Source organism: Paraburkholderia sp. JHI2823 (assembly GCF_038900695.1).
Taxonomy (GTDB): Bacteria; Pseudomonadota; Gammaproteobacteria; order Burkholderiales; family Burkholderiaceae; genus Paraburkholderia; species Paraburkholderia mimosarum.
Genome location: NZ_JAYMRY010000019.1, coordinates 1 through 55,989 on the forward strand (window position 1 = coordinate 1; position 55,989 = coordinate 55,989).

Genomic DNA, 55,989 nt, shown 5'->3' on the forward strand with positions numbered 1-55,989 from the left:
GTCCGACTTGCATGTGTAAGGCATGCCGCCAGCGTTCAATCTGAGCCAGGATCAAACTCTTCAGTTCAATACCTGTTACTGTTTTCGGTTCGGTTAAGAACCGGTCGCTCACTCAAAGCTGACAGGTCTTGAATAAATTCAAAAACCTGACTTACTTTAGTGTGAGACTCTTGATACTTTTGCTGTGCCGGCTTCGCCCCGAAAGGCTAGGCCGGGCCGCCACCGCATCAAGCGCCCACACTTATCGGCTGTAAATTTTTAAAGATCGTTCGCGAAAGCGCCGTTAAAACTATCTAACTACCGGCTTCTTTCTGCGTTGCTGCGTCAGCAGCAGAGAAACGAGATTATGAAGACTGCCGGGCGATCTGTCAACAGGTTTTTTTACTTCGCTTAACCTGCCGCGCAACCTCGAACCACCCGCAGACCCAGACGCCACAAGGCTTTCGCCCGGGCTTCCCGTCTCCCCGCGCCTTCATCGAAAGCGCGAAAGACCGGAATTCTAGTCACGCCCGCGACATCTTGCAAGCGGTTTTTTGACGCCCTGGCACAGCAGTAAACAACCTTCTCGTGGACGTCAGCGGCCCACCCTCAGCCGCCATCCCGCATCGCATAAGCCCACATTGGGCGCGCTTCTGCTGGCCAATCAGATGACGCGCGCGGAACCGACTAGAATATGGGGTTCTCTGCCCCCCAACTCACAGATTTATGCGCTCGCGAATCGCCAAACGCCTTCCTCCTGACGCCGACAAGCTCGTCGGCCTCTCGCTCGCCCTGTTCGCTTCGGGCAGCCGTACCGAAGACCGCTTCTGGGAGGCCAAGCTCGACACCCTGCTCGCGAAGGTCGTGCGCAACGGCAATCAGACTACGCTCGACGCCGCGCTCGACCATCTGCAGCAGAATCATCCGGACGCCTATGGGGCGCTCGCCGATATGGCCGAGACGCACAGCGAGTCGTTCGTCGTCGAACATGAAGGCGCCCAATTCGAGGCACTGCTCGTGGCCGCGCCGGTGCTGGCCTGGACGCGCTATGTCATCCCTTCGGGCCCCCTCAAGGCCGACGCCTCCGACGCGCTGCGCACGCACCTCCAGGCGCACGTCCTCGCCAACGGGACGCGCGTGGCAATGGCCCCCTATCTCTATAGCATCGACCAGTTGCCGCGCCACCATGTCGAAACCTGGCGCCTCGCCCAACAGCTTTCGCAGGCGGCGCTGAGCGGCACACCCGCGAAGATCAGCTCTGGTGAACTGCCGGAAACGTCACCCATTCTCGCTGATCCTCGTTTCCTGCTGGCCGTCGTCGCCGCGCCCGTCGGCGCCGCGCTCTTTCGCTGGCAGGAAGAGGAGCACGGCTCGCGCATCGAGCGCGGCCAATGCCTCGAGCAGTGGGCCACTCAGGGCGGTGCCAACCTCGCAGTCGTGATGCCGGGCTGCGAGTTCGAGTGTCTGCTGCCGGACGCCTACTACTCCGCCTGCCGCGACGCTGACGAGCGCGTGCGCCCACACACGATCCGCACCGCCGTGCGCTACCTGCTCGACACGATCGGTGCAGCCGCGCAAGACCTGCGCGCCGTGGTCGCGGGGTTCGGTGAGCGTCGTATCGACGAATACCGCATCGGCTTCACGAAGCGGGGAAGCAATGACGTGCTGTATGGCGTAGTGTGGCCGCTCTATGGGCGAGAAAACGGCGACGCCGATATCGACGAAGAACCAACCGAGGAGAACGTCAGTAACGGTCCGCTCGACGAGATCGTCGAGTTGCTGAAGGAATCGGGCATCACCGATATCCGTCGTCACGCGGGTCGTTTCGAGCCGGAATATTGCGATGACTGTGGCGTGCCGCTCTATGCGGATCCGCTCGGTGAGATCGTCCACGCCGAAATGCCAGAAGATGCTGAGCCTATACAGCCACACTTCCACTAAGACAATTCCCTAATTCCTACGCGGTCCCGCCTGTTTGCGGGACTTTTTTTTGCCCTACGTCTTACGCCTTTTGGACAGGCCGCCAGAGCGCAACCTTTTTGTCATTATGGCGCTGTTGGTCTGGTTCACCGCCGTACAGAAGCGGTGCGTGTTTCACAACATTTCGAGAGGCCGTCAACGAGAGGAGGGCATAGCCATGCGGTTCGTCGTACTCAATCCGGACGCCGAAAGGCGAGAAGGGCTCAAGGCGCTGTTAAGACAAATCGACCGTCGCGCACGTTTCAATGATGCGCCGGACTGGCGGAGCGCCGAGCGCGCGATGCAACGGTTCACACCCAACCTGTTCGTGATCGACTGGCACGACGGCATTCGCGCCGGCGAATTGCGCCACTTCGTCATGCGGCACCGCACACTGCCCGTCGCCGTGCTGGTGGACGGTACCGAAACGCACGCGGCCGTCAGCACGCTCATCGACGAAGGCGCACGCGGGATCATCCGTCGCACAACGGATTCCATTCTGATCGTGAAGTTTCTCGAACTCATCCTGCTCGGGGGCGATCACCTGCCGGCGGACGTCTTCGGCCCGTGTACGCCCTGGCCCTTGCCACCCCGGCGCAACGCCAAGAGCGCTGCACAAGTCCGAAGGCTGCGCCCGAAGGTCCATCTGTCGCCTCGCCAGGAGCAGATCCTGCGGTGCGTCCATATGGGCAACACGAACAAGATGATCGCGAGAGCGCTCGGGATCAGTGAGGGAACGGTGAAAGTTCATCTGACAAGCATCTTTCAGCAGCTCGGCGCGCCAAACCGCGCGGCAGCGGTCGCGATCTACAACGGCTTGCTGGCGAACCAGCTGCAGGTGCTGCGCGCCCAGTGCGAGCACCCGCCGCGGCCGCGGCACGGCGAACATGGCCCAGTGCCGTTGCGCACACGCGAGAATTTGACGTTCCTCTATCCGTTGCCGTCAGGCGACAGTGTCGAGCCGCTGCCGATGGCCGCAGAGCCCAACGCGCCGTACGGCGAGCCCGTCGCCGCACCGTCGTCGCAGCGCGCCGAGGGCGACATTCCCGAGGAAAGCGCAGACGAGGAAGCCTTGGTGCCCGCTCGCGCACACGGTTTGTCTTCCAACGAGTAATATGAAGCACATGGGGTTCCTATTCACGCCGCTTCCGCTCTGGGTCGCTATCGGTGCATGGGTTGTCACCGTGGGGTCGCTCGCGTTCGCGTTGTGGAAGAACCCTTTCAGGCGCCTTCAGGACGCAACGCTCCAGCACGTGTGGCTCGCGATCGTGGTCGCGATCTCCGTGCTGTGGGCGAGCAACGCATGGCTCGAGGACGGCACCGTGCTGCATCTGCTCGGCGCCACGCTCATGGTCACGCTGTTCGACTGGGGGCTCGCGCTCGTCGCCATGGGCGTCGTGGTGGGGCTCGCAGCGCTCGTGTTCGACGCACCCTGGGAGGGCGTGGCACTGACCTTCCTCCTGTTCGGCGCCTTTCCTGTCGCGATTTCTGCGCTGCTGCAGCGCGCCTGCACCGCGTGGCTACCGCGTAATCTCTTTATGTTCATCGTCGGTCAGGGCTTCGTCTCGCCGGCTATCGCCGTTTCGGCCGCAGCGTATCTCGCCCTCGGCACCCATGTCGCGCTCACCGGGGGGTCGGCGCTCACCGTTCCCGCCGGTTATGCTTTCAGCGTATTTCTGCTTGCATCGGGCGAAGCCTGGTTCACCGGAATGGCAACCGCGCTGATCGCCGTTTATCGGCCAGCCTGGGTCACCACCTACGACGTACGCCGCTACCGCCTGGGCGGGCCGCGCACGTAGTGCTGTGACAGTGTGTCTCCACCAGGCGCGACGTGAAGCCGCGACTGCGAGGCGTCGCTCACCGCAACGCCTCGACTCCGCCGTTCAGGCAGACGAAAATTATTGCTTCCCGGATTGAACTCATCGCGGTCGCGCGGCATCTTACGGTGCCTGACGTCTCACCCTTCATTCCAGGCAAGCAGATGGACTGCAACCACGCATCCCGCCGGCTGCTGTTCGTAGCCGGCCAACTGGCCGCATGCGCCGCGAGCCTCATGCTCATCGCCGCACCCGCAGCCCAAGCCGATCAACTCGATCAACACAACGATCTCGTCAACCAGTTCGTCGGCCAGATGCACGCCGACCCGCTCGTCGCCGACTGTGCAGCACACGGCAACTTCGTCGCCAGCACCTCCACGGCGCTCGATCACGTCGAGTTTCCGCCAAGCTCGTTCGACAGCGCACACGCCAGTGTGACGCCGTGGAACGACTCGTTCGACGAACGCAAACAGCGCGTCAAGGTCGATACGATCGTGACCGTCGAAGGCATCGGCATTCCCAAAGAAAGGGGCAACTCGCCCTACGATCTGAAGTTTCGCTGCGGTTATGTCGGACAGCAGATGCTCGCGTTCAGCTGGAACGATCCGGTCCCGCCGTCGCGCGCGCACGGCGGAACGGCACCCCATGGCAGCGCGCACGGAAAGGGCAAGCATTCGACGAAGAAGTCCACCGGCAAGGGTTCGAAGAACGCGCCCGCCAGCAAGTCGAGCCACAAGCCTTCCACCAGCAGCACGAAGTCGGCCAGCAAATCTGCGACGACGAAATCCACAGCCAGGAAAACGCCCTCAAAAAAGAAGACGACGGCAGCCTGAAATCGTCGGCGTTATCGATGCAAAAAGGGGGAAGCGATTTGGTCGCTTCCCCCTTTTTCTTCGTGCCCGTGTGGCTTACGCGCGTGTTACGAGAACGTCTCGGCGTGATGCAGAATGGCCTGCAGCATCGCGGCGCCAAGCGCCGCGCTGCGCTCGCCGTTCCAGCCTACCCGTTCGTCGGGCAGGTTGGCGTTGTCCTTGAACGGCATCTCGAGCGTGAGTGAAAGGCAGCCGTAGCGATGACCGATGAACTTCGAAGCCAGCTTGAGCGCGTCTTCGCGATAGCGGCTCGCCTCGTAGCCGTGCTGGTCCTGGAAGTCGGGGCTCGCCACCTTGAACGCGTCGATGAACGCCTTCTGCTCGACGCGTTGCTGATCGGTAAAGCCAGGCAACATTTCCGAGCCCGCGACGAACACATAAGGCAGCGTCTCGTCGCCGTGGATATCGAAGAACAGATCGACGCCCGTGGCTTCGATCGCATCGCGCACGACCAGCACCTCGGGGCTGCGCTGCGCGTCCGGCTCGGTCCACTCGCGGTTCAGGTTCGCACCCACGGCGTTGGTGCGCAGATTGCCGTGCACGCTGCCATCCGGATTCATGTTCGGCACGATATGGAACACGGCGCGATCGTAGAGCTTGCGCGCGACCGGATCGCCCGCCCAGTCGCCCCATCCAGCGAGACGCTTGACGAGGCCTTCGACGAACCACTCGGCCATGCTCTCGCCCGGATGCTGGCGCGCGATGATCCATACCGTCTTCTTGCGCTTGCCGTCGGGCGCCGTATCGCCGGGCATGCCGAGCGAAAGCAACGAAATCGGCCGGCCTTCCACGCTCTGTCCGAGTTCCGTGAGCGTCGCATGCGGCAGCTGCTGCAGCGCCCCGAGGAATTCCGAATGACGCTCTTCGCTATACGGCTCGAAGTACGCGTAGTAAATGCTGTCGAAGTCGGGCGTGTGGTCGATGACGAGCTGCTTGCCGTCGTAGGCAGTCGGCACGCGGAACCAGTTCACGCGGTCATAGCTCGCCACGGCCTGGTAATCGCGCCAGCCTTCGGGAAACGCACAGGCCGCTGCGTTCTCGAACGTCATCACGCAGTTTTCGCCGCGCACGCCCGTGACGCGGAAGTAGAACCATTGCGCGAACTCCGATTGATTGTCCGTGCGCACGCGCAGACGGATATCGTCGGCGCGCTCGCACGATAGAACTTCAATCGCGCCCGCATCGAACTGGCTGGTGATCGCAATCGTCATGTTGGTTTCCTTCCCGCTTGCCTGGCCATTCATCTGGCCAATTAGTCGGCGATACGCCGACGGAATACGTAGGTCGAATCGTTCGATGCATCCGCATCGAACGCATAGCCTTCCACATCGAATGCCTTGAGCGCTTCGGGCTCGGCAATGCGGTTCTCGACGGCATAACGCGCCATCAAGCCTCGCGCCCGCTTCGCGTGGAAGCTGATGATCTTGTAGCGGCCGCCCTTCCAGTCCTCGAATACGGGCGTAATGACGCTCGCCGCGAGCTTCTTCGGCTTCACCGCCTTGAAGTACTCGTTCGACGCGCAGTTCACGACCACGCGCGCGCCCTTCGCCGCTTTGTTCGCGCCGGCATGATTGCGTTCCATCTGCGCGTTGATCGCGTGCGTGATGCGCTCGCCCCAAAACGCGTAGAGATCCTTGCCGCGTGCGTTTTCGAAACGCGTACCCATCTCGAGGCGATAAGGCTGAAGCAGATCGAGCGGACGCAGCAGGCCATAGAGCCCCGAGAGCACGCGCACATGCTGTTGCGCATAGTCGAGATCCGCGGACGAGAGCGATTTCGCGTCGAAGCCTTCGTAGACGTCGCCATTGAACGCGAGCACGGCCTGCTTCGCGTTGGCCTGGCTGAATTGCTTCGACCAGTCGGCATAGCGCTGGAAATTCAGGCGCGCGAGCGGATCGGAAATGCTCATGAGCGAGCCGATCTGCTGAGGCGAGAGGCGGCGCAGGCCATCGATGAGTTCGGCTGCGTCGTCGACAAAATCGGGGATGGTGTGGGTTTCGACGTGCGCTGGCGTGTCATAGTCGAGCGATTTGGCCGGCGACAGAACGATTATCATAGAGGCTTGCAATGTTCAAACACGAAAGCCCGATTGTAGCGAATTCACGAATGACCGGCCTCACGCCCCCGACCGCAATCCCACCCTCGTCCGCCGTGGCGCCCGTGCTTCCCGTGGTGCTCGATTCGAATGTCTGGCTCGATATTCTCGTGTTCGACGATCCCCACACGCGCCCCATTCGCGTGGCGCTCGAACGCGGCGCGATCCGCGCACTGATCGACGTGCGCTGTCAGGCCGAACTGGCCCACGTACTCGACTATCCGCAGTTCGCCGGGCGCGGCGTCGCGAAGGCAGATGCGCTGGCTGTCCTCGACGGACTCGTCGAACGAATCGAACTGGCCGAGCTCACCGCCGACGCGCGTCCCCTGCCCCAATGCCGCGACCGCGACGACCAGAAATTTCTCGAACTCGCGCGCGCGAGCGGCGCGCGATGGCTCGTCTCGAAGGATCGCGCGGTCCTGAAGCTCGCGAGGCGCGTGGCGCGAGATTTCGGCTTTCGCATCGCCACGCCCGATGCTTTCGTCGCCGAATGCGTGCAAGGCGCCGCCGAGGCGGTCCATGCCTGACAAGCAGCGGAAAAGGTGCGCGCGTCCGGTCTGAGCACCGCGGCCGCGCCGATTTGCCTACAATCGGGCTTTCGAACCCGGCTTTCCCGGTCCAACGTCAAACACCCGCCCGCGACATGAACGCACCGCATCCCACGCAGCATTCGCAGGACACCCTGCTCACGCCCTCTTTTCCGTCGCGTCTGCCGAACGTCGGCACGACGATCTTCACCGTGATGAGCGCGCTCGCCGCCGAAAAGGGCGCGGTGAATCTGGGCCAGGGCTTTCCGGACTTCGATTGCGACTCGCGCATCGTCGAAGCGGTCGCGCAAGCCATGCGCGAGGGCCACAACCAGTACCCGCCCATGGCGGGCGTTGCCGCCCTGCGCGAGGCGATCGCGGACAAGATCGAGCGCGTCTATGGCCGCCGCTACGACGCCAACAGCGAGATCACGGTGACGGCGGGCGCCACGCAGGCGCTCCTCACGGCGATCCTCGCGACCGTGCATGCAGGCGACGAAGTGATCGTGGTCGAACCGACCTACGACAGCTATCTGCCCTCGATCGAACTGGCCGGCGGCAAGCCGGTATTCGTGACGCTCGAAGCGCCCGACTACGCGATTCCGTTCGACCGCCTCGCCGCGGCCATCACGCCGAAAACGCGCCTGATCCTCATCAACACGCCGCACAACCCCACGGGCACCGTCTGGCGAGCGGACGACATGCAGAAGCTCGAGGACATCGTGCGCGGCACGAACGTGCTGGTCCTCTCCGACGAGGTGTACGAGCACATGGTCTACGACGGCCAGCCGCACGAAAGCGTGGCGCGCTACCCGGAACTGGCCGCGCGCAGCTTCATCGTGTCGAGCTTCGGCAAGACCTATCACGTGACGGGATGGAAGGTAGGCTACGTGGCCGCGCCCGCGCCGCTCACGGCCGAGTTCCGCAAAGTGCATCAGTTCAACGTATTCACGGTGAACACGCCGATGCAGTTCGGCCTCGCGCAGTATCTGCGCGATCCCAGGCCGTATCTGGAACTGCCTGCGTTCTATCAGAAAAAGCGCGATTTCTTCCGCGCGGGTCTCGCCAATACGCGCTTCAAGCTGCTGCCGTGCGAGGGCACCTATTTCCAGTGCGTCGACTATTCGGCGATCAGCGATCTGCCCGAAGCCGAGTTCTCGAAGTGGCTCACCGCCGAGATCGGCGTGGCCGCCATTCCCGTGTCGGCGTTCTATCACGAGGCGCACGAATCGGGCGTCGTGCGCTTTTGCTTCGCCAAGCAGGAGAGCACGCTCGCGACCGCGCTCGAGCGGCTCGCGCGGCTCTGAGTTTGCGCACGCGCGATGAATCCACGAACGGCAGTGCGTTCCCGATCATCGCGCGCTGCAGCGGGCTGTACGGCACCTGGCGAAAAGTCGCGGCGCTTACGAGTTCGCTTCGAGGTACGCCCTGCGGTCGGCGTTGACACGCTGTGCCGTCGGCCGCTCGGCGATCAGCTTGATATACGACTTCCAGTCGATGCCCGCATCGGCGAGGAAATCGCTGCCATAGACCGCCAGCGTCGCGCGGCCCACGAGCGGCAAGCTCACGAACGCCGCCGCATCGGCCACGCCGAACTGCTCGCCTGCCACGTATGGCGCGAACTTCGCGAGCCGCCTGAAGCCCGCCACATAGCGGCGCAGGCGCTTTTCCATCGTCGCCTTGACCTCGTCGGTCGTCTTGCCGCCAAAAAACGCCTCGCCGTACAGCTCACGCGCGTTCAACTCCAGATGCGTCTCGATAAAGACGATGAGTTCGCGCTCCTTCGCCGCCTGCCACGGATCCGCCGCGAAAATGGGCTTCTCTGGAAAGCGCGCAGCCAGATATTCGACGATGACTTCCGACTCGCACAGAAAGCCCTGTTCCGTTTCGATATAAGGCACCTTGCCGCCCGGCGACCGAGCGAGCAGCGCCTCTTCGAGCGGCAGTTTCGTCGGGACTTCCTCAAACGCAATGCCGTGCTCGAGCAGCAAGAGTTTGACCTTGTTGTAGTAATTCGAGAGCGCGAAACCATGCAGCTTGATCATCCTCGTTGCCTCCTTGACAAGGGCAGTTCCCTCGCGGAACCGCCGAATCGTTTTCATGATAAATGTACGACCGTGCTATTCTAGGCCAATCATGGAGCCAGGCTTCCAATGACTTTCCCTCATTACAACATCGAGACAGCAGATGTCGTCGGGACCGGCGCGCAGCGTGCGGGCGCGCCCCGCCCGATCCTGCGCCACATCCACGCCGCGCCAGGCGAAGGCGCTATCGCCTCGTCGCCCTGGTATGTGCGCCGCGTGCATCCCGGCCTTTCGCTGACGCTACCTGAAGCATCGGATACCGCAGACATCAACGCATCGAACGAGGCACCGCAATGAGCGCCGAACTCCGCAGCACCCGCCCGCAAAACCATGAATCGACGCTCGTCCTGACGCTGTCGAACCCCGGCGCGCGCAACGCGCTGCATCCCGACATGTACGCGGCCGCCGTCGAGGCGTTTGACGCCGCCGAGCGCGATCCCTCACTGCGCGCGATCGTCCTCACGGGCGCGGACAACTTCTTCTGCGCGGGGGGCAACCTGAACCGCCTGCTCGAAAACCGCGCCAAGGATCCTTCGGTGCAGGCCGCCAGCATCGACATGCTGGCCGCATGGGTCACGGCCATGCGCCAGTCGAGCAAGCCGATCATCGCGGCCGTGGAAGGCGCGGCCGCCGGCGCGGGCTTCTCGCTCGCGCTCGCTGCCGACCTGCTGGTCGCCGCCGACGACGCCAGATTCGTCATGGCCTATTCGCGCGTGGGCCTCACGCCCGATGGCGGCGGCTCCTGGTTTCTCTCGCGCTCGCTGCCGCGCTCGCTCGCGTTCGAATTGATGGTCGAAGGCAAGCCGATCGCAGCGCCGCGCCTCGCAGAGCTGGGCGTGGTGAACCGGCTCGCGAAGCCGCAGACGGCGCTCGACACGGCGCTTGCCTGGGCCGACGAACTCGCGAAGATTTCGCCGAACTCGGTGGCGCGCATCAAAGGCCTGACTAACGTAGCCGACTCGCAGCCGCTCGAAGCGCAGCTCGCCGCGGAGCGCGACAGCTTCGTCGCCTCGCTCCATCACCGCGACGGGCTCGAAGGCATCACCGCGTTCCTCGAGAAACGCGCGCCCGTGTACCGGTAAGTCGGCTCCGAATCCTGCTTCACACCGTTCAATCGGCACACCCATGAGCGAATACCAGTTGCCCACGCGCCGCCGCATTTACCTGATGCGGCACGGCGACGTCACGTACTTCGACGAGACGGGCCGCGCGATCGACCCGGACACCGTGCCGCTCAACGAGAAGGGCCGCGCCCAGGCAACGGCTGCGGGCGAGGCGTTCGCCTTGCAGGGCGTGCGCTTCGACCGCGTGATCGTGAGTGGCCTGCGCCGCACGGTAGAAACCGCGCAGCGCGTGCTCGCGGCGACCGGCCAGGCGGTCGGGCTCGAGGTAGAGCCTGCGTGGGAGGAGATTCGCGGCGGGCGTCTTGCCGCGATCGCGCCGGACGAAGTCGAAAACGCCTTCCTGCGCGCATTCGATGGCATCGTGGCGGAAGACACGCGCTTTCTCGGCGGCGAGACCATCGGCGAGCTGCTCGATCGCGTGCTGCCCGCGGTGGACGCGCTACGCGAGGATCCCGCCTGGGACACCGCGCTGCTCGTTCTGCACGGCGGAGTGAACCGCGCGATTCTCTCGCACGCGATCATGGCGGGCGGGCGTGCATTCTTCGGCCATCTCGCGCAGGCCACGGGTTGCATCAATGCGCTGGACGTCGGCAGCGCGCCACAGGACTGGGTCGTGCGCGCGATCAACCACGCGCCGCCCTCGCCGCTGCACTGCGACGTACGCAACACGACGATGGAAATGCTTTACGCGCAATACCTGCGTTACAGACCGCCGGGTTGACGGGCGGCGGCCCACGGGAGAATCAGGAAAAGGGAGACGACTATGGCGCAAACCACCCCGGATGGAGACACGCAAGCGAACACGCCGGCGCGCACCGACTACTCGGCGTTCGTTGGCACGCGCCCGGTCGCCGACCGCCAGCGCTTCGACACCGAGGCGCTGGCCGCATGGCTCACCACCCACGTTGACGGCTTTACAGGCCCGCTCGCGGTCGAGCAGTTCGCCGGCGGCCAGTCGAATCCGACGTTCAAGCTCGTCACGCCCGGCCGCACCTACGTCATGCGCGCGAAGCCGGGGCCGAAGGCGAAGCTCCTGCCCTCGGCGCACGCGATCGAGCGCGAATACCGCGTGATGGATGCACTCGCCGCGACCGATGTACCGGTGGCAAAAATGCTCGCGCTTTGCGACGACGAAGCGGTGATTGGCCGCGCGTTCTACGTGATGGAGTTCGTGGAAGGCCGAGTGCTTTGGGATCAGTCGCTGCCCGGCATGACGCGCGAAGAGCGCGGCGCGATCTACGATGAAATGAACCGCGTGATCGCGGCGCTCCATAACGTGAAGCCGGAAACGGCAGGTCTCGCCGATTACGGCAAGCCCGGCAATTACTTCGCACGCCAGATCGATCGCTGGAGCCGACAGTATCAGGCCTCGGAAACCGAGCGTATCGACGCGATGCATCACCTCATCGAATGGCTGCCGCAGCACATGCCCGACGAGTCCGGCAACGGCGGCTCGCGCGTGTCGGTCGTGCACGGCGACTATCGGCTCGACAACCTGATCTTCCACCCGAGCGAACCGCGCGTACTGGCCGTGCTCGACTGGGAGCTCTCCACGCTCGGCGACCCGCTCGCAGACTTCTCGTATCACTGCATGGCGTGGCACGTCGATCCCGCGCAGTTCCGCGGCATCGCCGGGCTCGACTGGCAGGCGCTCGGCATTCCCGACGAGGCGCACTATGTCGCGCGCTATTGCGAACGCACCGGTCTGCAGATTCGCGGCGACTGGAACTTCTACCTGGCGTACAACATGTTCCGGATCGCGGCGATCTTGCAGGGCATCATGAAACGCGTGGTGGACGGCACCGCCGCGAGTGCGCAGGCCATCGACGCGGGCCGTCGCGCGAAGCCCATGGCCGAACTCGCCTGGCGCTACGCGCAGAAAGTCCGCTAAGACTCATCCGGGCACGGCTCACACTTCATTGTCATTGCATCGCATTGCGAGGTTACCGATGAATTTCGATTACTCCCCGAAGGTGCAGGCGCTGCGCGAGAAGCTGCTCGCGTTTTTCGACGAACACATCTATCCGAACGAGGCCGTCTTCCACGAGGAAGTCGAGCGCAATCGCGCGAACGGCGATCCGTGGGTGCCCACGGAAATCGTCGAGCAGTTGAAGGAGAAGGCACGTGCAGCGGGCCTCTGGAACCTGTTTCTGCCGGCCTCGGAGCGCGGCGCTGGGCTCACGAACCTCGAATATGCGCCGCTGTGCGAGATCATGGGCCGCGTGCACTGGGCACCCGAAGTGTTCAACTGCAACGCGCCCGACACCGGCAACATGGAGACGATCGAGCGCTACGGCACCGAGGCGCACAAGCAGCAATGGCTCGTGCCGCTGCTGGCCGGTCAGATTCGCTCTGCATTCCTGATGACGGAGCCCGATGTGGCATCGTCGGACGCCACCAACATCCAGACACGCATCGAACGCGACGGCGACGAGTACGTGATCAACGGCACGAAATGGTGGTCGTCGGGTGCGGGCGACCCGCGCTGCGCGATCTACATCCTGATGGGCAAGACCAATCCCACCGCGCCGCGCCATGCGCAGCAATCGATGATCCTCGTGCCCTCCGATGCGGCCGGCATCACCGTGCGTCGCCCGCTCACCGTGTTCGGCTATGACGACGCACCGCACGGCCACATGGAAATCACGCTCGAAGACGTGCGCGTGCCCGCGTCGAACATCCTGCTGGGCGAAGGGCGTGGCTTCGAGATCGCACAAGGGCGCCTCGGGCCTGGCCGCATCCATCACTGCATGCGCCTCATCGGCCTCGCTGAACGCGCACTCGAATTCATGGCGAAGCGCGCCCTCTCACGCGTCGCGTTCGGCAAGCCCGTTGCGCAGCAGACGGTCACGCAGGAGCGCATTGCCGAGGCGCGCTGCATGATCGAGCAGGCGCGCCTGCTCACGCTCAAGGCCGCGTACATGATGGACACCGTCGGCAACAAGGGCGCGCGCGGCGAGATCGCCATGATCAAGGTGGTGGCGCCGAACATGGCCTGCCAGGTGATCGACTGGGCGATGCAGGTCCACGGCGCGGCGGGCGTGAGCGGCGACTTCCCGCTTGCCTACTCATACGCATCGGCGCGCACGCTGCGCTTCGCCGACGGCCCCGACGAGGTGCACCGCAACGCCATCGCCCGGCTCGAACTCGCGCGCTACATGGACGCGGGCGCGGCCTCGCGCGTGGAAATGCCGGTCACGCGATCGTAGGTTCCCGTAAGTCCACAAGCGCAGCAGGGGCGCTCGGGCGCCCTCTGCGTGTGGCGTCAATCTATGCTAATTTGCGCCGGATCCGGCGTCGCAGGAGCTTCGCGCCGCCTCTTCTATGGTGCCAAGGAGCCACGATGATCGATGTCTACAGCTGGGCTACGCCAAACGGACACAAAATCCACATCATGCTCGAGGAAACCGGCCTCGAATACCGGGTGCATCCGGTCGATATCGGTGCGGGCGACCAGTTCAAGCCCGAATTCCTCGCCATCAGTCCGAACAACAAGATTCCCGCCATAACCGACTCCGAAGGGCCGCGCCGTGCTGACGGCAAGCCTTTTTCGCTGTTCGAGTCGGGCGCGATCCTCATCTATCTCGCCGCGAAAACCGGCCGCTTCCTGCCCGAGGACCTCGCGGCGCGCTATGACGTGCTGCAATGGGTGATGTTCCAGATGGGCGGGCTCGGCCCCATGCTGGGTCAGGCGCACCATTTCCGCATCTACGCACCCGAGAAGATCGACTACGCCATCAACCGCTACACGAACGAGGCGAAACGCCTCTACAACGTGATGGAAACGCAACTCGAAAAGACCCGGTATCTGGCCGGCGACGAGTACACCATCGCGGACATCGCCGCTTTTCCGTGGACGCGCTCATGGCAAAACCAGGGCATCGACCTCGAAGCGCTGCCCAACGTGAAGCGCTGGCACGAAGCGATCGCCGCTCGGCCCGCGGTCCAGCGCGGCGTCGAAGTGCTCGCGAATGCGCGCAAACCGCTGATGGATGACAAGGCGAGGGAAATGCTGTTCGGTGCGACGCAATACGAGAAGCACACGACGGCCTGAGCACGCTGGTAGCGCGAGGCCTGGCGAGGCAAGTGTGAAGGGGCGCCCCCCAAGAGCGGAGCGCCCTTTTTGTTGACCTTGCAACCTTAGAAGTAGTGCCGCGTGATGAACTCGGCCACGCACGCCGGTCGCTCGCTGCGCTCTCGCTCGATGCTCACGTCCCACACGACCTGCACGCCGTCGCCCTCCACGTCGCTCACTTCCTTCACCGCGATACGCGCGCGCACCTTCGCACCCACGGGCACCGGCTGCGTGAAGCGCACGCGGTTCAGGCCGTAGTTCACGCCCATGCGCTGGCGCATATGCAGCGTCGCGCCGAGCAGCGCGGGAACCAGCGAGAGCGTGAGAAACCCATGCGCGATCGGCCCGCCGAACGGCGACTCGCGGCGCGCACGTTCGGCGTCGACGTGGATCCACTGGTGGTCGCCCGTGGCGTCGGCAAAGCCGTGCACGTCCGCCTCGCTCACCTCGCGCCAGCCGCTCACGAGCGGCGCTGCGCCGATCAGCGCGCGCAAAGCGGCCGCATCGGCGATCTGCATGATGTCGCTTTCGCTCACGATGCGCCCCCCGGCGAGCTTTTCGCATTGCGAAGGCCGAACAGCGCCTTCGAGCGGACCGTCACGATCAGTTCGCCGTGCTGGTTGTGCCCTTCCCACTGCGTCTCGACGATACCGCGATCGGGCTTGCTCGCCGATACGCGCTTGCTCAGGATCGCGTGTGTCATCGTGAGCGTGTCGCCCACACGCGTGGGCTTGAGCCAGCGAATCTCGTCGACGCCCGGCGAGCCCATCGACGTCGAATCCTTCAGGAAGTTGCGCACAAACATGCCCATCATGACCGAGCACGTGTGCCAGCCGCTCGCGACGAGGCCGCCGAACATGGACGCCTCGCCGGCCGCCTCGCTCACGTGGAACGGCTGCGGATCGAACTGCTCCGCGAAATGCACGACTTCGTCGCGCTCGAAGGTGTGCGAGCCGATGACATAGCGCTTGCCCACTTCCAGATCTTCGTAACTCAGGCCCATCCCGTACTCTCCGCTTATATCGCTTGGTGAGGCCACGCGTTATGCTGCCTGCGCGAAACCGGGCAGCGAGGCGAAGCGCTCGAGGTGATGATCGACGTCGCCGAGCGTCGTTTCGATGATCGCGAGGCGCTTGAACAGGTGCGCGGCCGCGACTTCGTTGGTGACGCCCATGCCGCCGTGCAGTTGCACGGCCTGCTGGCCGATGAAACGCGCCGCCTGCCCCACGCGTACCTTCGCCGCCGAAATCGCACGGCGCCGTTCATCTGCCGACTCGCTACTGTAACGCGCGGCGGCGAGGTAAGTCAGCGAGCGGGCCTGCTCCGCGTGGATCAACATCTCTGCCATGCGGTGCTGCAACGCCTGGAACCGCGCAATCGGCACACCGAACTGCTGCCGCGTCTTCGTGTATTCGACCGTTGCGTGGTTGAGTGCGTCCATAGCGCCCACCGCTTCCGCGCACAGCAGGAAGGTGGCGTAGTCGGCAATCTTCTCCCACGTCGCCGCGCCGGTATGCGCGTCGCCGAGCCGGCGAGCGCGCGCTTCCTTGAACGTGAGCGTAGCCGCGCGCTGGCCGTCGATCGTGCGGCACTCGTTCACCTCGACGCCCTGCGCATCGCGCGCCACGACGAAGAGCGCCACCTGGCCCGCAAGGCGCGCCGGCACGATCCAGTAGCCGGCCTGGGCGCCGTGCTGCACGACCGACTTTGCGCCGCTGAGCGCGAAGCCCGCGCTGGTTTCCGACGCCTCTGTTTCCAGTGCGAACAGATCGTAGCGCGATTGCGGCTCGTGGAATGCCGCGGCGAGCTTGACCTCGCCCGAGGCGACGCCTTCGAGCAGCGCCGCATTCTCCGCGACGGACGCGCCCGCGAGCTTGAGCGCCTCGACGCCCACCGCGGTCGCCCAGTACGGCTCCACGACGAGCGCACGGCCCAGCTCTTGCATGACGACGAGCATGTCGAACGGCGCACCGTCGAAGCCGCCCTGCTCCGCCGGCACCGGGAGCGCGGTGAGGCCCAGCTCGACGAACGCACTCCAGTGCAAGTCCGATACGCCCGCGGGCGTCTTCACGATCGCCTGCCGCGCTTCGAAACCGTAATTTTTGTCGAGATAGCGACGCAGCGCGTCCGCGAGCTGCTGTTGCTCTTCCGTGAAATTGAAGTTCATTGCGCCGCTCCTCAGATCCCCAGGATCATCTGCGAGATGATGTTCTTCTGGATTTCGTTCGACCCGCCGTAGATCGACGTCTTGCGATAGTTGAAGTAGTACGCCGCGAGCGGGGCCGCGTCGTCGTCGCCGCCCGCCGCGTGCGCGTGCTCGCCCTCGAGGAACGCGGGGTCGAACGGCGCCGCGAGCGGGCCGACCGCATCGACCATCAGTTCAGTGAGCGCCTGCTGGATTTCGGTGCCCTTGATCTTGAGCATCGACGCCTCGGGGCCGGGGCCGCGTCCGTTAGAAGCGCTCGCGATCACGCGCTCTGCCGTGACTTCGAGCGCCATCAGCTCGATCTCGACGGCCGCGACGCGCGCCGCGAACACCGGATCTTCGAGCAGCGGCTTGCCGTGTTTCTTCTGCTTGAGCGCCACGCCTTTGAGGAACGCCAGCTCGCGGTTCGACGCACCCACGCGCGCGATGCCCGTGCGCTCGTGGCCCAGCAGATACTTCGCATAGGTCCAGCCGCGATTCTCCTCGCCGACGAGATTCTCGACGGGCACCTTCACGTCCTCAAAGAACACTTCGTTGACCTCGTGGTCTTCGTCGAGCGTAATGATCGGACGCACGGTGATGCCGGGCGTTTTCATGTCGATCAGGATGAATGAAATGCCTTCCTGCTTCTTCGCGGCGGGATCGGTGCGTACGAGGCAGAACATCATGTCGGCGTGCTGGCCGAGCGTGGTCCAGGTCTTCTGCCCGTTCACGATGTAGTGGTCGCCCTCCCGAACCGCGCGTGTGCGCAGCGAGGCGAGATCGGAACCCGAGCCCGGCTCGGAATAGCCCTGGCACCACCAGTCTTCGCCGGAAAGGATGCGCGGCAGATAGCGGCGCTTTTGCGCTTCGTTGCCGTACTTCATCAGCACGGGCGCGACCATCGAGACGCCGAATGGCAAGACCATCGGCGCGCCGATGCGGCCGCATTCGGCGTCCCAGATGTGGCGTTGCGTTTCGGTCCAGCCGGGCCCGCCCCATTCCACGGGCCACGCGGGCGCGGACCAGCCTCTTTGGCCGAGCAGCTTGTGCCAGCTGGCGATGTCGTCGCGGGTCAGGCGTTTGTGGTTGAGAACCTTTTCGCGTAGCGCTCGAGGCAGATTGGCCTCTAGCCAGGCGCGGATTTCGGCGCGAAACGCGTCGTCGGCGGGGGTGTAATCCAGATCCATGCGCAGTGTCTCCTGGCCGCGGCAGGTGCGAAGCGAACCCCGCGCCGCGGCGAAGACCCGCATGGCGTTATTGCAGCGGACCCTTCAGCGCGGCCGGAACCGGCAGCGGCATGACATCGATGCCTTCTTCGACGAGAGCTTGCGCGTCTTCCGCGGAAGCGACTCCACGGATGTTGCGCGACGGCGCTTCGTTGTAATGAATGCGCCGCGCCTCCTCGGCGAAACGGTCGCCTACGTTCTCCGTCTTCTCGAGGACCTCGCGAACGACACGCATCGCATGCGCCTGCCATTGCGCCGCCTGCTCCTGTGGCGACGCTTTGGGCATTTCGCTCGCGCCGGACAGGTTCAACCGGGGCGCGGACGGCAAACGGCTCACATTCGTGGCGCCGCACATCGGGCATTCAACCAGCTTGCGCGAGAGCTGCGACTCGAAGTCGTCAGCCGATGCGAACCAGCCTTCAAACCGATGGCCGTCTGGACACTGTAAATCGAGGACCTTCATGGGGAATCGAGGCTTGCGATGAGTTTAGCGCAAATCGTAAATTTGTGAACGACCGTTCGAAAAAAATCGTACGATCGACCACCGGGATCTTCCCGGGGGTTCGATTGTAGCGCCGCTTGCGCGCCCGCGCTGAAGGTGCTTCGCCACGGCTTTGCGCCCCTTGCTCCTGAAAGCGACAACGGCGGCCACGAGGGCCGCCGTTGCTCGGGACTTCGCGACGCCTGAATCGTGTCAGCCCTGCTCCGCCTTCGCGAGCGGCCACGCGCCCGAAAGCGCCTTCTCCAGCCAGAACGTGCCGATGATCGTCTTTACGTCGGTGATCTTGCCCGTGCGCACCCATTCGAGCAGCTCCGGCACCGTCGCCTTGAACGTCTCGAGAAACTCGCCGTCGTCGAGTTGGGCGGCGCCGGCGGTCAGCCCGCGCGCGAGGTAGATGTCGATGAATTCGGTCGAGTACGAGATCACAGGATGGATCTGCGCGAGATAGATGTACTCGCGTGCCGTATAGCCCGTCTCTTCCTTCAGTTCGCGGATCGCGCAGGCGAGCGCACCCTCTTGAGGATCGAGCTTGCCAGCGGGGAATTCGGTCATCACGCGCGCGAGCGGGTAGCGGTACTGGCGCTCCATCAGCACGTGGCCGTCGTCGAACAGGGGAATCACCATGACCGCGCCGGGATGCTGGACGAACTCGCGCGTTGCGTGCTTGCCGTCCGGCAGGGCGACGGTGTCGCGCTTGAGGGTCAGGAAGTTGCCCGCGTAGAGCGTCGTGCTTTCCACGCACGTCTCGGCGAGCGCCGGATCGTGTCGATGATGTTCAGCCATATTCAGCCTCGTGGGTGCTCAGAAAAATCGGGACGCCGCGGGCGCGCCGCTTGAACGGGAAACGGTCGAACGGAGCGGACCCGGCTGCATGCCGGACCGCGCGCATCACGCCGGGCGGCGTTTGACGAGATATTGCCAGGCGAAGCCGGGAAACGCGAACACCACAAAAAGACTGAAGGTGATCGCGTAGAACTGCCAGCCCTGGTCGAAACGATTGCCGGCGCGCGCCTCCAGCAGGAAGCCGAACGTACCGACCACAAAATACAGCACGATCATTTCAGCGATGCGAATCCACGCACTCTTCTTCGGTGCGCGAAGCGGCACGACGCCGAACAATCGCTGATTGAGGAACGGCAGGTTGGCGCCCGCGAGCGCCAACAGCACAATGAACCAGCCTGCTGCCGACATCAGAGCGGCAGCGTATGCGTCACGGCCTGCAGGCAGATCGACATCAGCGGGCCAGGCACGACGCCCAGCACGAGCACCGCCACGCCGTTGAGCGTGAGCAGCGCGCGGTTGGTTGCGTCGCTCTCGATCGGCGCATCGTCCTGCGGCGCGTCGAAGTACATCAGCTTGACGATGCGCAGGTAGTAGAACGCGCCGAACAGCGACGTGATCACGGCGAGCACGGCAAGCCACGTGAGGCCGGCGTTCATGGTCGCCTCGAGCACGGCGAGCTTCGCGTAGAAGCCGACCGTAGGCGGAATGCCGGCGAGCGAGAACATCATCAGCATCATGACGAACGCGAACACCGGGCTGCGCTGGTTCAGCCCCTTGAAGTCGTCGATCGTTTCGGCCTCGAAATCGCGGCGGGCGAGCAGCATGACCACGCCGAACGCGCCCAGGGTCGTGATCAGGTAGACGATGCTGTAGAACATGGCCGAGCTATACGCGCTGGCCGCGCCCGTCGCCTTGTTGTCGACGATGCCGGCGAGCAGCCCCAGCAGCACGAAGCCCATGTTCGAGATGGCCGAGTACGCGAGCATACGCTTGACGTTGCGCTGAACGATACCGGTGATGTTGCCCACGATCATCGAAAGCGCGGCGAGGATGATCAGCATCTCTTGCCAGTCGACAGCCAGCGGCAGCAAGCCCATCACGAGGAAGCGCACGGCCCAGGCGAACGCCGCGACCTTCGGTCCGCCGCCCGTGAGCAGCGTCATGGCCGTCGGCGCGCCTTGATAGACGTCGGGCACCCACATGTGGAACGGCACCGCGCCCATCTTGAACGCCACGCCCGCAACGATGAACACCACGCCGAACAGCAGGACGACATCGTTGATGTGACCCGAAGCCACCGCCTTGAACACTTCGTTCAGTTCCAGCGAACCGGTCGCGCCGTAGAGCATCGAGATGCCGTACAGCAGAAAGCCCGAAGCGAGCGCGCCCAGCACGTAGTACTTCATGGCCGCTTCGTTCGACTGTGTCGCGTCACGACGCAGCGCGATGACCGCGTATAGCGACAGCGACATCAGCTCGAGGCCAAGGTACAGCGTGAGGAAGTTGTTGCCCGAGATCATCGTGATCTGGCCGAGCAGCGAGAACAGGCCAAGCAGGAAGAACTCGCCCCGGAACATGTCGCGGTCTTCGAGGTACTTGCGCGAGTACACGATCGTCACGGCGTAGCCGAGCGTGACCACCGCCTTCATTGCGCTCGCGAACGGATCGACCACGAACATGCGCGTGAAGTAGTAGTTCACGTGCGGATCGAACGCGTCCACCGCGAACCAGATACCGGCGATGACCGTGGTCAGCAGCGCAATGAAGTAGGTCGTGCGCCGGCCCGAAGGACCAGTGAACGTGTCGTTGAGCCACGCGAGCACGAGGCCGGTCATCACCAGGCCATCGGGCAGCAGAGCGTACATAGGGGCGTTTGGCATGATCTTTTGTTCCTCCGCTCGGGTATTACTGTGACAGCGGCAGTTTCGACACTGCGACGTGGGAGAGGAGGTTTTCCACGGAAACGTGCATCACATCGGTAAAGGGCTTCGGGTAGATGCCCATGAAAAGCGTAAACAGCGCGAGCACGGCAAGCATGAAGTATTCGCGACAGTTGATGTCCTTCAGCTCGCGAACGTGGTCGTTCGCAACGGCGCCGAAGTACACCCGCTTGTACATCCACAACGTATAGGCCGCGCCCAGGATCAGCGTGAACGCCGCCCCGAAAGCGATCCAGAAGTTGTACTGCACGGCAGCCAGAATCACCATGAATTCGCCTACGAATCCGGAGGTGCCCGGCAGGCCGCAATTGGCCATCGCGAACAGCATGACCAGTGCCGCGAACTTCGGCATGGTGTTGACCACACCGCCGTAGTCCGCGATATCGCGCGTGTGCATGCGGTCGTACAGCACCCCGATGCACAGGAACATGGCGCCCGAGACGAAGCCGTGCGAGATCATCTGGATGATTCCGCCTTCCATCGCGAGCTGGCTCGACGGGCCGAACATAAAGAAGCCGAGCGTGACGAAGCCCATGTGGGCAATCGACGAGTACGCGACCAGCTTCTTCATGTCCGCCTGCACCATCGCCACGAGGCCGATGTAGATCACGGCGATCAGCGACAACGTGATGATGACCGGCGCCAGGTAGTGGCTCGCGTCCGGCGTGACCGGCAGCGAGAAACGCAGGAAACCGTACGCGCCGAGCTTCAGCATGATGGCGGCCAGCACGACCGAGCCACCCGTCGGCGCTTCGACGTGCGCGTCCGGCAACCACGTGTGGACCGGCCACATCGGCACCTTGACGGCGAATGCGAAGAAGAACGCGATGAACAGCAGGATTTGCGGCGTCATGGCAATCTTCGCGGCCTGCCAGGAAGCCAGGTCGAAGGTCCCGGTGATGCGGTACAGGTAGAGCAACGCGACCAGCATCAGCAGCGAGCCGGCCAGCGTGTAAAGAAAGAACTTGAACGCCGCGTACACGCGGTTCGGGCCGCCCCACACGCCGATGATGATGTACATCGGGATGAGCGTGGCTTCGAAGAACACGTAGAACAGCAGGCCGTCGGCCGCGCAGAACACGCCGATCATGATGCCCGACAGGATGAGGAACGACGCGTAATACTGCGCGACGTTCCTCGTGATGACCTGCCAGCCCGCGATCACGACGATCACGGTGATGAGCGCCGTGAGCACCACGAACCACATCGCGATGCCGTCGACGCCCAGGTGATACGAAATATTGAACCGCTCGATCCAGACCGACTTCTCCTCGAACTGCAGGGAAGCCGTGGTCGTATCGAAGCCCGCAACGAGCGGAAGGGTGACGAGAAAGCTAAGCACCGAACCGATGAGTGCGAGCCAGCGGTCCGCACTCGGGTTCCGACGGGAACCCACTACAAGAACGATGATGCCGAATACGATCGGCATCCAGATCGCAATACTGAGAATCGGAGTTGCGTGCATGCGTTTCCTCGCCTTATTTGCCGCTGAGCGTTACAAACAGGGTAAGGAGGCCAAGCATGCCAATGATCATGGCAAATGCGTAGTGGTAGATATAGCCGGATTGCAGGAACCGAATGACAGTTGCAAACCAGCCGATAAACTTGGCGCTCCCGTTCACGACGCCGTCGATCACGACGACATCGCCCTCCTTCCACAGACCGCGACCGATGGCGACCGCTCCGCGCGCGAAGACGATTTCGTTGATCTTGTCGAGGTAATACGCGTTTGCCAGCAGCTTGTAGACCGGCGAGAACGTGCGCGACACGACGGCCGGCAGTTCCGGGCGCTTCATGTAGAAGAACCACGCCACCACCACACCCGCGAGTGCGAGCCACACCGGCAGACCCGAGAACGCATGCGCGCCCATCGCGGCCCAGCCCTGGAATTCCTTGCCCATCTCCGTGAGCGCTTCGTGGTTCTCGCCAATGAAGATGACGTTCTCGAACGCCACGCCATGCGAGAAGAAACCACCGTAGAGCAGCGGCTGGATCGCGAACGCACCGGCGATCACCGAAGGAATCGCGAGCAGCACGAGCGGGACCCAGATGACCCACGGCGACTCGTGCGGCACGTGCACGTGGTGATCGTCGTGGCCGTGGCCATGATCGCCCTGGCCGTGCGCAGCCGCTTCGGCGCCCATCGGCGATTCGGGGTGCTTCGGCCCGCGGAAGCGCTCTTCACCGTGGAACACGAGGAAGTACATGCGGAACGAGTACAGCGCCGTGACGAACACGCTCGCCACCACCGCGAAGTACGCGAAGCCCGAACCCGGCAGGTGCGAGAGCTTCACGGCGTCGATGATCGAGTCCTTCGAGTAGAAGCCCGAGAAGAACGGCGTGCCGATCAGCGCGAGCGAGCCGACGAGCGAGGTGATCCACGTGATGGGCATGTACTTGCGCAGGCCGCCCATGTTGCGCATGTCCTGATCGTGGTGCATGCCGATGATGACCGAGCCCGCGCCGAGGAACAGCAGCGCCTTGAAGAACGCGTGCGTCATCAGGTGGAAGATCGCGACCGGGTAAGCCGACACGCCGAGCGCCACCGTCATGTACCCAAGCTGCGAGAGCGTGGAGTAGGCCACCACGCGCTTGATGTCGTTCTGCACGACGCCAAGGAAGCCCATGAAGAGCGCGGTAATGGCGCCGATCACGACGATGAACGACAGTGCCGTTTCCGAAAGCTCGAACAGCGGCGACATGCGCGCGACCATGAAGATACCGGCCGTCACCATGGTTGCCGCGTGAATCAGCGCGGAGATCGGCGTCGGGCCTTCCATCGAATCGGGCAGCCAGACGTGCAGCGGGAACTGCGCCGACTTGCCCATCGCGCCGATGAAGAGGCAGATACACGCGACCGTGAGCAGGTTCCACGAGGTGCCCGGGAACGTCAGCGCGGCGATTTCATGGCCCTTCGCGAACACGTCGTTGTAGTTGAGCGAGCCGCCGTACGCGAGCAGCAGGCCGATACCCAGCAGGAAGCCGAAGTCGCCCACGCGGTTCACGAGGAACGCCTTCATGTTCGCGTAGATGGCGCTTTCACGCTTGAAGTAGAAGCCGATCAGCAGGTACGAGACGAGACCCACCGCTTCCCAGCCGAAGAACAGCTGCAGGAAGTTGTTGCTCATCACGAGCATCAGCATCGAGAAGGTGAACAGCGCGATGTACGAGAAGAAGCGCTCGTAGCCCTCTTCTTCGGCCATGTAGCCGATCGTGTAGATGTGCACCATCAGCGACACGAAGGTCACGACGACCATCATGAGCGCAGTCAACGAGTCGATGAGGAAGCCGACTTCGAACTTCAGGCCGCCAACCGACATCCATTCGTAGACGGTCGCGTTGAAGCTCGCACCGGCCATCACGTCGAGCAACGTGATGCACGAGAGCACGAACGCAATCGCGACGCCGAGAATGGTCACCGTATGCGCGCCCGCGCGCCCGATCGTCTTGCCGAACAATCCGGCAATGATGGAACCGGCGAGAGGCGCCAGCGGAACCGCCAGCAATAGGGTTTCGTTGAGTGTTGTTGCCATAGCAGCCTGCCTTAGCCTTTGAGCTGATCGAGGTCCTCGACGTTGATCGTGTCGAGGCTGCGGAACAGAGTCACAAGAATAGCCAGACCAATCGCGGCTTCCGCTGCCGCAACAGTTAGCACGAAGAACACGAAAATCTGTCCGTGAACGTCACCGAGGTAATGCGAGAACGCGACGAAGTTCGTGTTCACCGCCAACAGCATCAGCTCAATCGCCATCAGGATGATGATGACGTTGCGCCGATTGAGAAAAATGCCAACGATCGAGATCGCAAAGAGGATCGCGCCGAGGACGAGATAATGGGCCAGGGTCAACATGGTTCGCTCCTTCGCGCTTAGCTCTTCGTTGCCGGTGCGGCGGCCGCTGCAGGATCTGCGGCTTCGGCTTGCGCCGGTTCCGGCGTTTCCACGACGGCCGGCATCTTCACGAGGCGCACGCGGTCCTGGCGACGCACGTTGACCTGCTTCGAAACGTTCTGGCGCTTCGCGTCCTTCGGCTCGCGCACCGTGAGGGCGATGGCCGCGACGATCGCCACCAGCAGCACGAGGCCGGCGACTTCGAAGGCGAAGATGTAGTCGGTGTAGATGATCTTGCCGATCAGGTGCGCATTCGACACCGAAGCGGCAGCCGCGGCCGAAGTATCGGGCACCGGCGAGCTCGTCGCGCCGTAGCCGTGCCACAGGATCAGCGCGGTTTCGATCACGATGATCGCGCCCACGATGGTCGCCACCGGGATGAAGCGCTTGAAGTCGCGGCTCAGCACGTCGATGTTGATGTCCAGCATCATCACCACGAACAGGAACAGCACCATCACCGCGCCCACGTAGACGAGCACCAGCAGGATCGCGAGGAATTCCGCCTCGAGCAGCATCCAGATCGCGGCCGCGTTGAAAAACGCGAGCACGAGGAAGAGCGCGGACGCGACAGGATTGCGCGAAGTGATCACCTTCAGCCCTGATAGCGTGAGCAGCAGCGCGAAGATGTAGAACAGGACGGTCGTGAATTCCATGATTACTGGTTCATCGTTGAGGCCTTCGTGAGGCGGATTGCGCAACGCAGACTGGCGGCCAGACCAGCGAGCGCCGCGCCGCGGCGGTCAGGCTGCGAGAACGCGCGGGCGTCGGGCACACGCGTTCCCCGCAGCCGGCCCGAACCGCGGGCCGATGCAGCGTCAAACTGAAAGATCAACGGTACGGTGCATCCGCTGCCTTGTTCGCCGCGATCTGTGCTTCATAGCGATCGCCGACGGCCAGCAGCATATCCTTCGTGAAATACAGGTCGCCGCGCTTCTCGCCGTGATACTCGAGAATGTGCGTTTCGACGATCGAATCGACCGGGCAGCTCTCTTCGCAGAAACCGCAGAAGATGCACTTGGTCAGGTCGATGTCGTAACGCGTCGTGCGGCGCGTGTTGTCCTCGCGCACTTCCGATTCGATCGTGATCGCGAGCGCGGGGCACACGGCCTCGCACAGCTTGCACGCGATGCAGCGCTCTTCACCATTCTCGTACCGGCGCAGCGCGTGCAAACCGCGAAAACGCGGGGACATTGGCGTCTTTTCTTCCGGGAATTGCACCGTGAACTTGCGCTTGAAGGTGTAACGACCCGTCAGCGCGAGACCCTTGAGCAACTCGGTCAGGAAAAACGTCTTGAAGAAGTTCTGGATAGCGTTCATTGCGTCGCCCCCCTTATTTCCAGATGCTCAACGGCGACATGTACCAGAAGCCGATCACGATCAGCCACACGATGCAGACCGGAATGAACACCTTCCAGCCCAGACGCATGATCTGGTCGTAGCGGTAGCGCGGGAACGTCGCGCGCGCCCAGATGAAAACCGACAGCAGGCAGAAGACCTTCAGCACCAGCCAGAAGACGCCCGGGATGAAGTCGAGGAAACCGAACGGCGCGCTCCAGCCGCCGAGGAACAGCACCGAAGCCAGCGCCGAGATCACGATCATGTTGATGTACTCGGCGAGGAAGAACAGCGCGAACGCCATGCCCGAGTAGTCGATCATGTGACCCGCGACGATTTCCGACTCCCCTTCCACCACGTCGAACGGATGGCGGTTCGTTTCGGCGATGCCCGAGATGAAGTAGACGACGAACATCGGCAGCAGCGGCAGCCAGTTCCACGAGAGGAACGTGATGCCCCAGCCGGCAAACATGCCGCGCATCTGCTGATGGACGATTTCCGACAGATTCAGGCTGCCCGAGACCATCAGCACGACGACGAGCGCGAAGCCCATCGCGATTTCATACGAGACCATCTGCGCCGCGGCACGCATCGAGCCGAGGAACGCGTACTTCGAGTTCGAGGCCCAGCCCGCGAGAATCACGCCGTACACGCCAAATGACGATATCGCCATCACGTAGAGCAGACCCGCGTTGATGTCGCCGAGCACCGCGCCCGCCTGGAACGGAATCACGGCCCAGACCGCAAAGGCCGGCACCACCACCATGATCGGCGCCACCATGTAGATCCAGCGGCTCGCCTGCGCGGGCTGGATCACTTCCTTGAGCAGCAGCTTCAACACGTCGGCGATCGGCTGCAGGAGACCGGCGGGACCCACGCGGTTCGGTCCGAGACGCACGTGCATCCAGCCGATCAGCTTGCGCTCCCACAGAATCAGGTACGCGACGCACAGCAGGATCACCACCGCAACGACGAGAATGCGCACCAGCGCCCACACCGTGGGCCATGCCACGCCGAGCAGCTGGCTGCCGCCTGCATTGATCGTATCGAACAAGCTCATTTACGCCTTCTCCACCAGCAGTTCACCGAACAGGCTGCCGAGTTGCGCGCCGGCCGGCGTCGCCGCCGACACGCGCACCACCGTCGGCGCAAGATTCGCATCGCGCGTTGCGGGCGCCGTGACCGACAGATCGCCCTGGCGCACGCGCACGGCTTCGCCTTCCTTCAGGCCGAGTTGATCGAAGTATGCCGCCGGCAGGCCGATGGCATTCGCCACGCGGGCCGCCATCGTGAGCTGCAGCGCTTCGCCGCGGCGCACGACTGGATCGGCGTGGTAGATCGGCACGTCGGCGATGCGCTCGAAGCGGCCTTCCGCGGCCTTCGCAAGGCTGCCGCGCGCCACCGCGGCGGCTACCTTGTTCGACAGGCGGCCTTCGAAGCTGCCGTCGTCGATGGCCTTGCGGCGCACTTCCTCGGCGGTGTCGTATTCGAAGCCCTTCGCGCCCAGCAGCGTGCCGAGCACGCGCAGGACCTTCCAGGCCGGACGCGTGTCGCCGAGCGGGCGCACGACGCCATTGAACGTCTGAACCGTGCCCTCGGCGTTGACGAAGGTGCCCGACGTTTCGGTGAACGGCGCGATCGGCAGCAGTACGTCGGCGTAGTCGAGGCCCGTTTTGTACGGCGAGAACACGGCGACCATTTCGGCCTGCGCGAGCGCGGCGCGCGCGGCGGCCGGGTTTGCGGTGTCGAATTCCGGCTCGACGTTGAAGAGCAGATAGCCCTTGCGCGGCTGCTCGAACGCTTCACGCGCATTGAGGCCGTCGCGCCCAGGCAGTGCGCCCGCGAGGTGCGCGCCGACGGTGTTGGCCGCCTCGGTGAGGAAGCCGAGCGTCGCGCCCGTCGTTTCGGCGATGAACTGCGCGGCTGCGTGCAGACGCGAGAATTCGGGATGCTGGACCGCGGCATTGCCGAGCAGCACGAAGCGGCGCTCGCCATTCGCAAGCGATGCGGCGACCTTGTTCGCGGCGTCGTTTGCTTGTGCGCCGGCGAAGCCTTCCGGCAACGCGACGCCCTTCGCTTGCGCAACGGCCGCCGCGATCGAGCCCAGCTCGTCGAGCCATGCCGAAGGGGCGGCGACGATGCGCTGTGCGTTGGGGATCAGCGAACCGTCGGCGGTTGCATTGAGGAACGAGACCTGGGCTCCGCCCTTCGCAGCCTGGCGAAGACGCGCGGCGAACAGCGCGTGATCGCGGCGCAGGAACGAGCCGATCACGAATGCCGAGTCCGCATACGAGAGTTCGGCGATCTTCGTGCCGAGCCACGGCGCGCCTTCGAGCGGCGCCGAGAAGTCGCTCTGGCGCAGGCGGAAGTCGACGTTCGGCGTGCCGATCGCATCAGCGAACTGCTTCGCCAGATAGAGTTCTTCGGTCGTGCTATGCGGGCTTGCCAGCAATGCGAGCTGGTTTTCGCCATGCTCGTCGCAAATGCCCTTGATGCCCTTCACGACGTATTCGAGCGCGGTCTGCCAGTCGGTCTCGATCCACTCGCCGCCCTGCTTGATCATCGGGCGCGTGAGTCGGTCTTCGCTGTTCAAGCCTTCGTACGAGAAGCGGTCCTTGTCCGAGATCCAGCATTCGTTGATGGCTTCGTTCTCGAACGGCAGCACGCGCATCACGCGATTGTTCTTCACCTGCACGACGAGGTTCGCACCGGTCGAATCGTGGGGGCTCACCGACTTGCGGCGCGACAGCTCCCACGTGCGCGCCGAGAAGCGGAACGGCTTGCTCGTGAGCGCACCGACCGGGCACAGGTCGATCATGTTGCCCGAGAGTTCCGAGTCGACCGTCTTGCCGACGAACGAGGTGATTTCCGAGTGCTCGCCGCGGCCCAGCATGCCGAGCTCCATCACGCCGGCGATTTCGTCGCCGAAGCGCACGCAGCGCGTGCAGTGGATGCAGCGCGACATCTCTTCCATCGAGATCAGCGGACCGACGTTCTTGTGGAACACCACGCGCTTTTCTTCGCTGTAGCGCGAGGCGGACTTGCCGTAACCGACGGCCAGATCCTGAAGCTGGCATTCGCCGCCCTGATCGCAGATCGGGCAGTCGAGCGGGTGGTTGATCAGCAGGAATTCCATCACGGCTTGCTGACCCTGCACGGCCTTGTCCGACATGGTGCGCACGACCATGCCTTGCGACACCGGCGTCGCGCACGCGGGCACGGCCTTCGGCATCTTCTCGACATCGACGAGACACATCCGGCAATTGGCCGCGATGGAGAGCTTCTTGTGATAGCAGAAGTGCGGGATGTACGTGTCGACCCGCTGCGCAGCCTGGATCACCATGCTGCCCTCGGGCACCTGCACCTTCTTGCCGTCTATTTCAAGTTCAACCATGATGGTTAATCGTCCCTAACCTGTTACCGCTCAATTTCACAGCGGCCTTCCCCGTCACATCGCCGTTGCGTCGTGCTGCGCGGTTCGCGCGCCTTCTCAGGCGGCCACCGTTTCCGAAGCTGCATGCGAGCCAGCGTGACCGCCGACGAGACAACGCTTGTTGTGCACGTGATATTCGAATTCGTCCCAGTAGTGCTTGAGCATGCCGCGCACCGGCATGGCCGCCGCGTCGCCGAGCGCGCAGATCGTGCGGCCCATGATGTTGCCGGCCACCGAGTTGAGCAGGTCCAGGTCTTCCTGGCGGCCCTCGCCGTGCTCGATGCGGTTCACCACGCGGTACAGCCAGCCCGTGCCTTCGCGGCAAGGCGTGCATTGACCGCACGACTCTTCGTAATAGAAGTACGAGAGGCGCAGCAGCGAGCGCACCATGCAGCGCGTTTCGTCCATGACGATGACGGCGCCCGAGCCCAGCATCGAGCCCTGCTTGGCGATGGAGTCATAGTCCATGTCCGTCTGCATCATCAGGTCGCCCGGAATGACCGGCGCCGACGAACCGCCCGGAATCACGGCCTTGAGCTTCCTGCCGCCGCGCACGCCGCCGGCCAGCTCCATGAGCGTCGCGAAAGGGGTGCCGAGCGGAATCTCGTAGTTGCCCGGACGCTCCACATCGCCCGAGACCGAGAAGATCTTCGTGCCGCCGTTGTTCGGCTTGCCGAGTTCCATGTACGTCTGCGGACCGACGCTCAACAGGAACGGCACCGCCGCGAAGGTCTCGGTGTTGTTGATCGTGGTGGGCTTGCCATACACGCCGAAACTGGCCGGGAAAGGCGGCTTGAAGCGCGGCTGGCCCTTCTTGCCTTCGAGCGACTCGAGCAGCGCCGTTTCTTCGCCGCAGATGTACGCGCCATAGCCATGGTGCGCGTGCAGCTGGAACGAGAAGTCCGTGCCGAGAATGTTCTCGCCGAGATAGCCCGCCTGGCGCGCTTCTTCCAGCGCGGCCTCGAAGCGGCGATAGACCTCGAAGATCTCGCCGTGGATGTAGTTGTAGCCCACGGTGATGCCCATCGCGTACGCGCCGATGGCCATGCCCTCGATCACGCTATGCGGGTTCCAGCGCAGGATGTCGCGATCCTTGAACGTGCCCGGCTCGCCCTCGTCCGAGTTGCAGACGAGATACTTCTGGCCCGGGAACTGACGCGGCATGAAGCTCCACTTCAGGCCGGTCGGAAAGCCCGCGCCGCCGCGGCCGCGCAGACCGCTCGCCTTCACGTCGGCGATCACCTGCTCGGGCGGAATCTTTTCTTCGAGGATGCGGCGCAGCTGCTTGTAGCCACCGCGCGCAACGTAATCTTCGAGATGCCAGTTCTCGCCGTTGAGGCCCGCGAGAATCAGCGGCTTGATGTGACGGTCGTGCAACGAAGTCATTTCGAAAGCTCCTCGAGCAGCTGGTCGATCTTCGCGCGGCTCATGAAGCTGCACATGCGGTGATTGTTCACGAGCATCACCGGTGCGTCGCCGCACGCGCCCATGCACTCACCCTCTTTCAGGGTGAACTTGCCGTCGGGCGTGGTTTCGCCGAAGTCGATCCCGAGCTTCTGCTTCAGGTATTCGGCGGCGCTCTCCGAGCCGCCTTCCGGGCCGAGCTGGCACGGCAGATTCGTGCAGAGCGTGATCTTGTGCTTGCCGACGGGCTTCGTCTCGAACATCGTGTAGAACGTGGCGACTTCCTGCACGGCCACCGGCGGCATGCCGATGTAGTCGGCCACGAACTGCATGAGTTCGGGGGACAGCCAGCCATGCTCTTCCTGAGCAACGGCCAAAGCCGCCATTACGGCAGACTGTCGCTGATCGGCGGGGTACTTCGTCAACGCGCGATCGATTTCTTTCAGGCCTTCAGCTGAGATCATTTTCAGACACGACTCTTTCAATTCCTACCGAACGAAAACCTGCCGCGCGCTCCTGCACAGTCGCTGCGACAGACGTGGCGTTCCATGCTGCGTGCGCCCGGGACCGGGCGCACCTTACTGCGCGCAGCCCTAGCGGTCGATTTCACCGAACACGATGTCCTGCGTGCCGATGATTGTGACCGCGTCGGCAATCATGTGACCGCGCGCCATTTCATCGAGCGCGGACAGGTGGGCATAACCCGGCGCACGGATCTTCAGACGATAAGGCTTGTTCGCGCCATCTGACACCAGGTAGATGCCGAATTCACCCTTCGGATGTTCGACGGCAGCGTACGCCTCGCCTTCCGGCACATGGAAGCCTTCCGTGAAGAGCTTGAAGTGGTGAATCAGCTCTTCCATGTTCGACTTCATGTTCACGCGGGAAGGCGGCGCAACCTTGTGATTGTCGATCATCACCGGGCCGGGATTCTTGCGCAGCCACTCAATGCACTGTTTCGCAATCCGCGTGGACTGGCGCATTTCCTCGACGCGCACGAGATAGCGGTCGTAGCAGTCGCCGTTCACGCCCACCGGGATGTCGAAATCCAGCTGATCGTAGACTTCGTACGGCTGCTTCTTGCGCAGGTCCCATTCGATGCCCGAGCCGCGCAGCATCGCACCCGTGAGACCGAGCTGCATGGCGCGCTCGGGGCTCACCACGCCGATGCCGACCAGACGCTGCTTCCAGATGCGGTTGTCGGTGAGGAGCGTTTCGTACTCGTCGACGCAACCCGGGAAGCGCGTGAAGAAGTCGTCGATGAAGTCCAGCAGCGAGCCCTGGCGCGCCTCGTTCATGCGGGCGAGCGCCTTCTCGTTGTGGATCTTCGAAGCCTTGTATTGCGGCATCGCATCGGGCAGATCGCGGTACACGCCGCCCGGACGATAGTAAGCCGCGTGCATGCGCGCGCCCGACACCGCCTCATAGACGTCCATGAGGTCTTCGCGCTCGCGGAACGCGTAGAGGAACACCGCCATCGCGCCGACGTCGAGCGCGTGCGAGCCGATCCACATCAGGTGGTTCAGCACGCGCGTGATTTCGTCGAACAACACGCGGATGTACTTCGCGCGAATCGGCACCTCGATGCCGAGCAGCTTTTCGATGGCGAGCACATAGCCGTGCTCGTTGACCATCATCGACACGTAGTCGAGACGGTCCATGTACGGCACCGACTGGATGAACGTCTTGCTCTCGGCGAGCTTTTCCGTCGCGCGATGGAGCAGGCCGATGTGCGGATCGGCGCGCTGGATCACTTCGCCGTCGAGCTCGAGCACGAGGCGCAGCACGCCGTGCGCTGCCGGGTGCTGCGGGCCGAAGTTGAGCGTGTAGTTCTTGATCTCTGACATGCGACCCTCTTAGTGTTTCCTCAGACCACCGTAGCGATCCTCGCGGATCACGCGCGGCGTGATCTCGCGCGGCTCGATCGTGACCGGCTGGTAGACCACGCGCTTCTGCTCCGGGTCGTAACGCATTTCGACGTAGCCGGAGACCGGGAAGTCCTTGCGGAACGGGTGGCCGATGAAACCGTAGTCGGTCAGGATACGGCGCAGGTCGGGGTGGCCTTCGAAGACGATGCCATAGAGGTCGAACGCCTCGCGCTCGTACCAGTTGGCCGAATTCCAGATCTCGACGAGCGAGGGCACGATGGGCACCTCATCGTCCGGCGCGAACACGCGCAGACGCAGACGCCAGTTGTTCGCGAGGGAGAGCAGGTGCGACACGGCGGCGAAGCGCGGACCTTCCCAGGCGCCATCGCCGAAGGTCTGGTAGTCGACGCCGCACAGGTCGATCAGTTGCTCGAAGCGCAGCGAGGGGTTGTCGCGCAGCTCCCTGGTCACGGCGAGGGAGTCTCCCGCCTTGACGACCAGCGTCAGTTCGCCGAGGGCTTCGGTGAGGCTGACGATGCGCGCGCCAAGGGCCGCTTCGAGGTTCGCTTTCAGGGTCTCGAGTTTGCTTGCCATATTGTGGGGAGGCCGCGGCCTTTATTGACGGGCGATGGTGCTGGTGCGGCGAATCTTCGCCTGCAACTGGATCACCCCGTAGACCAGGGCTTCCGCTGTCGGCGGGCATCCCGGCACATAGACATCGACCGGCACGATGCGATCACAACCGCGCACGACCGAGTACGAATAGTGGTAATACCCGCCACCGTTGGCGCACGACCCCATCGAAATGACCCAGCGCGGCTCGGCCATCTGGTCGTAGACCTTGCGCAGGGCGGGCGCCATCTTGTTGCACAGCGTGCCGGCGACGATCATGACGTCCGACTGACGCGGGCTCGGACGGAACACCACGCCGAAACGGTCGAGGTCATAGCGGGCCGCGCCCGCATGCATCATCTCGACCGCACAGCATGCAAGTCCGAACGTCATCGGCCACAGGGAGCCGGTGCGCGTCCAGTTGATCAGTTTGTCGGCCGTGGTGGTGACAAACCCTTCCTTCAAGACCCCTTCGATACTCATGTGCTTTCCACTCCAGACGGACAGCCCGCAGTTTCCCCGCGGTGCCGCCCATGCTATCCGGCGATTAACCCATTATTCCCAGTCGAGACCACCCTTCTTCCAGATGTAGGCAAAGCCCAGCAGGAATTCGAGCAGAAACAGCATCATCGACAGGAAACCGGGCCAGCCGATGTCGCGCAGGGCCACACCCCACGGAAACAGGAATGCCGTTTCGAGATCGAAGATGATGAAAAGGATGGCGACCAGGTAGTAGCGTACGTCGAACTTCATGCGCGCGTCTTCGAACGCTTCGAAGCCGCACTCGTACGGCGAATTTTTTTCGCTGTCTGGCCGGTTGGGACCGAGGACCTTGCCGATTGTCACTAGCGCTATGCCCAGACCGACACCCACGAGGAGGAACAGAAGGACGGGGAAATAGGCAGCGAGGTTCAAGGCTATCCTCTATATCGGTTGGTTCTGAGGTTCCGCTGGAACTTGCGTCGCCCCGCGGGAATCACTTCACGTACTTCGCGCTGCGAACAGAAAACGAACACGACGTAAGAAGCAAAAATGCCAGCCGAAGCTGAAGCAAGCGGCTGGCATTTTTTAGATAACATTGGTGCCGACGGCGAGACTCGAACTCGCACAGCTTTCGCCACTACCCCCTCAAGATAGCGTGTCTACCAATTTCACCACGTCGGCACTACATGCAATCCGGGACAACAATTATTGCAACCCGCGAATCGCTTCAAGACTTAAATTCTAACTTGTTTCCGTTCTTTGTTCAACGCACAAAAACAGGTTTTTCCAAATTATTTCGGAACGTCGTTGCCGGGCTGCGAGGCTGCTGCCACCGGCGAAGCCGCTGCCGGAGCGGACGCGCCAGGTGCGGATGCAACCGGTGCCGAAGCGACGATGGGGGCCGGAGCCGAAGCGCCAAGCACGCCCGCCGAAGGCTTCGCATGATACGACCCCAGGTACGTTAACGCAAGGGTCGAGCAGAAAAACACCGTTGCGAGAACCGCCGTGGTACGCGAGAGAAAATTCGCGGAACCGCTCGCGCCGAACAGGCTGCCCGACGCGCCGCTGCCGAACGCAGCACCCATGTCCGCGCCCTTGCCGTGCTGCAGCAGGACGAGGCCGATCACCCCGAGCGCCGACAGAAGCTGAACGACGATAATCAACGTTTTCAAATACAGCATCACACTCACCTGAGTCCTGGTTGAACGCCCGCCCCTGCTGGAGCAAACGCATTAGCAGCCCGCACGATGCGCCTTGTTACTTGCGCCCCGTGCGCGAGCCTTTAGCCCGCGACGCTGGCGCCCGCCGCAGCGGCCGCGCAGATCGCGAGGAAATCACCCTCTTTCAGCGACGCACCACCAATCAGGCCGCCATCGATATCGGCCTGACGGAAGAGCTCCGCCGCATTTTCCGGCTTCACGCTGCCGCCGTAGAGCAGCGGCACGTCCGCCACCTGCGCGCCCTTCGCAGCGAGGCGCGCGCGCAGGAACGCATGCACCTGCTGAGCCTGCTCCGACGTTGCGCTCTTGCCCGTGCCGATCGCCCAGACCGGCTCGTAGGCCACGACGATGCGCGCCGCCTCTTCGACCGACAGCGCCGCCAGCACCGCATCGAGCTGTGCGCCGACTACGCGCTCGGTCGCGCCCGATTCACGCTCTTCGAGCGTCTCGCCCACGCAGACGATCGGCGTGAGGCGCACCGCGAGCGCGCGCTGTGCCTTCTGCGCGACGACCTCGGAGCTTTCGCCATGGTAAGCGCGGCGCTCCGAGTGACCAACGATCGCAAAGCCCGCTTCGAAGTCGGCCACCATGCCTGCCGCGACTTCACCCGTATAGGCCCCCTGCTCGTGCGCGGAAACGTCCTGCGCGCCCCACACGACACGACTGCCGCCGAGCAGCGCCTGCGTCTGCGCGAGGTACGGAAACGGCACGCATACGCCAACGCGCACGTCCGCGGGCAGCGCCTGCACGCCGCGCGCGACGGCTTCGAGCAGTGCCGCATTGGCCGCGAGGCGGCCATGCATCTTCCAGTTACCGACTACGAGCTTCGATCGTTGTTTCGTTGGCTGTTTCGTCATTGTTCCGGTTGCTGTTAAAAGCGGACGCAAAACACATAATTTTACTGCGTGAAATCCAGACGGGTCAAACCGCTGCGGTTCGATGCGCGAAAAATACCCGAAAAAAATCGAGACGAATCAAGTAAGAGCCGGGCCGTACGCACGTGCCGGCCCGAAGTCAGCCCGCGGACCAGTCGAGCACGATCTTGCCGATGTGCTCGCTGCTTTCCATCAAGGCATGCGCCTCGGCGGCCTGTCCGGCTGGAAACACGCGGAATATGACGGGCTTGATGCGGCCCTCTTCGATCAAGGGCCAGACCTTCGCCTTCAGCTCCTGCGCGATCTGCGCCTTGAATTCGACGGAACGCGCGCGCAGCGTCGAACCGGTGACCGTGAGCCGGCGACGCAGGATCTCGCCCATGTTGAGTTCGGCTTTGGAGCCGCCGAGCGTCGCGATGAGCACGATGCGGCCGCCCGTAGCAAGCGCGGAAAGTTCACGCGCCACATAGCCGCCCGCCACCATGTCGAGAATCACGTCGACGCCACGGTCGTTCGTGAGCGCCTTGACGACCTCGACGAAATCGCCGGTGCGATAGTTGATGGCGCGATCGGCGCCGAGCGCCTCGCAGGCGCGGCACTTGTCGTCCGAGCCAGCGGTCGCGAACACGCGGAAGCCGAGCGCGTGTGCGATCTGGATCGCCGTCACGCCAATGCCGCTCGAACCGCCCTGCACGAGTAGCGTCTCGTTCTCGCCACCTTCGCCTTTGCCGAGGCAGGCGCGCTGGAACACGTTGCTCCAGACCGTGAAGAAGGTTTCCGGCAGCGACGCCGCCTCCACATCGGTGAGGCCATTCGGCACGGGCAGGCATTGCCCGAGCGGCGCGATCGCGTATTCGGCGTAGCCGCCACCCGCAATCAACGCGCACACGCGATCACCGATTTTCAACCCGAACGGATTGCTTTTCTCGTCGATCGTTCCGCCCACGATCTCACCCGCCACTTCGAGTCCTGGCAGGTCGGAAATGCCCGGCGGCGGCGCATAAGAACCTTTGCGCTGGAACACGTCGGGACGGTTCACGCCCGAGGCGCTCACCTTGATCAGCACTTCGCCGGCCTTCGGCTCGGGGGTCGGCCGTTCGGCCAGCTTGAGCACGTCCGGCGCACCGAATTCGGTAATCTCGACTGCCTTCATCTCGCATCTCCGCAGGGCCGCGCCCCGATCTGGATGGCGTTGCGCACGCGACGACATTGACGCTTGCGCATTGCCACTCGCACTCATTGTCATAAAAAAACGGCCGGAGCGTTTTGCACGCTACCGGCCGTTGGAGCTTACCGCGTTACTGCTGCGGTTCGCCCTGCGGTGCGCCGCCCGCATTGCCGCCATTCGCCTGCTCATTGAGCAGCGCCTTGGCGGACAAACGCACGCGACCCTTCTCGTCCGTCTGGATGACCTTGACCTTCACGACCTGGCCTTCCTTGAGATAGTCGTTGATGTCCTTGATGCGCTCGTTGGCGATCTCGGAGATGTGCAGCAGACCATCCTTGCCCGGCAGCAGATTCACGATCGCGCCGAAGTCCAGCAGTTTGAGCACTGCGCCTTCGTACACCTGGCCCACTTCGATTTCGGCCGTGATGTTCTCGATGCGCTTCTTCGCTTCGGCCATACCTTCGCTCGACGTGCTCGCGATGGTCACCACGCCGTCGTCGGAGATGTCGATGGTCGTGCCCGTTTCTTCGGTCAGCGCGCGGATCACCGAACCGCCCTTGCCGATCACGTCGCGGATCTTTTCCGGATTGATCTTGATGGTGATCATGCGCGGAGCGTATGCCGACAGCTCGGTGTTCACGCCCGACACGGCCGAGGTCATCTTGCCGAGGATGTGCATGCGGCCTTCCTTCGCCTGCGCGAGGGCGACCTGCATGATTTCCTTCGTGATGCCCTGGATCTTGATGTCCATCTGCAGCGCGGTCACGCCAGCTTCCGTACCCGCCACCTTGAAGTCCATGTCGCCGAGGTGATCTTCGTCGCCGAGAATGTCGGTCAGGACCGCGAACTTGTTGCCTTCGAGGATCAGGCCCATCGCAATACCGGCGACGTGCGCCTTCATCGGCACGCCGGCGTCCATCAGCGCGAGGCAGCCGCCGCACACCGAAGCCATCGACGACGAACCGTTCGACTCGGTGATTTCCGAAACCACACGGATCGAGTAGCCGAACTCCTCGGCGCTCGGCAGGCACGCGACGAGCGCGCGCTTGGCGAGACGGCCGTGGCCGATTTCACGGCGCTTGGGCGAACCCACGCGGCCCGTTTCGCCGGTCGCGAACGGGGGCATGTTGTAGTGGAGCATGAAGCGGTCGCGGTACTCGCCTTCGAGCGCGTCGATGATCTGCTCGTCGCCCTTGGTACCGAGCGTCGCGATGACCAGCGCCTGCGTTTCGCCACGCGTGAAGAGCGCCGAACCGTGCGTACGCGGCAGCACGCCGGTACGGATCTCGATCGGGCGCACGGTGCGCGTATCGCGGCCGTCGATGCGCGGCTCGCCGTTCAGGATCTGCGAACGGACGATCTTCGCTTCGAGGTCGAAGACGATGTTGCCGACCGTGGCCTTGTCGGCCGCCGTCGTGCCGGCCGCAGCCGCTTCTTCTTCGAGCCTGGCCGACGTCGCTGCGTAGACTTCCTTCAGCTTGGTCGAGCGCTGCTGCTTGTCGCGCAACTGGTAGGCGGCGAGCAGGTCGTTGTAGGCGATGTCGGTGACGCGGGCGATGAGCGCCTCGTCCTTCGGCGCCGGCTGCCAGTCCCACTCGGGCTTGCCGCCTTCACGCACGAGTTCGTGAATCGCGTCGATGGCCGTTTGCATCTGCTCGTGGCCGAATACCACGGCGCCGAGCATCACGTCTTCCGGCAGCTGGTCGGCTTCCGATTCCACCATCAGCACTGCGCGCTCGGTACCGGCCACGACGAGGTCGAGGCGCGAATCCTTGATCTGCGCGCGCGTCGGGTTGAGCACGTACTCGTTGTTGATGTAGGCGACGCGTGCCGCGCCCACCGGACCATTGAACGGCAGACCCGAAATCGCCAGCGCAGCCGACGCGCCGATCAGCGCGGGGATGTCAGCCGGAACTTCCGGATTGATCGACAGGACGTGGATCACGACCTGGACTTCGTTGTAGAAGCCTTCCGGGAAAAGCGGGCGCAGCGGACGGTCGATCAGGCGCGAGATCAGCGTCTCGCCTTCCGACGGGCGGCCTTCGCGGCGGAAGAAGCCGCCCGGGATCTTGCCGGCCGAATAGGTCTTTTCGATGTAGTCGACGGTGAGCGGGAAGAAGTCCTGACCCGGCTTGGCGGTCTTGGCGCCGACGACGGTCGCGAGCACGACGGTGTCTTCGATGTCGACGATGACGGCACCGCCGGCCTGACGGGCGATTTCACCCGTTTCGAGGCGCACGTTGTGCTGGCCCCATTTGAATTCCTTCACGACTTTGTTGAACATGGTCATGGTCACTCACTCCTTACTCATTTGTTATGCATTGCCCGCACACGCGGGTGATGCGGCAAGACAGGCTCCGGCACCGCGCAGGAAGAGGAGTGTTATGCCATTCCAGCGGATCGCGACCTTGCGACACAGGCGCACACGATCTGCTGGAATGACACAAAGCTCTGCCCCGAGGCCCGGCCCTGCTGCTCGTACTGCTGGTGCTACGTGGTATTGCTTTCGAGCCGGCAGGCATCGAATCAAACCTGCATGAAGCGCGCCGTTCAAAAACAAAATGCCTGCATCAGCGGAAACTGACACAGGCATCTTTGTGGAAGACCTTCCGGTTACTTGCGCAGACCCAGCTTCTCGATCAGCGCGCGGTAACGATCAGCGTCCTTGCCCTTCAGGTAGTCGAGCAGCTTGCGGCGGCGGCTCACCATGCGCAGCAGACCGCGGCGGCTGTGGTGATCCTTGGCGTGCGACTTGAAGTGCGCGGTCAGTTCGTTGATACGCGACGTCAGGAGCGCAACCTGAACTTCGGGCGAACCCGTGTCATTGGTGCCGCGCGCGAATTGCGCGACGACGTCGGACTTCTTGATATCTGCTACGGACATTTTGCTTTTCCTTTAAAACAAACGAGCGGTCACGGAAGAAAGGCCGTGCCGTGGCTTGGTTCTTACTACTCTGCTTTTGCTTCTTTACTACCCAACTACCTTGCCGCGGATTCGCAACAAGGGGCGCAGTATAGCACAGCCCCGATTCGCCGCGCACCCGCTTGCAACAAGGCACGCAGTCAGGGCCGCTTCATCTGGCAGGTGGTGGCCGGTACGGTGCGTTCAGCGGGGACCGCCAGCACCGTGCGAAAACCGTATCCCGAGCCTTCATTGTCGTACCGCACGCCCGGCGTGCCCTGCCTGTCCATCTGCATGACGTAAAGGGGCTGGATGGCCTGGTGGTCGTCGGCGCGCATCCACATCGGGTGGAAGCGGGCTTCGTCCCCCGTGAAGCGCAGGCCCTCCAGCGCTTTCGCGACCGTCTCGGGGTCGGCCGTGCCGGCCTTCGTCATGGCCTGGGCGAGCATCTCGACCATCATCGACATGCGCAACACCGGATAGTCCGCCTGGGCCTCCGGGTAACGCGAACGGAACGCCTTGTACCACGCATCGGAGGCCGCGCCGCCCGCGTTCGGGTGCCAGTCTGCCACGGCAATCACGCGCTTCACGCCCGCGTCGCCCAGCGCTGCGGGCGCGCCGAGGCTATTGCCATAGAACGTGTAGAACTTCGTTTCGAGCCCCTGCTCGCGCGCGGCCTTCACGAGCAGCGTAAGGTCGTTGCCCCAGTTGCCCGTGATGACGGCGTCGGCACCCGTCGCCCGGATCTTGGCGACGTACGGCGCGAAGTCCTTCACGCGGCCGATAGGGTGGAATTCGTCGCCAACGATGGCGGCGTCCGGACGCCGCTTCGCCAGCGCTTCGCGCGCGAGCGTGCTCACGACGTGCCCGAAGCTGTAGTCCTGATTGAGCAGATACACCTTCGTAACCGTCTTGTCCGCGGCGATGACGTCGGCGAGCGCGTCCATGCGCATGCCCGCGTGCGCGTCGAAGCGGAAGTGCCAGAAGCTGCAGTTCGCGTTGGTGAGCGCCGGGTCGTCCGCGGAATAGTTGAGGAAGACCTGGCGGTTGTCGGGCGCGCGTTCGTTCTGGCGATCGATCGCCGTCACGAGCGCCGCCGCCACCGCCGAGCTGTTGCCCTGCATGACATAGCCGATATGGCGATCTTGCGCCGCGCGCAGCTGCATGAGCGCTGCCTCCGGGCTGCCCTTGCTGTCGAGCGTGACCAGCTCGAGCGGATGCCGCCCGTCACGCAGCGCGACGCCGCCTCCCGCATTCACGCGCTCCACGCCGAAGCGCAGGTTGCGCTCGACCGCCGCGCCCGCATCGGCGAACGGGCCGGACATGCCTTCGATCAGCGCAAGCTGGACCGGCTTGCCCGCCGGGGCCTCCTGGGCCTGCACGCCAGTTGCGGCCGCAAGCCCGGCCGCCATCATGAATACGACTGCCGCCGCACGCCTTCTTCCTGCCTTCATGCGTTCTTTCCTCAATGCCGACTTTTCCGTTGCCCGCCGGTTTGTCAATCGAAGCGCGGATCATAGGCCGCGAGACGGGGCGACGGCAAGGCCGCCCTCCCGCACGGGACCGCGCAGCCCAGGTCCGCGAGCATCGCGTGGCGTGTCAAAATAAGGGATCCAGATTCACGGCGGTCAATGCAATCTTGCCAACGGGGGACATCATGTTCACGCGCTTCTCAACCTCGCTTGCAATACGCGTGCGGATCGCCGCGCGCCGTGCGCGTCTCGGCCTCTTCGCGGGTGTGGGCGCACTCGCGCTCGCGGGCTGTGCGCAGCCGTGGCAGCAATTCCACGCGGGCGACGACGCCCAGGCCGTGGTCGCCCGCTTCGGACCGCCCGCCGAAATCTACGACCTGCCCGATGGCGGCAAGCGCCTGATGTGGCCGACCCAGCCGATGGGCGAAACCACGACGGCCGCCGACATCGACGCAAGCGGCAAGGTGGTGAACTTGCGTCAGGTCCTGCAGCCCAACGAGTTCTATCGCGCCGAAATCGGCAAATGGACGCGCACCGACGTGCTCGTGAACTTCGGCCGCCCGGTCGAGACAGCCTACTTTCCGCTGATGAAGAAGGAAGCCTGGACCTACCGTTACCTCGAAGACAACGTCTGGTACATGCTCTACAGCTTCTACTTCGACGAGCAGGGCATCCTGCGGCTCACGCAGAAGACGCCGGACCCGCTGCACGACCCGGACCGACGCAGCCTTTTCTGAGCGTTCCGATCCTCGCGCAGCAAAACAAAACCCCCGCGCGCTTGCGAGCCCGGGGGTTTTTCGATTGCCTCATTCGCGCGACAGGCAAAGCGGGGCCATACGCCCCGCCACTGCTTACGCGCGCTGCGGATTGAGCTTGTCGCTATCCGACGAGTAGAGCTTGTTGAGCGCCGAGATATACGCCTTCGCGGAGGCCGCGACGATATCGGGATCGGTGCCCACACCGTTCACGATGCGGCCCGCCTTCGACAGACGCACCGTCACTTCGCCCTGCGCCTGGGTGCCCGTCGTGATCGCGTTCACCGAGTAGAGCAGCAGTTCCGAGCCGCTGCCCACTTCCGTTTCGATCGCGTTGAGCGTGGCGTCCACGGGGCCGTTGCCGGCCGCTTCGCCCGTCACTTCCTTGCCGTCGGCCGAGAACACGATGCGCGCGTGCGGACGCTCGCCGGTTTCCGAGTGCTGCGCGAGCGAGATGAACTTGTAGTGCTCCTTCTCCTGCGCCTCCGCCGACTCTTCAGTGACGATCGCGATGATGTCTTCGTCGAAGATTTCGGCCTTGCGGTCGGCCAGTTCCTTGAAGCGCGCGAACGCGTTGTTCAGTTCGGCTTCGCTGTCGAGGGCGATGCCCAGTTCCTGCAGGCGCTGCTTGAACGCGTTGCGGCCCGAGAGCTTGCCGAGCACGATCTTGTTCGCGCTCCAGCCCACGTCTTCGGCGCGCATGATCTCGTAGGTGTCGCGCGCCTTGAGCACGCCGTCCTGATGGATGCCCGAGGCATGCGCGAACGCGTTCGCGCCCACCACGGCCTTGTTCGGCTGCACGACGAAACCGGTGATCTGCGAAACGAGCTTCGAAGCCGGCACGATTTGCGTGGTGTCGAGGCCGATCTCGAGGCCGAAGTAGTCCTTGCGCGTCTTCACGGCCATGACGATTTCTTCGAGCGACGTGTTGCCCGCGCGCTCGCCGAGACCGTTGATCGTGCACTCCACCTGACGCGCGCCGCCGATCTTCACGCCGGCCAGCGAGTTCGCCACGGCCATGCCGAGGTCGTTGTGGCAGTGCACCGAGAACACGGCCTTGTCCGAGTTCGGAATGCGCTCGCGCAGCGTCTTCACGAGGTTGCCGTAGAGCTCGGGAACGCCGTAGCCGACCGTATCGGCGATGTTGATCGTCGTCGCGCCTTCGTTGATGACGGCTTCGAGCACGCGGCACAGGAAATCCATGTCCGAGCGGCTGCCGTCTTCGGGCGAGAACTCCACGTCGTTCGTGAACTTGCGCGCAAAGCGCACGGCCAGCTTCGCCTGCTCGAGCACCTGCTCGGGCGACATGCGCAGCTTCTTCTCCATGTGCAGCGGCGAAGTGGCGATGAACGTGTGAATGCGGAAGTGGTCGGCCGGCTTGAGCGCGTCGGCGGCGCGCTGGATGTCCTTGTCGTTCGCGCGGGCGAGCGAGCAGATCGTGCTGTCCTTGATCAGGCCGGCGATCGTATGGATCGCGTCGAAGTCGCCGTTCGAGCTGGCCGCGAAGCCGGCCTCGATGACGTCCACTTTCATGCGCTCGAGCTGCTTCGCAATGCGGATCTTCTCTTCCTTCGTCATCGACGCGCCGGGCGACTGTTCGCCGTCACGCAACGTCGTATCGAAAATGATGAGCTTGTCTGCTGCCATTTCGGGTCTCCAGGGGGACTTGTTCAGTGTCAAAACCGCATTTTGGGTGTTCGCGCCACCGATGGCGACGCTGACAATGAACGAGGCTTACGGAGGGCGAGCGAGATCAGCGCGGCAGGCGCGCTAGCGCTAGCGTGCTTAGGGGCGCGCCGGCTTGAAGGGAAAAGAGGGGGAACTGGATGGTATCCATGGCGCCGACTATAGCCGGAATCGGCCGATAGTGCAATGGGAGGCGACCGGCGTGGGCAACCAGCGTGGGCAACCAGCGTGGGCAACCAGCGTGGGCGACCGGCGTAGGCGACCGGCGTGGGCGACCAGCGTGTGCAGTCAGCACGGGAGAGCTGTAGGCGCAAACAGCGGGCGGCGTCAAAAAAAAGGGCCGCGCTTACGCACAGCCCTTCTTGCAGGATTGCGTCACACGCGCACGCTACCGCTCTCGCGGCGACGAACGCGCCGGGTTCCCGCGCCCGCGCACGGCCTGGTACGCCCAGAACACATAGCCCGAAAGCCCATACAGCACGAACAGACCGAACAGCATCAGCGGCGGATCCGACGAAACGAGCACGAACGCCACGACCACGAGCAGCGTCGCCGCGAACGGCACACGGTGGCGCACGTCGAGCGCTTTGCCGCTGTAGAACGGCGCGTTGGACACCATCGTCACGCCTGCATAGATCGTCAGCACGAAGGCGACCCACGGCAGCCAGGACAGCTTGAGGGGCACGCGGTTGTCGGTGGCGAGCCACACGAAGCCGGCGATCAGCGCCGCCGCAGCCGGGCTCGGCAGCCCCTGGAAGAAGCGCTTGTCCACCACGCCGATGTTCGTGTTGAAGCGCGCGAGACGCAGCGCCGCTCCCGAACAGTAGACGAAAGCCGCGAGCCAGCCCCAGCGCCCGAGATCCTTGAGCACCCATTCGTACATCACGAGCGCGGGCGCCACGCCGAACGACACCATGTCCGAAAGGCTGTCGAACTGCTCGCCGAAGGCGCTCTGCGAGTGCGTCATGCGCGCCACGCGCCCGTCCATCCCGTCGAGCACCATCGCCACGAAAATGGCGATGGCCGCCACTTCGAAACGCACGTTCATCGCCTGCACGACTGCGAAGAAGCCGCAGAAGAGCGCGGCCGTGGTGAACGCGTTGGGCAGCAAATAGATGCCGCGCTTTTTCAGGAACTCCTGGCGCGCCGCGCGCCGGTTCGCGGCGACACCCATCGGCTCCTGCACCGACTTGTTGCGCCGGAACGGCCGCGGCAACGGCCCGCCGGCCGGGTTGCGGGGTCGACGCTGTTTGAATCCGGCCATCGCAACCCTCCTTTACGCCGATTGCGTCGGCAGTTCGGCGAGGATCGTCGACGAGGCGGACACCTTCTCGCCGATCGACACGCGCGGGCGGCTGCCCACGGGCAGGTAGACGTCGACGCGCGAGCCGAAACGGATGAAACCATAGCGCTGGCCGCGCGAGAGCGGCTCGCCCGCACGTACGTAGCAGAGAATGCGGCGCGCGATGAGGCCGGCGATCTGCACGGAGGTGACGGTCGTGCCGTCGGCCATCGTCAGCACGACGGCGTTGCGCTCGTTTTCGGTCGAGGCCTTGTCGATGGCGGCGTTCAGGTACGCGCCCGGGAAGTACTCGACCTTGGCGACGGCGCCATCGACAGGCGAACGTTGCGAGTGCACGTTGAAGACGTTCATGAATACGCTGATCTTGAGCGCTTCACGGTTTGCGTACGGGTCGTGCGCGGTTTCCACGGCGACGATGCGGCCGTCTGCCGGGCACAGCACGGCGTTGGCCTGGCTGGGGATGGGGCGCGGCGGATCGCGGAAGAACTGAACGACGAAGATGAGGATGAGCCAGAAAGGCCATGCGAGTCCGAAGCCTGCGACCGCATGGATCAAGAGCGCCACGACGGCCGCAATGGCGATGAACGGCCAGCCTTCGCGCGCGATGATCGGATGGGGGTAATTCATGGTGGCTTCGCTGTTATTTTGAAAACCGTAGGATAGCAAAAGCCGCCCAGGGTTCATCCCACCTGGGCGGCTTTTTCGGGTCCGACTCGGCGTTTGCTGTCGCGCGGCGACTTTTGAAGCGACCGGATGCCGCGCGCGATTCAGCGCTGCAACGTCAGATTAGTTCTTCGACTGGTCGACGAGCTTGTTCGCGGCGATCCACGGCATCATCGCGCGCAGCTTCGCACCGACCACTTCGATCTGGTGCTCGGCGCCGAGGCGGCGGCGCGATTGCAGCGTCGGCGCGCCGGCCTTGTTCTCGAGGATGAAGCTCTTCGCGTATTCGCCGGTCTGGATGTCCTTGAGGACTTCCTTCATGACCTTCTTCGTCTCGGCCGTGATGACGCGCGGGCCCGTCACGTACTCGCCGTACTCGGCGTTGTTCGAGATCGAGTAGTTCATGTTGGCGATGCCGCCTTCGTAGATCAGGTCGACGATCAGCTTCAGTTCGTGCAGGCACTCGAAGTACGCCATTTCCGGCGCGTAGCCCGCTTCGACCAGCGTTTCGAAACCCGCCTTGATCAGGTCGACCGTACCGCCGCACAGCACGGCTTGCTCGCCGAACAGGTCGGTTTCGGTCTCTTCGCGGAAATTCGTTTCGATGATGCCGGCACGGCCGCCGCCGTTCGCCGCTGCGTACGACAGGGCGATGTCGCGCGCTGCGCCCGACTTGTCCTGGTGGACAGCGATCAGATGGGGCACGCCGCCGCCTTGCGAGTAGGTGCCGCGAACCGTGTGGCCCGGCGCCTTCGGAGCGATCATGATGACGTCGAGATCGGCGCGCGGAATCACCTGGCCGTAGTGGACGTTGAAGCCGTGCGCGAACGCGAGCGCTGCGCCGTTCTTGATGTTCGCGTGGACTTCCTTCGCGTACACGTCGGCGATCTGCTCGTCGGGCAGCAGCATCATGACGACGTCGGCGTTCTTCACCGCTTCGGCCACTTCCTTGACCTGGAGACCGGCGTTCTCAGCCTTGCTCCACGATGCGCCGTTCTTGCGCAGGCCAACCGTGACGTTCACGCCGCTGTCCTTCAGGTTCAGCGCGTGGGCGTGGCCTTGCGAGCCGTAACCGATGATCGTGACCTGCTTGCCCTTGATGAGGGAGAGATCGGCGTCCTTGTCGTAGAAAACTTTCATGTTGGTTCCTTGGCGAGAGTCTGGTGAATTTCGGTACTGCTATCAGCTTGTGCTGCACCGGATGCCGCGTCTCGTGACAGCCGCATCCGGTCAGGTTCCGGTGCAAGATCGACTGTGGTCGGGTCACACCTTCAGAATGCGCTCTCCGCGCCCGATGCCCGAGCTGCCCGTACGGACGGTTTCGAGAATCGCGGTGGCGTCGAGCGCCTCGATGAACGCGTCGAGCTTGTCGCTCGCACCCGTCAGTTCGATCGTGTAGGTCTTTTCGGTGACGTCGATGATGCGGCCGCGGAAAATATCCGCCATCCGCTTCATCTCCTCACGTTCTTTGCCGACCGCCCTTACCTTGATCAGCATCAGCTCGCGCTCGATGTGGGCGCCCTCGGTAAGGTCGACCACCTTCACCACCTCGATCAGGCGGTTCAGATGCTTCGTGATCTGTTCGATCACGTCGTCCGAGCCAATGGAAACGATGGTCATGCGCGACAGCGAACGGTCTTCGGTCGGTGCCACCGTCAAGGTTTCGATGTTGTAGCCGCGTGCGGAGAAGAGGCCGACCACGCGCGAGAGCGCGCCCGGCTCGTTTTCCAGCAGAACGGAAATGATGTGTCTCATGATGTGATCCGCGATTTGTCCAGTTAGCGTGGTTGCCGCCCTTCCCCGCGAACCCGCGCGCCCGTTGTGTGGACGCGCGCCGCGCGAGGTCGGAACGACGCCGTGCAAATACCGTTAAAGGTCTTCCGAGCCGAGCAGCATCTCGGTGATGCCCTTGCCGGCCTGTACCATCGGCCAGACGTTTTCGGAAGGGTCGGTCTGGAAATCGAGGAACACCGTGCGGTCCTTCAGGCGCAGCGCTTCCTTGAGCGCCGGCTCCACATCAGCCGTCTTTTCGATCCGCATGCCGACGTGGCCATACGCTTCGGCGAGCTTCACGAAGTCGGGCAGCGCATCCATGTACGAATGCGAATAGCGCTTGCTGTATTCGATCTGCTGCCACTGGCGAACCATGCCGAGGTAGCGGTTGTTCAGCGAGATGATCTTCACGGGCGTGTCGTACTGCTTGCAGGTCGACAGCTCCTGGATGCACATCTGGATCGAGCCTTCGCCCGTGATGCACAGCACGTCGTCGTCGGGGTGGGCCATCTTCACGCCCATCGCCGCCGGCAGGCCGAAGCCCATGGTGCCGAGGCCGCCCGAGTTGATCCAGCGGCGCGGCTGGTTGAAGCGGTAGAACTGCGCGGCCCACATCTGGTGCTGGCCGACGTCCGAGCACACGAACGCGTTGCCGCCCGTGAGTTCCCACGCCTTTTCGACCACGTACTGCGGCTTGATGATTTCGCTGCCGCGGTCGAACTTCAGGCAGTTCTTCTCGCGCCAGCTTTCGATGTCCTTCCACCAGGCGGCGAGCGCCTCGGTATCGGGGCCGTGCTCGGCGTGCTGCAGCTGCTCGATGAGCTCCTTGAGCACTTCCTTGACGTCGCCGACGATGGGGATATCGACCTTCACGCGCTTGCTGATCGACGACGGGTCGATGTCGATGTGAATGATCTTGCGCGGGCGCGAAGCGAAGTGCGCCGGGTCGCCGATCACACGGTCGTCGAAGCGCGCGCCGATCGCGATCAGCACGTCGCAGTGCTGCATCGCCATGTTGGCTTCGTAGGTGCCGTGCATGCCGAGCATGCCGAGGAATTTGCGGTCGCTCGCGCGGTAGCCGCCCAGGCCCATCAGCGTGTTCGTGACCGGGTAGCCGAGCAGGTCCGCGAACTGGTTCAGTTCACGCGACGCATCGGCGAGGATGATCCCGCCGCCGGTATAGATGTACGGACGCTTCGCCGAGAGGAGCAGCGAGACCGCCTTGCGGATCTGCCCCGAATGGCCCTTGGTGACCGGATTGTAGGAGCGCAGCGAGACGCTCTTCACCGGTTCGTACGTGCACGGCGCCTTCGACACGTCCTTCGGAATGTCGATCAGCACGGGGCCGGGACGGCCGGTGCGCGCAATATAGAAAGCTTTCTTGACGGTGGCGGCGAGATCGCGCACGTCCTTCACGAGGAAGTTGTGCTTCACGCAGGGACGCGTGATGCCGACCGTATCGCACTCCTGGAAGGCGTCCTGACCAATCGCGGCGGTGGGCACCTGGCCGCTGATGATCACCATCGGGATCGAGTCCATATAGGCCGTCGCGATGCCCGTCACCGCATTGGTGACACCAGGCCCCGAGGTCACGAGACACACGCCCACGTTGCCGGTCGAACGCGCGTAGGCGTCGGCGGCGTGAACGGCTGCCTGTTCGTGGCGCACGAGAACGTGCTGGATCTTGTCCTGCTTGTAAAGCTCGTCGTAGATGTAAAGTACCGAGCCGCCGGGGTAGCCCCAGATGAATTCGACCTGCTCGTCGGCGAGCGCCTTCATCAGCACGGTGCCGCCGATGGATTGGGTGCTGCCTTGGGGGTCAGATTCTTGAGAAGAGGGGACCGACGTGGAGAATTCCGCGCTGGGCATATTCATCATTCACCTTTCGAATTTTCGGCAAAAAATTGATCGGGTGCTCTCTGCCGGGCTTGTGGCTCGGGTTCAAGCGGCGCGTCCAGTTGACAGATGAGCCTCATGGGCCACACCTGAATTGAGACAAGTCACTTATGTTGCGAACCGTCGAAGATAGCGGCTCGGCGCACTTCGGTCAAGCAATTCTTGCGGCGCCGGGCACGATCGTTGCGCTCGCGCACGGCTCGCGGCGCATGCCAGGTCCCGCAAGTGAAGCCGGCGCGGTATGCAGCGCCATGATGCGGCGCAGCCCCAAGGCCCTTCCGCTACCCAGTGGCTGCAAAAATTTGCTAGGATCCGCGGGTTTTACGACATTTTTTCGAACGATTACGCGTACGCCGGCGGCGGCGCCCTGCAACGGATGGCATCAGACAAGGAACTCGCCGACTTTCTGGCGGGCGTCGAAAGACGCGCGTTCAAGCAGACGGTCTACGCCGTAAGGGACGACGACGCCTCGCTCGACATCGTGCAGGACGCGATGATCAAGCTCGCCGAAAAATACGGAGACCGACCACCCGCCGAACTCCCCCTGCTCTTTCAGCGTATTTTGCAAAATACGATGCACGATTATTTTCGTCGGCAGAAAGTACGCAATACGTGGGTGAGTCTGTTTTCGTCGCTCGGCAACGCCGACGACGAGGAGTTCGATCCCCTCGAAACCTTCGAAGCCGGGCAAGGAACGGCAGGGGCCGAGAGCAGCGAGCAGCAGATCGAACGCGCGCAGGTGCTCCAGATGATCGACGACGAAATCCAGAAATTACCGGCACGTCAACGGGAGGCGTTTCTGATGCGTTACTGGGAGGATATGGATGTCGCTGAGACTGCCGCTGCAATGGGCTGCTCCGAAGGCAGCGTGAAAACGCACTGCTCCCGGGCCACTCATACGCTGGCTCAAGCGCTCAAGGCCAAAGGAATCACGCTATGAGCACCGCCCTCGAAAACAAAGAACTAGAGTTCGTGCGGGAGATGCGCCGTGCGCTCGACGAGAGTGCCGCCAACCTGCCCGCCGGCACCACCGCCCGACTCGCCGCCGCACGAAAGACCGCACTCGCCCGCAAGAAGGCCGAGTACGTCCTCGTGCGCGCGCCAGCGCTCGCCGCGGCCGGCGTCGGCGGCCTGTCCGGCACGCCGTCGCGCCAGCCCGCGCGGCGCCGTTCGGCGCTCGCGCGCTTCGCGCTCGCCTGGCCGCTCGCGGCGCTCGTGGCGGGCCTCTTTGCCATCGCGTACTTCGAAGATCAGCAACGCACCGCTGAACTCGCCGACATCGACGCGGCCATGCTGAGCGACGACCTTCCGCTCACTGCCTACCTCGATCACGGGTTCAACGCGTATCTGACGCGCGCGCATTAAGCAAATCTGAGCAGGAGACCAACGGGGTGAGTTACAAGCGCGGCCTGGCCGTTGTCATTGGATGTGTGGTCGCGGCAGCCGTGTCGTATGTGGCGACCTACCCGCGCTTTCACCCCGCGCCGGCCGACGAAAACGCGGCGGGTGCCGCCGCACCGGCGAAAGCGCCAGCGCCGGAGACTTCGCTCACGACCGCGTTCACCCCCCTGCCCGGCCGGGACAACCCGCTTGCCTGGGCCCATCTGAGCGATGCGCAGCACGCGGCGCTCGCTCCTTTCGCCTCCGAATGGAACGAATTCAGCGACGAGCGCAAGCGCAAATGGCTGAAGATCGCGTCGCGGTACCCAAAGATGTCACCCGATGCGCAAAAGCGCCTGCACGAGCGCATGGCCGAATGGGTGCGCATGACGCCCGAGCAGCGCCGCGTCGCCCGCGAGAATTACCAGGTGTCGAAGGAACTGCCCGCGCAGGCGCGCCAGCGCGCCTGGAAGGCTTACCAGCAACTCCCCGAAGAGCAGAAGGAGCGCCTCGCAGCCAGCGAGCGCAAGCGCCGGCCCACCGTCGTGAGCGCGCCGCCCACCGGCAACAAGAGCGAGATTCGCGATATCGAACGGCTCGTGAACGAGCGCGATCATCGCGGACTGCCGCACGCACCCGCGGGCGTGACTGGGGCGTCGGGCGCCGCCGGCGCGAGCGGCGCGGGTTCGGGCCTCGGGCCCGCAACGCCTGGTGCGCCGGGCGAAGCGCCGACGGCATCGTCTTTCGCGGCAGGCGTTCCAGCCGCCGGCAGCTTCGTGCCTGCCACGCCGATCCCCGTCTCGCCCGCCGAAGCGCCCGCGGCGTTCAAGGGGTCCTGAAGCGCTCCATTAGCGCTTGCGCATTCACGCGCATTCACGCGCATTCACGCGCATTCACGCGCATTCACGCGCATTCACGCGCATTGATCGCGCATTGATCGCGCATTGATCGCGCATTGATCGCGCATTTATCGTTAACCCGCCGCCGCGTTCCCACCGTTTCATCGTGTGCGCTTTCGCGGTTATGCTTGGGCGTCCCGTCCACGAACCGACGCCATCGTGTCCGAAAGCGCCCAAGCCGCCAGCAAGCAGCCCATCGCCCCGTCCTCTGAACCCGCATCCGTCTCGATTCGCCGCCGTCTGGCCGCGCTCGTCTACGAGAGCGTGCTGCTCTTCGGCGTCGTGTTCGCAGCGGGGCTCGCGTTCAGCCTCGCCTTGCAGCAGCGCAACGGCTACACGCATCACAACCTGATGGCAGCCTGGATCATCTGCGTGGCCGGCGCGTATTTCGTCGGCTTCTGGCACAAGGGCGGGCAGACGCTGCCGATGCAAACCTGGCGCCTGCGCGTGGTCGGCCCGGACGGCAAGCCGCCCACCCTCGCGCGAGCGGTGCTGCGCTACCTCGCCGCCTGGCTGTGGTTCCTGCCGCCTCTCGTGCTGCACCCGCTGCTCGGTCTTTCGGTTCCCCACACGCTCGTGCTCGCAGCCTGCTGGTTCGTGATCTGGGCCGCGAGCGCCCGCTTCGCCCACGACCGGCAGTTCCTCCACGACCGTATCGCGGGCACACGCATTGTCGCAATTGCGCGACAGGGCGCGTCGGCTCAGCGCGCGGAAAGCCCCCGCGTTGCCGCCAGATAGCAGCCGTTGAGCACAACGCAGGACTGCGTAACGAGACCGTCTCGTGACTGTCATGTTGCCGTCACGCCGGCATGGCGCAATGCGCGTATTCCAACCTGCCGCGCGCGCCATGGCCCAAAAGACGTCAGCGACCACCCTGTTCCGGCAGACCACCGGACGAGGCACCGACTCCGCCACGTTCCACCCGTCTCCCGGCGGCGCCACTTTTCCCGCACCGCCCTTGCCACCGTCGTCGATCGACGACGCCCCCGCCACCGGCTCCCGCGACGACGATCACCCCGACCCGACCCGCTATCGCACGATCTGGCTCTCCGATGTCCATCTTGGGACGAGCGGCTGCCAGGCGTCGTATCTCCTCGATTTCCTGCGCCACAACGAGTCGGAGTACCTGTACCTCGTGGGCGACATCATCGACGGATGGCAGTTGAAGAAAGGCTGGTACTGGCCGCAGGCGCACAACGACGTCGTGCAGAAGGTGCTGCGCAAGGCGCGCAAGGGCACCCAGGTGTTTTACATCCCGGGCAACCACGACGAGAGCGCGCGCCAGTTCTGCAATCTCGCGTTCGGCGACATTCACGTGCGCGAAGAAGCCTTCCACACGACGCTCTCCGGCAAGCGCCTGTGGGTCGTGCACGGCGACCTCTTCGACGGCGTGATCCAGCACGCCAAATGGCTCGCCTACCTCGGCGACTCGGCTTACACGCTGATTCTCGTGCTCAACCGCTGGTTCAACCGCATTCGCGCGAAGCTCGGGTTCCAGTACTGGTCGCTCTCGCAGTACCTCAAGCACCAGGTGAAGAACGCGGTGAACTTCATCTCCTCGTTCGAGCGCGTGATGACCGACGAAGCGCGCCGGCGCGGCTGCGACGGCGTGGTCTGCGGCCACATCCACAAGGCCGAGATCCGCGACATCGACGGCATGCTCTACTGCAACGACGGCGACTGGGTGGAGAGCCTCTCGGCGCTCGTCGAGACGTTCGAAGGCGAACTGCGCATCGTCTACTGGACCGTGATGCGTGCGCCGGAGGCTCAGGCCTCAACGCGCAAGGCCCGCGTGAGCGCGGCTTGATCGTCAAAGCGCGCATTCGACAGCGCGTTCGGCAGCGCGCTTGACGCCGCGCTTGAAACCGTATTGACAGCAACACCGGCCGCAGCAGCCCACAGCCGCTGCGTCACGCACCCATAACCGCACAACGAGAGGGCCGACGGCCAATGAAAGTAATGATCGTGACCGATGCATGGGAGCCGCAGGTCAACGGCGTGGTTCGAACGCTGAAGAACACGACGCGCGAACTGGTCGCGCTCGGGCATCAGGTCGAAATGCTCACGCCGCTCGAGTTCCGCACGGTGCCGTGCCCCACCTACCCGGAAATCCGGCTCTCGCTGTTTCCCAGGCGGCGTCTGCGCGAGCGCATCAGCGCGTTCGGGCCCGATGCCATCCACGTCGCGACCGAGGGGCCGCTCGGACTCGCCGCGCGGCGTTACGCGATCGAACACGACTTGCCGTTCACGACCGCTTACCACACGCGCTTTCCCGAGTACGTGCAGGCGCGCTTCGGCGTTCCGCTTTCGGCGACCTACCGCTTCCTGCGCTGGTTCCACAAGCCGTCGCTCGCGGTGATGGCGCCCACGCCCGTCGTGAAGGCCGACCTCGAAAAGTTCGGTTTCACGAACGTCGTGCTGTGGACGCGCGGTGTGGACCTCGACATCTTCCGGCCGATGGAATCGAAGGTGCTCAACACGGCGCGCCCGATCTTCCTCTACGTGGGCCGCGTAGCCGTGGAGAAGAACGTCGAGGCGTTCCTCAAGCTCGATCTGCCCGGCTCGAAATGGGTGTGCGGCGAAGGCCCGGCGCTCGCCGAGCTGAAGTCGCGCTATCCCCAGGCGAATTACCTGGGGGTCCTGAGCCAGCCCGAGCTCGCGAAGGTCTATGCCGCCGCCGACGTGTTCGTGTTCCCGAGCCGCACCGACACCTTTGGCCTCGTGCTGCTCGAATCGCTCGCATGCGGCACGCCGGTGGCCGCCTATCCGGTGACGGGCCCCATCGACGTGCTCGGCAACGGCGGCGCAGGCGCCATGAACGAAGACCTGCGCGAAGCGTGCCTCGAAGCGCTCAAGATCGGCCGCGCCGAGGCACGCGCATGGGCCGAGCGCTTCTCGTGGCGCGCGGCCTCCGAGCAGTTTGCCTCGCACCTCAAGCCGCGTTCGCGCGCGACGATGGAGCCTTCGAGCGCCTCGGCCTGAGCGCCAGGCCGGCCATGGCCCGCGCCTCGACCGTCAGCAGGCACGCCGGGGACACGGACGCCCCGGGCGCGACCGCATCGTGCAATACTGCAACACACCAGCGCACCGCCATGACGCCACGTTCCCCCTTCCCGCCGCACAGTGCCCAAGGCGCCCACAGCGCGAGCCCGTCGGGCCGCCCTGGCGCCGGCGGCGCTGCGCGCACCGCGCGGACGGCCGAGGCGCTCGATCCGCGCGTGCCCGGTTCTGCTCCGGCTTCTGCACCTGCGCCCACTGCTGACGCTACGCCGCTGCCCGCGACCCGGAACGCCCCGCAAATTCCCACGACGCCGGTTGCACCGGCCGCCGCGCCCGAGCCTCCCGAGCCCCCGCACCTGCACGAGCCGCTCGGCCCCGATGATCCACTCGCCCCGTTGCCCTTCAACCCGTACAAGGGCAACCGCGGCGTCACGCGCGCATGGAAGGCGCTCAAGTATTCGATCAAGGGCTTTCGCGCCGCAATCCGCGAAGAGAGCGCGTTTCGCCAGGAGCTCACGCTCGCGGCCATCCTCGTGCCGATCGGCGTGTTCGTCCCGGTCGAGCCCGTCGAGCGGGTGCTGCTGCTTGGCTCCGTCATGCTGGTGCTGATCGTCGAGCTGCTCAATTCGGGCATCGAGAACGCCGTGGACCGCATCGGTCTCGAACGCAATGAGCTCTCGGGCCGCGCCAAAGACCTGGGCAGCGCGGCCGTGACGGTCGCCTTGCTGCTCTGCGTGATGACCTGGGGGCTGATCCTCGTGCCCCGTTTCGGCCCGTTGCTGCTGCACGGGCTCGGCGTGCTT

Annotated in this window: 56 protein-coding genes, 1 tRNA gene and 1 rRNA gene (1 of these 58 only partly in view); 20 read left to right on the forward strand and 38 right to left on the reverse strand. The window is 64.0% G+C overall.

The window, feature by feature from the left end:
* A 16S ribosomal RNA gene (locus tag VSR34_RS20485) occupies positions 1-67 on the reverse strand; the annotation flags it as partial.
* Between the two features lie 638 nt (positions 68-705).
* Between VSR34_RS20485 and VSR34_RS20490 the strand changes: the two genes are divergently transcribed.
* From VSR34_RS20490 to VSR34_RS20505, 4 genes are all read left to right on the forward strand, one after another.
* Entirely contained in the window at positions 706-1,920 is a 1,215-nt protein-coding gene (locus tag VSR34_RS20490; protein WP_028210378.1) for a DUF2863 family protein, read from the forward strand.
* A 196-nt stretch (positions 1,921-2,116) separates the two neighbouring features.
* Entirely contained in the window at positions 2,117-3,052 is a 936-nt protein-coding gene (locus tag VSR34_RS20495) for a response regulator transcription factor (RefSeq protein ID WP_042291220.1), read from the forward strand.
* Between the two features lie 10 nt (positions 3,053-3,062).
* Positions 3,063-3,737 (forward strand): energy-coupling factor ABC transporter permease, encoded by a 675-nt coding sequence (locus tag VSR34_RS20500; protein WP_028210379.1) that lies wholly within the window; start codon positions 3,063-3,065, stop codon positions 3,735-3,737.
* A 182-nt stretch (positions 3,738-3,919) separates the two neighbouring features.
* Complete coding sequence (locus VSR34_RS20505; RefSeq protein ID WP_028210380.1) at positions 3,920-4,588, forward strand: hypothetical protein; 669 nt, start codon at positions 3,920-3,922, stop codon at positions 4,586-4,588.
* Positions 4,589-4,674: 86 nt separating this feature from the next.
* Here the strand turns inward: VSR34_RS20505 and VSR34_RS20510 are convergent, their stop codons facing one another.
* Both VSR34_RS20510 and yaaA read right to left on the reverse strand, forming a co-directional pair.
* Positions 4,675-5,838, reverse strand: a complete 1,164-nt coding sequence (locus VSR34_RS20510) for a M14-type cytosolic carboxypeptidase (protein WP_342963346.1) — start codon at positions 5,836-5,838, stop codon at positions 4,675-4,677.
* A 41-nt stretch (positions 5,839-5,879) separates the two neighbouring features.
* Complete coding sequence (gene yaaA / locus VSR34_RS20515; protein ID WP_028210382.1) at positions 5,880-6,683, reverse strand: peroxide stress protein YaaA; 804 nt, start codon at positions 6,681-6,683, stop codon at positions 5,880-5,882.
* A 50-nt stretch (positions 6,684-6,733) separates the two neighbouring features.
* On the opposite strand from yaaA, the gene VSR34_RS20520 reads away from it, so the two are divergent.
* Both VSR34_RS20520 and VSR34_RS20525 read left to right on the forward strand, forming a co-directional pair.
* The gene (locus VSR34_RS20520; protein ID WP_174480145.1) at positions 6,734-7,249 is read left to right on the forward strand and encodes a putative toxin-antitoxin system toxin component, PIN family; all 516 of its coding nucleotides are present in this window, start codon (positions 6,734-6,736) and stop codon (positions 7,247-7,249) included.
* A gap of 116 nt (positions 7,250-7,365) precedes the next feature.
* Positions 7,366-8,556, forward strand: a complete 1,191-nt coding sequence (locus tag VSR34_RS20525; RefSeq protein ID WP_028210384.1) for a pyridoxal phosphate-dependent aminotransferase — start codon at positions 7,366-7,368, stop codon at positions 8,554-8,556.
* A gap of 96 nt (positions 8,557-8,652) precedes the next feature.
* On the opposite strand, the gene VSR34_RS20530 is transcribed toward VSR34_RS20525, so the two are convergent.
* Positions 8,653-9,294, reverse strand: a complete 642-nt coding sequence (locus tag VSR34_RS20530) for a glutathione S-transferase (protein WP_028210385.1) — start codon at positions 9,292-9,294, stop codon at positions 8,653-8,655.
* A gap of 108 nt (positions 9,295-9,402) precedes the next feature.
* Between VSR34_RS20530 and VSR34_RS20535 the strand changes: the two genes are divergently transcribed.
* The 6 genes from VSR34_RS20535 to VSR34_RS20560 all read left to right on the forward strand — a co-directional run bounded on the left by VSR34_RS20535 (position 9,403) and on the right by VSR34_RS20560 (position 14,511).
* Positions 9,403-9,630 (forward strand): hypothetical protein, encoded by a 228-nt coding sequence (locus VSR34_RS20535; RefSeq protein ID WP_028210386.1) that lies wholly within the window; start codon positions 9,403-9,405, stop codon positions 9,628-9,630.
* Entirely contained in the window at positions 9,627-10,415 is a 789-nt protein-coding gene (locus VSR34_RS20540; protein ID WP_342963347.1) for an enoyl-CoA hydratase, read from the forward strand. Before VSR34_RS20535 ends, VSR34_RS20540 begins: the two co-directional genes overlap by 4 nt.
* A gap of 43 nt (positions 10,416-10,458) precedes the next feature.
* A complete protein-coding gene (locus tag VSR34_RS20545) occupies positions 10,459-11,178 on the forward strand; it encodes a histidine phosphatase family protein (RefSeq protein ID WP_028210388.1) in 720 nt (239 codons plus the stop codon).
* A 42-nt stretch (positions 11,179-11,220) separates the two neighbouring features.
* Entirely contained in the window at positions 11,221-12,348 is a 1,128-nt protein-coding gene (locus tag VSR34_RS20550; RefSeq protein ID WP_028210389.1) for a phosphotransferase, read from the forward strand.
* Between the two features lie 58 nt (positions 12,349-12,406).
* Entirely contained in the window at positions 12,407-13,666 is a 1,260-nt protein-coding gene (locus VSR34_RS20555; protein ID WP_028210390.1) for an acyl-CoA dehydrogenase family protein, read from the forward strand.
* 134 nt (positions 13,667-13,800) lie between these two features.
* Positions 13,801-14,511 carry a glutathione binding-like protein gene (locus VSR34_RS20560; RefSeq protein WP_028232052.1) on the forward strand — a complete coding sequence of 237 codons (711 nt, stop codon included), beginning with the start codon at positions 13,801-13,803 and terminating at the stop codon, positions 14,509-14,511.
* An 86-nt stretch (positions 14,512-14,597) separates the two neighbouring features.
* On the opposite strand, the gene VSR34_RS20565 is transcribed toward VSR34_RS20560, so the two are convergent.
* The 28 genes from VSR34_RS20565 to VSR34_RS20700 form a co-directional block, all read right to left on the reverse strand.
* Positions 14,598-15,068 (reverse strand): MaoC family dehydratase, encoded by a 471-nt coding sequence (locus VSR34_RS20565; RefSeq protein WP_028232051.1) that lies wholly within the window; start codon positions 15,066-15,068, stop codon positions 14,598-14,600.
* Positions 15,065-15,535, reverse strand: a complete 471-nt coding sequence (locus VSR34_RS20570; protein ID WP_028210392.1) for a MaoC family dehydratase — start codon at positions 15,533-15,535, stop codon at positions 15,065-15,067. The genes VSR34_RS20565 and VSR34_RS20570 overlap by 4 nt, the downstream gene beginning before the upstream one ends.
* 39 nt (positions 15,536-15,574) lie before the next feature.
* A complete protein-coding gene (locus VSR34_RS20575; protein ID WP_342963348.1) occupies positions 15,575-16,699 on the reverse strand; it encodes an acyl-CoA dehydrogenase in 1,125 nt (374 codons plus the stop codon).
* 11 nt (positions 16,700-16,710) lie between these two features.
* Positions 16,711-17,907 carry an acyl-CoA dehydrogenase family protein gene (locus tag VSR34_RS20580; RefSeq protein WP_342963349.1) on the reverse strand — a complete coding sequence of 399 codons (1,197 nt, stop codon included), beginning with the start codon at positions 17,905-17,907 and terminating at the stop codon, positions 16,711-16,713.
* Positions 17,908-17,974: 67 nt separating this feature from the next.
* The gene (locus tag VSR34_RS20585) at positions 17,975-18,409 is read right to left on the reverse strand and encodes a DUF1178 family protein (protein WP_028210395.1); all 435 of its coding nucleotides are present in this window, start codon (positions 18,407-18,409) and stop codon (positions 17,975-17,977) included.
* A gap of 231 nt (positions 18,410-18,640) precedes the next feature.
* Positions 18,641-19,231, reverse strand: a complete 591-nt coding sequence (locus tag VSR34_RS20590; protein ID WP_028210396.1) for an NUDIX hydrolase — start codon at positions 19,229-19,231, stop codon at positions 18,641-18,643.
* 105 nt (positions 19,232-19,336) lie between these two features.
* Positions 19,337-19,639, reverse strand: coding sequence for a DUF2818 family protein (locus VSR34_RS20595; RefSeq protein ID WP_342963350.1), 303 nt, complete (start codon positions 19,637-19,639; stop codon positions 19,337-19,339).
* A complete protein-coding gene (nuoN, locus tag VSR34_RS20600) occupies positions 19,639-21,111 on the reverse strand; it encodes an NADH-quinone oxidoreductase subunit NuoN (RefSeq protein WP_036018109.1) in 1,473 nt (490 codons plus the stop codon). Before nuoN ends, VSR34_RS20595 begins: the two co-directional genes overlap by 1 nt.
* A gap of 25 nt (positions 21,112-21,136) precedes the next feature.
* Complete coding sequence (locus VSR34_RS20605) at positions 21,137-22,636, reverse strand: NADH-quinone oxidoreductase subunit M (RefSeq protein ID WP_028210399.1); 1,500 nt, start codon at positions 22,634-22,636, stop codon at positions 21,137-21,139.
* A gap of 13 nt (positions 22,637-22,649) precedes the next feature.
* Positions 22,650-24,704 carry an NADH-quinone oxidoreductase subunit L gene (gene nuoL / locus VSR34_RS20610; RefSeq protein WP_028210400.1) on the reverse strand — a complete coding sequence of 685 codons (2,055 nt, stop codon included), beginning with the start codon at positions 24,702-24,704 and terminating at the stop codon, positions 22,650-22,652.
* Between the two features lie 11 nt (positions 24,705-24,715).
* Positions 24,716-25,021 carry an NADH-quinone oxidoreductase subunit NuoK gene (gene nuoK / locus VSR34_RS20615; protein ID WP_006052894.1) on the reverse strand — a complete coding sequence of 102 codons (306 nt, stop codon included), beginning with the start codon at positions 25,019-25,021 and terminating at the stop codon, positions 24,716-24,718.
* Between the two features lie 17 nt (positions 25,022-25,038).
* Complete coding sequence (locus tag VSR34_RS20620) at positions 25,039-25,713, reverse strand: NADH-quinone oxidoreductase subunit J (RefSeq protein ID WP_028210401.1); 675 nt, start codon at positions 25,711-25,713, stop codon at positions 25,039-25,041.
* 175 nt (positions 25,714-25,888) lie between these two features.
* Positions 25,889-26,377: an NADH-quinone oxidoreductase subunit NuoI gene (gene nuoI / locus VSR34_RS20625; RefSeq protein ID WP_028210402.1), complete on the reverse strand. Its 489-nt coding sequence runs from the start codon at positions 26,375-26,377 to the stop codon at positions 25,889-25,891.
* A gap of 13 nt (positions 26,378-26,390) precedes the next feature.
* Positions 26,391-27,455, reverse strand: a complete 1,065-nt coding sequence (gene nuoH / locus VSR34_RS20630; protein ID WP_028210403.1) for an NADH-quinone oxidoreductase subunit NuoH — start codon at positions 27,453-27,455, stop codon at positions 26,391-26,393.
* Positions 27,456-29,789, reverse strand: coding sequence for an NADH-quinone oxidoreductase subunit NuoG (nuoG, locus tag VSR34_RS20635; protein ID WP_028210404.1), 2,334 nt, complete (start codon positions 29,787-29,789; stop codon positions 27,456-27,458).
* Between the two features lie 96 nt (positions 29,790-29,885).
* On the reverse strand, positions 29,886-31,214 hold the full coding sequence (gene nuoF, locus VSR34_RS20640) for an NADH-quinone oxidoreductase subunit NuoF (protein ID WP_028210405.1): 1,329 nt from the start codon (positions 31,212-31,214) through the stop codon (positions 29,886-29,888).
* On the reverse strand, positions 31,211-31,696 hold the full coding sequence (gene nuoE, locus VSR34_RS20645) for an NADH-quinone oxidoreductase subunit NuoE (protein ID WP_028210406.1): 486 nt from the start codon (positions 31,694-31,696) through the stop codon (positions 31,211-31,213). Before nuoE ends, nuoF begins: the two co-directional genes overlap by 4 nt.
* Positions 31,697-31,825: 129 nt before the next feature.
* On the reverse strand, positions 31,826-33,079 hold the full coding sequence (locus tag VSR34_RS20650; protein ID WP_028210407.1) for an NADH-quinone oxidoreductase subunit D: 1,254 nt from the start codon (positions 33,077-33,079) through the stop codon (positions 31,826-31,828).
* A gap of 9 nt (positions 33,080-33,088) precedes the next feature.
* Entirely contained in the window at positions 33,089-33,694 is a 606-nt protein-coding gene (locus VSR34_RS20655; RefSeq protein ID WP_028210408.1) for an NADH-quinone oxidoreductase subunit C, read from the reverse strand.
* Positions 33,695-33,715: 21 nt separating this feature from the next.
* Complete coding sequence (locus VSR34_RS20660; protein WP_027819582.1) at positions 33,716-34,195, reverse strand: NADH-quinone oxidoreductase subunit B; 480 nt, start codon at positions 34,193-34,195, stop codon at positions 33,716-33,718.
* Between the two features lie 72 nt (positions 34,196-34,267).
* Positions 34,268-34,627 carry an NADH-quinone oxidoreductase subunit A gene (locus tag VSR34_RS20665; RefSeq protein WP_028205678.1) on the reverse strand — a complete coding sequence of 120 codons (360 nt, stop codon included), beginning with the start codon at positions 34,625-34,627 and terminating at the stop codon, positions 34,268-34,270.
* Positions 34,628-34,791: 164 nt separating this feature from the next.
* Positions 34,792-34,876: transfer RNA gene (locus VSR34_RS20670), tRNA-Leu, on the reverse strand.
* A gap of 110 nt (positions 34,877-34,986) precedes the next feature.
* Positions 34,987-35,376: a preprotein translocase subunit SecG gene (secG, locus tag VSR34_RS20675; RefSeq protein ID WP_028210409.1), complete on the reverse strand. Its 390-nt coding sequence runs from the start codon at positions 35,374-35,376 to the stop codon at positions 34,987-34,989.
* A gap of 101 nt (positions 35,377-35,477) precedes the next feature.
* Positions 35,478-36,272: a triose-phosphate isomerase gene (gene tpiA, locus VSR34_RS20680; protein WP_342963351.1), complete on the reverse strand. Its 795-nt coding sequence runs from the start codon at positions 36,270-36,272 to the stop codon at positions 35,478-35,480.
* A 157-nt stretch (positions 36,273-36,429) separates the two neighbouring features.
* A complete protein-coding gene (locus VSR34_RS20685; RefSeq protein WP_028210411.1) occupies positions 36,430-37,443 on the reverse strand; it encodes an NAD(P)H-quinone oxidoreductase in 1,014 nt (337 codons plus the stop codon).
* 145 nt (positions 37,444-37,588) lie between these two features.
* Positions 37,589-39,748: a polyribonucleotide nucleotidyltransferase gene (pnp, locus tag VSR34_RS20690; RefSeq protein WP_342963352.1), complete on the reverse strand. Its 2,160-nt coding sequence runs from the start codon at positions 39,746-39,748 to the stop codon at positions 37,589-37,591.
* Positions 39,749-40,071: 323 nt separating this feature from the next.
* Positions 40,072-40,341, reverse strand: coding sequence for a 30S ribosomal protein S15 (rpsO, locus tag VSR34_RS20695; RefSeq protein WP_028210413.1), 270 nt, complete (start codon positions 40,339-40,341; stop codon positions 40,072-40,074).
* 179 nt (positions 40,342-40,520) lie between these two features.
* Positions 40,521-41,771, reverse strand: coding sequence for a branched-chain amino acid ABC transporter substrate-binding protein (locus VSR34_RS20700; RefSeq protein WP_244145417.1), 1,251 nt, complete (start codon positions 41,769-41,771; stop codon positions 40,521-40,523).
* Between the two features lie 245 nt (positions 41,772-42,016).
* Between VSR34_RS20700 and VSR34_RS20705 the strand changes: the two genes are divergently transcribed.
* A complete protein-coding gene (locus VSR34_RS20705; protein ID WP_238327645.1) occupies positions 42,017-42,568 on the forward strand; it encodes a hypothetical protein in 552 nt (183 codons plus the stop codon).
* A gap of 114 nt (positions 42,569-42,682) precedes the next feature.
* Here the strand turns inward: VSR34_RS20705 and VSR34_RS20710 are convergent, their stop codons facing one another.
* The 6 genes from VSR34_RS20710 to VSR34_RS20735 all read right to left on the reverse strand — a co-directional run bounded on the left by VSR34_RS20710 (position 42,683) and on the right by VSR34_RS20735 (position 49,886).
* Entirely contained in the window at positions 42,683-44,233 is a 1,551-nt protein-coding gene (locus VSR34_RS20710) for a 2-isopropylmalate synthase (protein WP_028232046.1), read from the reverse strand.
* Between the two features lie 427 nt (positions 44,234-44,660).
* Positions 44,661-45,536: a CDP-diacylglycerol--serine O-phosphatidyltransferase gene (pssA, locus tag VSR34_RS20715; protein ID WP_028210417.1), complete on the reverse strand. Its 876-nt coding sequence runs from the start codon at positions 45,534-45,536 to the stop codon at positions 44,661-44,663.
* 12 nt (positions 45,537-45,548) lie between these two features.
* A complete protein-coding gene (locus tag VSR34_RS20720) occupies positions 45,549-46,202 on the reverse strand; it encodes a phosphatidylserine decarboxylase (RefSeq protein WP_028205688.1) in 654 nt (217 codons plus the stop codon).
* 159 nt (positions 46,203-46,361) lie between these two features.
* A complete protein-coding gene (gene ilvC, locus VSR34_RS20725; protein WP_028205689.1) occupies positions 46,362-47,378 on the reverse strand; it encodes a ketol-acid reductoisomerase in 1,017 nt (338 codons plus the stop codon).
* Positions 47,379-47,501: 123 nt separating this feature from the next.
* Positions 47,502-47,993 (reverse strand): acetolactate synthase small subunit, encoded by a 492-nt coding sequence (ilvN, locus tag VSR34_RS20730; protein ID WP_028210418.1) that lies wholly within the window; start codon positions 47,991-47,993, stop codon positions 47,502-47,504.
* A gap of 114 nt (positions 47,994-48,107) precedes the next feature.
* The gene (locus VSR34_RS20735) at positions 48,108-49,886 is read right to left on the reverse strand and encodes an acetolactate synthase 3 catalytic subunit (protein WP_028210419.1); all 1,779 of its coding nucleotides are present in this window, start codon (positions 49,884-49,886) and stop codon (positions 48,108-48,110) included.
* A 397-nt stretch (positions 49,887-50,283) separates the two neighbouring features.
* Between VSR34_RS20735 and VSR34_RS20740 the strand changes: the two genes are divergently transcribed.
* The 7 genes from VSR34_RS20740 to VSR34_RS20770 all read left to right on the forward strand — a co-directional run.
* The gene (locus VSR34_RS20740) at positions 50,284-50,847 is read left to right on the forward strand and encodes an RNA polymerase sigma factor (protein WP_028210420.1); all 564 of its coding nucleotides are present in this window, start codon (positions 50,284-50,286) and stop codon (positions 50,845-50,847) included.
* Positions 50,844-51,272 carry a DUF3619 family protein gene (locus tag VSR34_RS20745; protein WP_028210421.1) on the forward strand — a complete coding sequence of 143 codons (429 nt, stop codon included), beginning with the start codon at positions 50,844-50,846 and terminating at the stop codon, positions 51,270-51,272. Before VSR34_RS20740 ends, VSR34_RS20745 begins: the two co-directional genes overlap by 4 nt.
* Before the next feature lie 26 nt (positions 51,273-51,298).
* Entirely contained in the window at positions 51,299-52,126 is an 828-nt protein-coding gene (locus tag VSR34_RS20750; protein ID WP_028232281.1) for a DUF3106 domain-containing protein, read from the forward strand.
* Positions 52,127-52,381: 255 nt separating this feature from the next.
* Positions 52,382-52,924, forward strand: coding sequence for an RDD family protein (locus VSR34_RS20755; RefSeq protein WP_051390773.1), 543 nt, complete (start codon positions 52,382-52,384; stop codon positions 52,922-52,924).
* A gap of 109 nt (positions 52,925-53,033) precedes the next feature.
* A complete protein-coding gene (locus VSR34_RS20760) occupies positions 53,034-53,993 on the forward strand; it encodes a UDP-2,3-diacylglucosamine diphosphatase (RefSeq protein ID WP_028210423.1) in 960 nt (319 codons plus the stop codon).
* Positions 53,994-54,136: 143 nt separating this feature from the next.
* Entirely contained in the window at positions 54,137-55,168 is a 1,032-nt protein-coding gene (locus VSR34_RS20765) for a glycosyltransferase family 1 protein (protein WP_342963353.1), read from the forward strand.
* Positions 55,169-55,278: 110 nt separating this feature from the next.
* Positions 55,279-55,989, forward strand: the 5' portion of a protein-coding gene (locus VSR34_RS20770; protein WP_238327647.1) for a diacylglycerol kinase. 3 nt of this gene lie beyond the right edge of the window; 711 of the gene's 714 nt are visible here — the first part of the coding sequence; the start codon lies at positions 55,279-55,281; its stop codon lies beyond the right edge, outside the window.

Coding starts and splice junctions, on each gene's coding strand:
- VSR34_RS20490 (WP_028210378.1), top strand. CDS start 706: ATGCGCTCGCGAATCGCCAAACGCCTTCCTCCTGACGCCGACAAGCTC.
- VSR34_RS20495 (WP_042291220.1), top strand. CDS start 2,117: ATGCGGTTCGTCGTACTCAATCCGGACGCCGAAAGGCGAGAAGGGCTC.
- VSR34_RS20500 (WP_028210379.1), top strand. CDS start 3,063: ATGGGGTTCCTATTCACGCCGCTTCCGCTCTGGGTCGCTATCGGTGCA.
- VSR34_RS20505 (WP_028210380.1), top strand. CDS start 3,920: ATGGACTGCAACCACGCATCCCGCCGGCTGCTGTTCGTAGCCGGCCAA.
- VSR34_RS20510 (WP_342963346.1), bottom strand. CDS start 5,838: ATGACGATTGCGATCACCAGCCAGTTCGATGCGGGCGCGATTGAAGTT.
- yaaA (WP_028210382.1), bottom strand. CDS start 6,683: ATGATAATCGTTCTGTCGCCGGCCAAATCGCTCGACTATGACACGCCA.
- VSR34_RS20520 (WP_174480145.1), top strand. CDS start 6,734: ATGACCGGCCTCACGCCCCCGACCGCAATCCCACCCTCGTCCGCCGTG.
- VSR34_RS20525 (WP_028210384.1), top strand. CDS start 7,366: ATGAACGCACCGCATCCCACGCAGCATTCGCAGGACACCCTGCTCACG.
- VSR34_RS20530 (WP_028210385.1), bottom strand. CDS start 9,294: ATGATCAAGCTGCATGGTTTCGCGCTCTCGAATTACTACAACAAGGTC.
- VSR34_RS20535 (WP_028210386.1), top strand. CDS start 9,403: ATGACTTTCCCTCATTACAACATCGAGACAGCAGATGTCGTCGGGACC.
- VSR34_RS20540 (WP_342963347.1), top strand. CDS start 9,627: ATGAGCGCCGAACTCCGCAGCACCCGCCCGCAAAACCATGAATCGACG.
- VSR34_RS20545 (WP_028210388.1), top strand. CDS start 10,459: ATGAGCGAATACCAGTTGCCCACGCGCCGCCGCATTTACCTGATGCGG.
- VSR34_RS20550 (WP_028210389.1), top strand. CDS start 11,221: ATGGCGCAAACCACCCCGGATGGAGACACGCAAGCGAACACGCCGGCG.
- VSR34_RS20555 (WP_028210390.1), top strand. CDS start 12,407: ATGAATTTCGATTACTCCCCGAAGGTGCAGGCGCTGCGCGAGAAGCTG.
- VSR34_RS20560 (WP_028232052.1), top strand. CDS start 13,801: ATGATCGATGTCTACAGCTGGGCTACGCCAAACGGACACAAAATCCAC.
- VSR34_RS20570 (WP_028210392.1), bottom strand. CDS start 15,535: ATGGGCCTGAGTTACGAAGATCTGGAAGTGGGCAAGCGCTATGTCATC.
- VSR34_RS20575 (WP_342963348.1), bottom strand. CDS start 16,699: ATGAACTTCAATTTCACGGAAGAGCAACAGCAGCTCGCGGACGCGCTG.
- VSR34_RS20580 (WP_342963349.1), bottom strand. CDS start 17,907: ATGGATCTGGATTACACCCCCGCCGACGACGCGTTTCGCGCCGAAATC.
- VSR34_RS20585 (WP_028210395.1), bottom strand. CDS start 18,409: ATGAAGGTCCTCGATTTACAGTGTCCAGACGGCCATCGGTTTGAAGGC.
- VSR34_RS20590 (WP_028210396.1), bottom strand. CDS start 19,231: ATGGCTGAACATCATCGACACGATCCGGCGCTCGCCGAGACGTGCGTG.
- VSR34_RS20595 (WP_342963350.1), bottom strand. CDS start 19,639: ATGTCGGCAGCAGGCTGGTTCATTGTGCTGTTGGCGCTCGCGGGCGCC.
- nuoN (WP_036018109.1), bottom strand. CDS start 21,111: ATGCCAAACGCCCCTATGTACGCTCTGCTGCCCGATGGCCTGGTGATG.
- VSR34_RS20605 (WP_028210399.1), bottom strand. CDS start 22,636: ATGCACGCAACTCCGATTCTCAGTATTGCGATCTGGATGCCGATCGTA.
- nuoL (WP_028210400.1), bottom strand. CDS start 24,704: ATGGCAACAACACTCAACGAAACCCTATTGCTGGCGGTTCCGCTGGCG.
- nuoK (WP_006052894.1), bottom strand. CDS start 25,021: ATGTTGACCCTGGCCCATTATCTCGTCCTCGGCGCGATCCTCTTTGCG.
- VSR34_RS20620 (WP_028210401.1), bottom strand. CDS start 25,713: ATGGAATTCACGACCGTCCTGTTCTACATCTTCGCGCTGCTGCTCACG.
- nuoI (WP_028210402.1), bottom strand. CDS start 26,377: ATGAACGCTATCCAGAACTTCTTCAAGACGTTTTTCCTGACCGAGTTG.
- nuoH (WP_028210403.1), bottom strand. CDS start 27,455: ATGAGCTTGTTCGATACGATCAATGCAGGCGGCAGCCAGCTGCTCGGC.
- nuoG (WP_028210404.1), bottom strand. CDS start 29,789: ATGGTTGAACTTGAAATAGACGGCAAGAAGGTGCAGGTGCCCGAGGGC.
- nuoF (WP_028210405.1), bottom strand. CDS start 31,214: ATGACTTCGTTGCACGACCGTCACATCAAGCCGCTGATTCTCGCGGGC.
- nuoE (WP_028210406.1), bottom strand. CDS start 31,696: ATGATCTCAGCTGAAGGCCTGAAAGAAATCGATCGCGCGTTGACGAAG.
- VSR34_RS20650 (WP_028210407.1), bottom strand. CDS start 33,079: ATGTCAGAGATCAAGAACTACACGCTCAACTTCGGCCCGCAGCACCCG.
- VSR34_RS20655 (WP_028210408.1), bottom strand. CDS start 33,694: ATGGCAAGCAAACTCGAGACCCTGAAAGCGAACCTCGAAGCGGCCCTT.
- VSR34_RS20660 (WP_027819582.1), bottom strand. CDS start 34,195: ATGAGTATCGAAGGGGTCTTGAAGGAAGGGTTTGTCACCACCACGGCC.
- secG (WP_028210409.1), bottom strand. CDS start 35,376: ATGCTGTATTTGAAAACGTTGATTATCGTCGTTCAGCTTCTGTCGGCG.
- tpiA (WP_342963351.1), bottom strand. CDS start 36,272: ATGACGAAACAGCCAACGAAACAACGATCGAAGCTCGTAGTCGGTAAC.
- VSR34_RS20685 (WP_028210411.1), bottom strand. CDS start 37,443: ATGAAGGCAGTCGAGATTACCGAATTCGGTGCGCCGGACGTGCTCAAG.
- pnp (WP_342963352.1), bottom strand. CDS start 39,748: ATGACCATGTTCAACAAAGTCGTGAAGGAATTCAAATGGGGCCAGCAC.
- rpsO (WP_028210413.1), bottom strand. CDS start 40,341: ATGTCCGTAGCAGATATCAAGAAGTCCGACGTCGTCGCGCAATTCGCG.
- VSR34_RS20700 (WP_244145417.1), bottom strand. CDS start 41,771: ATGGCGGCCGGGCTTGCGGCCGCAACTGGCGTGCAGGCCCAGGAGGCC.
- VSR34_RS20705 (WP_238327645.1), top strand. CDS start 42,017: ATGTTCACGCGCTTCTCAACCTCGCTTGCAATACGCGTGCGGATCGCC.
- VSR34_RS20710 (WP_028232046.1), bottom strand. CDS start 44,233: ATGGCAGCAGACAAGCTCATCATTTTCGATACGACGTTGCGTGACGGC.
- pssA (WP_028210417.1), bottom strand. CDS start 45,536: ATGGCCGGATTCAAACAGCGTCGACCCCGCAACCCGGCCGGCGGGCCG.
- VSR34_RS20720 (WP_028205688.1), bottom strand. CDS start 46,202: ATGAATTACCCCCATCCGATCATCGCGCGCGAAGGCTGGCCGTTCATC.
- ilvC (WP_028205689.1), bottom strand. CDS start 47,378: ATGAAAGTTTTCTACGACAAGGACGCCGATCTCTCCCTCATCAAGGGC.
- ilvN (WP_028210418.1), bottom strand. CDS start 47,993: ATGAGACACATCATTTCCGTTCTGCTGGAAAACGAGCCGGGCGCGCTC.
- VSR34_RS20735 (WP_028210419.1), bottom strand. CDS start 49,886: ATGAATATGCCCAGCGCGGAATTCTCCACGTCGGTCCCCTCTTCTCAA.
- VSR34_RS20740 (WP_028210420.1), top strand. CDS start 50,284: ATGGCATCAGACAAGGAACTCGCCGACTTTCTGGCGGGCGTCGAAAGA.
- VSR34_RS20745 (WP_028210421.1), top strand. CDS start 50,844: ATGAGCACCGCCCTCGAAAACAAAGAACTAGAGTTCGTGCGGGAGATG.
- VSR34_RS20760 (WP_028210423.1), top strand. CDS start 53,034: ATGGCCCAAAAGACGTCAGCGACCACCCTGTTCCGGCAGACCACCGGA.
- VSR34_RS20765 (WP_342963353.1), top strand. CDS start 54,137: ATGAAAGTAATGATCGTGACCGATGCATGGGAGCCGCAGGTCAACGGC.